58 protein-coding genes (2 of these 58 cut by a window edge) are annotated in these 55,568 nt (G+C 69.6%); 42 read left to right on the forward strand and 16 right to left on the reverse strand.

All coding sequences use genetic code 11. The features are described from left to right. The 7 genes from truB to KYX17_RS02785 form a co-directional block, all read left to right on the forward strand. A protein-coding gene (gene truB, locus KYX17_RS02755) for a tRNA pseudouridine(55) synthase TruB (RefSeq protein ID WP_243225009.1) crosses the window boundary here: on the forward strand, positions 1–607 show its 3' portion. 287 nt of this gene lie to the left of the window's left edge; the window shows 607 of its 894 coding nt (coding positions 288–894); the start codon falls outside the window, past its left edge; its stop codon occupies positions 605–607. Beyond that, positions 604–972, forward strand: coding sequence for a hypothetical protein (locus tag KYX17_RS02760; protein WP_243225010.1), 369 nt, complete (start codon positions 604–606; stop codon positions 970–972). Before truB ends, KYX17_RS02760 begins: the two co-directional genes overlap by 4 nt. 54 nt (positions 973–1,026) lie before the next feature. Then, positions 1,027–1,446: a hypothetical protein gene (locus KYX17_RS02765; RefSeq protein ID WP_374208917.1), complete on the forward strand. Its 420-nt coding sequence runs from the start codon at positions 1,027–1,029 to the stop codon at positions 1,444–1,446. Further along, a complete protein-coding gene (locus KYX17_RS02770) occupies positions 1,443–2,393 on the forward strand; it encodes a bifunctional riboflavin kinase/FAD synthetase (protein ID WP_243225011.1) in 951 nt (316 codons plus the stop codon). Before KYX17_RS02765 ends, KYX17_RS02770 begins: the two co-directional genes overlap by 4 nt. Before the next feature lie 45 nt (positions 2,394–2,438). Further along, positions 2,439–2,807, forward strand: a complete 369-nt coding sequence (locus tag KYX17_RS02775) for a hypothetical protein (RefSeq protein WP_243225012.1) — start codon at positions 2,439–2,441, stop codon at positions 2,805–2,807. A 154-nt stretch (positions 2,808–2,961) separates the two neighbouring features. Next, a complete protein-coding gene (locus KYX17_RS02780) occupies positions 2,962–5,118 on the forward strand; it encodes a DEAD/DEAH box helicase (protein ID WP_243225013.1) in 2,157 nt (718 codons plus the stop codon). A 196-nt stretch (positions 5,119–5,314) separates the two neighbouring features. Continuing rightward, positions 5,315–6,343: a 6-phosphofructokinase gene (locus tag KYX17_RS02785; RefSeq protein WP_243225014.1), complete on the forward strand. Its 1,029-nt coding sequence runs from the start codon at positions 5,315–5,317 to the stop codon at positions 6,341–6,343. Positions 6,344–6,460: 117 nt separating this feature from the next. Here the strand turns inward: KYX17_RS02785 and KYX17_RS02790 are convergent, their stop codons facing one another. Next, a complete protein-coding gene (locus KYX17_RS02790) occupies positions 6,461–7,183 on the reverse strand; it encodes an endonuclease domain-containing protein (protein WP_243225015.1) in 723 nt (240 codons plus the stop codon). A 304-nt stretch (positions 7,184–7,487) separates the two neighbouring features. Beyond that, positions 7,488–9,584, reverse strand: coding sequence for a S9 family peptidase (locus tag KYX17_RS02795; RefSeq protein ID WP_243225016.1), 2,097 nt, complete (start codon positions 9,582–9,584; stop codon positions 7,488–7,490). 153 nt (positions 9,585–9,737) lie between these two features. Between KYX17_RS02795 and KYX17_RS02800 the strand changes: the two genes are divergently transcribed. The 4 genes from KYX17_RS02800 to KYX17_RS02815 are packed head-to-tail and all read left to right on the forward strand — an operon-like array spanning position 9,738 to position 13,862. Next, a complete protein-coding gene (locus KYX17_RS02800; protein WP_243225017.1) occupies positions 9,738–11,090 on the forward strand; it encodes an inorganic phosphate transporter in 1,353 nt (450 codons plus the stop codon). Next, on the forward strand, positions 11,087–11,422 hold the full coding sequence (locus KYX17_RS02805) for a peptidase (RefSeq protein WP_243225018.1): 336 nt from the start codon (positions 11,087–11,089) through the stop codon (positions 11,420–11,422). The genes KYX17_RS02800 and KYX17_RS02805 overlap by 4 nt, the downstream gene beginning before the upstream one ends. Before the next feature lie 20 nt (positions 11,423–11,442). After that, complete coding sequence (locus KYX17_RS02810; protein WP_243225019.1) at positions 11,443–12,366, forward strand: metallophosphoesterase; 924 nt, start codon at positions 11,443–11,445, stop codon at positions 12,364–12,366. Between the two features lie 53 nt (positions 12,367–12,419). Continuing rightward, on the forward strand, positions 12,420–13,862 hold the full coding sequence (locus tag KYX17_RS02815) for an aspartate ammonia-lyase (protein WP_243225020.1): 1,443 nt from the start codon (positions 12,420–12,422) through the stop codon (positions 13,860–13,862). A 15-nt stretch (positions 13,863–13,877) separates the two neighbouring features. Here KYX17_RS02815 and KYX17_RS02820 read toward each other — a convergent pair whose 3' ends face one another. Then, positions 13,878–14,747, reverse strand: coding sequence for a fumarylacetoacetate hydrolase family protein (locus KYX17_RS02820; protein WP_243225021.1), 870 nt, complete (start codon positions 14,745–14,747; stop codon positions 13,878–13,880). A gap of 59 nt (positions 14,748–14,806) precedes the next feature. Between KYX17_RS02820 and KYX17_RS02825 the strand changes: the two genes are divergently transcribed. The 3 genes from KYX17_RS02825 (at position 14,807) to KYX17_RS02835 (ending at position 17,407) form a co-directional block, all read left to right on the forward strand. Then, entirely contained in the window at positions 14,807–16,156 is a 1,350-nt protein-coding gene (locus KYX17_RS02825) for a PrsW family intramembrane metalloprotease (RefSeq protein ID WP_243225022.1), read from the forward strand. 187 nt (positions 16,157–16,343) lie between these two features. Continuing rightward, complete coding sequence (locus KYX17_RS02830; protein ID WP_144795442.1) at positions 16,344–16,712, forward strand: FKBP-type peptidyl-prolyl cis-trans isomerase; 369 nt, start codon at positions 16,344–16,346, stop codon at positions 16,710–16,712. A 140-nt stretch (positions 16,713–16,852) separates the two neighbouring features. After that, on the forward strand, positions 16,853–17,407 hold the full coding sequence (locus KYX17_RS02835; protein ID WP_243225023.1) for a YceI family protein: 555 nt from the start codon (positions 16,853–16,855) through the stop codon (positions 17,405–17,407). Positions 17,408–17,437: 30 nt separating this feature from the next. Here KYX17_RS02835 and KYX17_RS02840 read toward each other — a convergent pair whose 3' ends face one another. Further along, positions 17,438–18,664 carry an MFS transporter gene (locus KYX17_RS02840; RefSeq protein WP_243226164.1) on the reverse strand — a complete coding sequence of 409 codons (1,227 nt, stop codon included), beginning with the start codon at positions 18,662–18,664 and terminating at the stop codon, positions 17,438–17,440. Positions 18,665–18,868: 204 nt separating this feature from the next. On the opposite strand from KYX17_RS02840, the gene rpsO reads away from it, so the two are divergent. After that, a complete protein-coding gene (rpsO, locus tag KYX17_RS02845; RefSeq protein ID WP_144795440.1) occupies positions 18,869–19,138 on the forward strand; it encodes a 30S ribosomal protein S15 in 270 nt (89 codons plus the stop codon). A gap of 89 nt (positions 19,139–19,227) precedes the next feature. Here rpsO and KYX17_RS02850 read toward each other — a convergent pair whose 3' ends face one another. Next, complete coding sequence (locus KYX17_RS02850) at positions 19,228–19,944, reverse strand: ankyrin repeat domain-containing protein (RefSeq protein WP_243225024.1); 717 nt, start codon at positions 19,942–19,944, stop codon at positions 19,228–19,230. Between the two features lie 183 nt (positions 19,945–20,127). On the opposite strand from KYX17_RS02850, the gene KYX17_RS02855 reads away from it, so the two are divergent. After that, a complete protein-coding gene (locus KYX17_RS02855) occupies positions 20,128–20,658 on the forward strand; it encodes a DUF4822 domain-containing protein (RefSeq protein ID WP_243225025.1) in 531 nt (176 codons plus the stop codon). A 58-nt stretch (positions 20,659–20,716) separates the two neighbouring features. On the opposite strand, the gene KYX17_RS02860 is transcribed toward KYX17_RS02855, so the two are convergent. Both KYX17_RS02860 and KYX17_RS02865 read right to left on the reverse strand, forming a co-directional pair. Next, positions 20,717–21,721, reverse strand: a complete 1,005-nt coding sequence (locus tag KYX17_RS02860) for an isopenicillin N synthase family oxygenase (protein WP_243225026.1) — start codon at positions 21,719–21,721, stop codon at positions 20,717–20,719. A 68-nt stretch (positions 21,722–21,789) separates the two neighbouring features. Then, a complete protein-coding gene (locus KYX17_RS02865) occupies positions 21,790–22,923 on the reverse strand; it encodes an acyltransferase family protein (RefSeq protein WP_243225027.1) in 1,134 nt (377 codons plus the stop codon). A gap of 146 nt (positions 22,924–23,069) precedes the next feature. Here KYX17_RS02865 and KYX17_RS02870 point away from each other — a divergent pair, with 146 nt between their 5' ends. Continuing rightward, entirely contained in the window at positions 23,070–24,269 is a 1,200-nt protein-coding gene (locus KYX17_RS02870) for an LLM class flavin-dependent oxidoreductase (protein WP_374208924.1), read from the forward strand. A gap of 1 nt (position 24,270) precedes the next feature. Further along, positions 24,271–24,915 (forward strand): FMN reductase, encoded by a 645-nt coding sequence (locus KYX17_RS02875; protein ID WP_243225029.1) that lies wholly within the window; start codon positions 24,271–24,273, stop codon positions 24,913–24,915. A 47-nt stretch (positions 24,916–24,962) separates the two neighbouring features. Here KYX17_RS02875 and KYX17_RS02880 read toward each other — a convergent pair whose 3' ends face one another. Continuing rightward, positions 24,963–25,142 carry a DUF5302 domain-containing protein gene (locus tag KYX17_RS02880; RefSeq protein WP_243225030.1) on the reverse strand — a complete coding sequence of 60 codons (180 nt, stop codon included), beginning with the start codon at positions 25,140–25,142 and terminating at the stop codon, positions 24,963–24,965. A 9-nt stretch (positions 25,143–25,151) separates the two neighbouring features. Continuing rightward, a complete protein-coding gene (locus KYX17_RS02885) occupies positions 25,152–25,769 on the reverse strand; it encodes a DedA family protein (RefSeq protein ID WP_243225031.1) in 618 nt (205 codons plus the stop codon). A 154-nt stretch (positions 25,770–25,923) separates the two neighbouring features. Between KYX17_RS02885 and KYX17_RS02890 the strand changes: the two genes are divergently transcribed. After that, positions 25,924–27,843, forward strand: a complete 1,920-nt coding sequence (locus KYX17_RS02890; protein ID WP_243225032.1) for a GDSL-type esterase/lipase family protein — start codon at positions 25,924–25,926, stop codon at positions 27,841–27,843. 26 nt (positions 27,844–27,869) lie between these two features. Here the strand turns inward: KYX17_RS02890 and KYX17_RS02895 are convergent, their stop codons facing one another. Beyond that, the gene (locus KYX17_RS02895; protein WP_243225033.1) at positions 27,870–29,180 is read right to left on the reverse strand and encodes a UDP-glucose/GDP-mannose dehydrogenase family protein; all 1,311 of its coding nucleotides are present in this window, start codon (positions 29,178–29,180) and stop codon (positions 27,870–27,872) included. A 318-nt stretch (positions 29,181–29,498) separates the two neighbouring features. On the opposite strand from KYX17_RS02895, the gene KYX17_RS02900 reads away from it, so the two are divergent. From KYX17_RS02900 to KYX17_RS02910, 3 genes are all read left to right on the forward strand, one after another. Next, entirely contained in the window at positions 29,499–31,781 is a 2,283-nt protein-coding gene (locus tag KYX17_RS02900; protein ID WP_243225034.1) for a polyribonucleotide nucleotidyltransferase, read from the forward strand. A 202-nt stretch (positions 31,782–31,983) separates the two neighbouring features. Continuing rightward, positions 31,984–33,012: an aldo/keto reductase gene (locus KYX17_RS02905; RefSeq protein ID WP_243225035.1), complete on the forward strand. Its 1,029-nt coding sequence runs from the start codon at positions 31,984–31,986 to the stop codon at positions 33,010–33,012. A gap of 67 nt (positions 33,013–33,079) precedes the next feature. Beyond that, a complete protein-coding gene (locus KYX17_RS02910; RefSeq protein ID WP_243225036.1) occupies positions 33,080–33,682 on the forward strand; it encodes a histidine phosphatase family protein in 603 nt (200 codons plus the stop codon). Position 33,683: 1 nt separating this feature from the next. Here KYX17_RS02910 and KYX17_RS02915 read toward each other — a convergent pair whose 3' ends face one another. Then, positions 33,684–34,151: a GNAT family N-acetyltransferase gene (locus KYX17_RS02915; protein WP_243225037.1), complete on the reverse strand. Its 468-nt coding sequence runs from the start codon at positions 34,149–34,151 to the stop codon at positions 33,684–33,686. A 132-nt stretch (positions 34,152–34,283) separates the two neighbouring features. Here KYX17_RS02915 and dapB point away from each other — a divergent pair, with 132 nt between their 5' ends. Then, on the forward strand, positions 34,284–35,030 hold the full coding sequence (gene dapB / locus KYX17_RS02920) for a 4-hydroxy-tetrahydrodipicolinate reductase (RefSeq protein ID WP_243225038.1): 747 nt from the start codon (positions 34,284–34,286) through the stop codon (positions 35,028–35,030). Beyond that, a complete protein-coding gene (locus KYX17_RS02925; RefSeq protein WP_243225039.1) occupies positions 35,027–35,470 on the forward strand; it encodes a tetratricopeptide repeat protein in 444 nt (147 codons plus the stop codon). The genes dapB and KYX17_RS02925 overlap by 4 nt, the downstream gene beginning before the upstream one ends. 27 nt (positions 35,471–35,497) lie before the next feature. Here KYX17_RS02925 and KYX17_RS02930 read toward each other — a convergent pair whose 3' ends face one another. The 3 genes from KYX17_RS02930 to KYX17_RS02940 form a co-directional block, all read right to left on the reverse strand. Further along, entirely contained in the window at positions 35,498–35,923 is a 426-nt protein-coding gene (locus KYX17_RS02930; protein ID WP_243225040.1) for an OsmC family peroxiredoxin, read from the reverse strand. Between the two features lie 73 nt (positions 35,924–35,996). Beyond that, complete coding sequence (locus KYX17_RS02935; RefSeq protein WP_243225041.1) at positions 35,997–36,587, reverse strand: DUF4395 domain-containing protein; 591 nt, start codon at positions 36,585–36,587, stop codon at positions 35,997–35,999. 13 nt (positions 36,588–36,600) lie between these two features. Beyond that, on the reverse strand, positions 36,601–37,011 hold the full coding sequence (locus KYX17_RS02940) for a thioredoxin family protein (RefSeq protein WP_243225042.1): 411 nt from the start codon (positions 37,009–37,011) through the stop codon (positions 36,601–36,603). A gap of 95 nt (positions 37,012–37,106) precedes the next feature. On the opposite strand from KYX17_RS02940, the gene KYX17_RS02945 reads away from it, so the two are divergent. Genes KYX17_RS02945 through KYX17_RS02955 form a run of 3 tightly spaced genes read left to right on the forward strand, consistent with a single transcriptional unit; the run spans position 37,107 to position 39,150 of the window. Continuing rightward, positions 37,107–37,916, forward strand: a complete 810-nt coding sequence (locus KYX17_RS02945) for a thymidylate synthase (protein ID WP_243225043.1) — start codon at positions 37,107–37,109, stop codon at positions 37,914–37,916. Further along, positions 37,913–38,389, forward strand: coding sequence for a dihydrofolate reductase (locus KYX17_RS02950; protein ID WP_243225044.1), 477 nt, complete (start codon positions 37,913–37,915; stop codon positions 38,387–38,389). The genes KYX17_RS02945 and KYX17_RS02950 overlap by 4 nt, the downstream gene beginning before the upstream one ends. After that, positions 38,389–39,150, forward strand: a complete 762-nt coding sequence (locus KYX17_RS02955; RefSeq protein WP_243225045.1) for an SDR family oxidoreductase — start codon at positions 38,389–38,391, stop codon at positions 39,148–39,150. Before KYX17_RS02950 ends, KYX17_RS02955 begins: the two co-directional genes overlap by 1 nt. A 12-nt stretch (positions 39,151–39,162) precedes the next feature. Here the strand turns inward: KYX17_RS02955 and KYX17_RS02960 are convergent, their stop codons facing one another. Further along, positions 39,163–39,699: an NUDIX hydrolase gene (locus KYX17_RS02960; protein WP_243225046.1), complete on the reverse strand. Its 537-nt coding sequence runs from the start codon at positions 39,697–39,699 to the stop codon at positions 39,163–39,165. 54 nt (positions 39,700–39,753) lie between these two features. On the opposite strand from KYX17_RS02960, the gene dapA reads away from it, so the two are divergent. The 14 genes from dapA to dapF all read left to right on the forward strand — a co-directional run bounded on the left by dapA (position 39,754) and on the right by dapF (position 53,906). Next, positions 39,754–40,731: a 4-hydroxy-tetrahydrodipicolinate synthase gene (gene dapA, locus KYX17_RS02965; RefSeq protein ID WP_243225047.1), complete on the forward strand. Its 978-nt coding sequence runs from the start codon at positions 39,754–39,756 to the stop codon at positions 40,729–40,731. A 69-nt stretch (positions 40,732–40,800) separates the two neighbouring features. Beyond that, positions 40,801–42,477 (forward strand): ribonuclease J, encoded by a 1,677-nt coding sequence (locus KYX17_RS02970; protein WP_243225048.1) that lies wholly within the window; start codon positions 40,801–40,803, stop codon positions 42,475–42,477. A gap of 71 nt (positions 42,478–42,548) precedes the next feature. After that, positions 42,549–45,263, forward strand: coding sequence for a DNA translocase FtsK (locus KYX17_RS02975; RefSeq protein WP_243225049.1), 2,715 nt, complete (start codon positions 42,549–42,551; stop codon positions 45,261–45,263). Further along, positions 45,263–45,844 (forward strand): CDP-diacylglycerol--glycerol-3-phosphate 3-phosphatidyltransferase, encoded by a 582-nt coding sequence (pgsA, locus tag KYX17_RS02980; protein WP_243225050.1) that lies wholly within the window; start codon positions 45,263–45,265, stop codon positions 45,842–45,844. Before KYX17_RS02975 ends, pgsA begins: the two co-directional genes overlap by 1 nt. Further along, positions 45,841–46,323: a CinA family protein gene (locus KYX17_RS02985; RefSeq protein WP_243225051.1), complete on the forward strand. Its 483-nt coding sequence runs from the start codon at positions 45,841–45,843 to the stop codon at positions 46,321–46,323. Before pgsA ends, KYX17_RS02985 begins: the two co-directional genes overlap by 4 nt. A 162-nt stretch (positions 46,324–46,485) precedes the next feature. Further along, the gene (locus KYX17_RS02990) at positions 46,486–46,794 is read left to right on the forward strand and encodes a helix-turn-helix domain-containing protein (protein WP_243225052.1); all 309 of its coding nucleotides are present in this window, start codon (positions 46,486–46,488) and stop codon (positions 46,792–46,794) included. A gap of 9 nt (positions 46,795–46,803) precedes the next feature. Then, positions 46,804–47,028 (forward strand): DUF3046 domain-containing protein, encoded by a 225-nt coding sequence (locus tag KYX17_RS02995; RefSeq protein WP_243225053.1) that lies wholly within the window; start codon positions 46,804–46,806, stop codon positions 47,026–47,028. 284 nt (positions 47,029–47,312) lie between these two features. Continuing rightward, on the forward strand, positions 47,313–48,362 hold the full coding sequence (gene recA, locus KYX17_RS03000) for a recombinase RecA (protein WP_243225054.1): 1,050 nt from the start codon (positions 47,313–47,315) through the stop codon (positions 48,360–48,362). Positions 48,363–48,763: 401 nt separating this feature from the next. Continuing rightward, on the forward strand, positions 48,764–49,303 hold the full coding sequence (locus KYX17_RS03005; RefSeq protein ID WP_243225055.1) for a regulatory protein RecX: 540 nt from the start codon (positions 48,764–48,766) through the stop codon (positions 49,301–49,303). Between the two features lie 83 nt (positions 49,304–49,386). After that, positions 49,387–50,937: a tRNA (N6-isopentenyl adenosine(37)-C2)-methylthiotransferase MiaB gene (gene miaB, locus KYX17_RS03010; protein ID WP_243225056.1), complete on the forward strand. Its 1,551-nt coding sequence runs from the start codon at positions 49,387–49,389 to the stop codon at positions 50,935–50,937. Between the two features lie 118 nt (positions 50,938–51,055). Beyond that, a complete protein-coding gene (gene miaA, locus KYX17_RS03015; RefSeq protein WP_243225057.1) occupies positions 51,056–51,964 on the forward strand; it encodes a tRNA (adenosine(37)-N6)-dimethylallyltransferase MiaA in 909 nt (302 codons plus the stop codon). Next, positions 51,961–52,491 (forward strand): dihydrofolate reductase family protein, encoded by a 531-nt coding sequence (locus KYX17_RS03020; protein ID WP_243225058.1) that lies wholly within the window; start codon positions 51,961–51,963, stop codon positions 52,489–52,491. The genes miaA and KYX17_RS03020 overlap by 4 nt, the downstream gene beginning before the upstream one ends. A gap of 9 nt (positions 52,492–52,500) precedes the next feature. After that, positions 52,501–52,962 (forward strand): NUDIX domain-containing protein, encoded by a 462-nt coding sequence (locus KYX17_RS03025; RefSeq protein ID WP_243225059.1) that lies wholly within the window; start codon positions 52,501–52,503, stop codon positions 52,960–52,962. Between the two features lie 71 nt (positions 52,963–53,033). Beyond that, positions 53,034–53,906: a diaminopimelate epimerase gene (gene dapF / locus KYX17_RS03030; RefSeq protein ID WP_243225060.1), complete on the forward strand. Its 873-nt coding sequence runs from the start codon at positions 53,034–53,036 to the stop codon at positions 53,904–53,906. 42 nt (positions 53,907–53,948) lie between these two features. Here dapF and KYX17_RS03035 read toward each other — a convergent pair whose 3' ends face one another. Further along, complete coding sequence (locus tag KYX17_RS03035) at positions 53,949–54,590, reverse strand: class I SAM-dependent methyltransferase (RefSeq protein WP_243225061.1); 642 nt, start codon at positions 54,588–54,590, stop codon at positions 53,949–53,951. A gap of 71 nt (positions 54,591–54,661) precedes the next feature. Between KYX17_RS03035 and hflX the strand changes: the two genes are divergently transcribed. Then, on the forward strand, positions 54,662–55,568 hold the 5' portion of the coding sequence (hflX, locus tag KYX17_RS03040; RefSeq protein ID WP_243225062.1) for a GTPase HflX. Its footprint extends 605 nt past the window's final position; only the first 907 of its 1,512 coding nucleotides appear in the window; it begins with the start codon at positions 54,662–54,664; its stop codon lies beyond the right edge, outside the window.

Raw genomic sequence — 55,568 nt, forward strand, 5'->3', positions numbered from 1 at the left:
CGCGGCCGTCTCCGACGAGCGGATCGCGGCCGGGGTCGCGGCGCTCACCGGCGCGATCTCGCAGATCCCCAGCGCCGTGTCGGCGATCAAGGTCGAGGGACGACGGGCCTACGACCGGGTCAGGGCGGGGGAGAGCGTCGAACTGGCCGCCCGGCAGGTGACCGTCTCGCGCTTCGCCGTGCTCCGACGGCGCGACGTCGACGGCGCGATCGACCTCGACGTCGTCGTGGACTGCTCTTCCGGCACATACATCCGGGCGCTGGCACGCGACCTGGGCGCCGACCTCGGCGTCGGCGGCCATCTGACCGCTCTGCGGCGCACGCGGGTCGGTCCGTTCGATGTCGCCGACGCCGTGCCGGTCGATGGACTCGCGGACGCCACCGCGCTGAGCCCGGCCGAGGCGGCCGCCCGCGTTCTCGCACGTCTCGACGTGACCGGCGACGAGGCCCGCGACCTCCGCCACGGCAAGCGGCTCGTGGGGCAGGCCGCGCGTGTCGCGGCCCTTCCCGCCGCGGCGATCGACCCTGACGGAGCACTCGTCGGCATCGTGGAGCGCCGTGGCGCCGACCTCAAGAGCGCGATGAACATGCCCGAGGAGGCCCGATGATCCTCTGGTTCACGATCCTGCAGATCGTGGTAGCGGTCGCGGTCGGCCTGTTCTGCGTGACGGCGGGACTGTCGGGCAGACGCCCGAGCGACTACACGGTGGGCAGCCTCGCGCTCGTCGAGCTGCTGCTGATCGTGCAGGTCGTCATCGCGATCATCGCCCCGTTCGCCGGCAACCCCCCGACCGGAGACCTGCTGGAGTACTGGGTGTACCTCGTGTCCGCCGTCCTGCTCCCGATCGGCGGGGTTCTGTGGGCCCTCATGGAGCGCAGCAGGTGGAGCACCGTGATCCTCGGCGTCGTCGCCCTGGCCGTCGCGGTCATGGCCTGGCGGATGCAGGTGATCTGGACCGTGCAGATCGCGTGACGACATCGGGCGCGCGCATACCCGGATCCGCACCCGCCTAAACTGGTAGGCGCTATGAGCACCACCGCCACCCGCACCAGGATGACCGGCATCGGCCGGGTCCTCGTCATCGTCTACGCCGTGATGGCGCTGGCGGCCACCGGCCGCAGCTTCGTCCAGATCGTGCAGCGCTTCGACGAGGCGCCGCTGAGCTACGCGCTGTCCGCCGCGGCCGCGGTGGTGTACATCCTGGCGACTCTGGCCCTCGTGCTCTCGAATCGCCGGGGGTGGTACACGATCGCGTGGATCGCGATCGTGTTCGAGCTCGCCGGCGTGCTCGTGGTGGGGACGCTGAGCCTGGTGCTGCCAGAGCTCTTCCAGCACGAGACGGTGTGGTCGCTGTACGGCCGCGGGTACGTGTTCATCCCCCTGGTCCTGCCGATCTTCGGTCTGTGGTGGCTGCGTTCGCACCGACCCACCGCGGTTCCGGCATGATCGTCTTCCGTGATCCGGCCGAGGTGCCGGACGACTTCGGCCGGTCGGCTGTCGCGATCGGAAAGTTCGACGGCGTGCACGCGGGGCATCGAGCGGTCATCGCCCGGCTCCGCGAGGACGCCGCGGCCACCGGAGCGCGCGCGGTCGCTGTGACGTTCGACCGCAATCCGCTCTCGGTGCTGCGGCCGGAACGCTGCCCCGAGAACGTCGTCAGCACCGAACGGAAGCTGGAGCTGCTGGGGGAGCTCGGACTGGACGCCACGCTCGTGCTCCGCTTCGACGCCGAGCTCGCGAACCGGGAGGCCGAGGACTTCGTCCGCACGATCCTGGTGGACGCCCTGCGCATCGAGACGATCCTGGTGGGCCGCGACTTCCGGTTCGGCCGCGGCGGTGCCGGCACTCCCGAGCTGCTGCGGCGGCTCGGGGCCGATCTCGGCTTCACCGTCGACCTGGTCGAAGACGTCCTCCCCACCGGGTCCGAGCGCCGGGTCTCGTCGAGCTGGATCCGCGAGCTGCTCGCGGAGGGCGACGTCGAGAAGGCGCAGGAGCTGCTCGGGCGGCCCGTGGACGTGCGCGGCGAAGTCGTGCACGGGCTCAAGCGCGGCCGGGAGCTCGGGTTCCCGACCGCCAATCTGTCGGATGCCGTGGACGCTCTGGTTCCGGCGGACGGCGTCTATGCGGGATGGCTCATGGACCACGACACGGGCATCCGGCATCCGGCGGCGGTGTCGGTCGGCACGAACCCCACCTTCGACGACGTGCCGCGCCGGCAGGTCGAGGCGCACGTGCTCGACGAGGCCGGACTCGACCTGTACGGGCACGATGTCACGGTGCAGTTCACGCACCGACTGCGCGGCATGGTGGCCTTCGAGGGCATCGAGAAGCTCAAGGACCAGATCGCGGCGGACGTCGACGCAGCGCGCGAACTGCTGAGCGCCGGCGACTGAGACGAGCTCTTCCGCCGGACGGCCCGCTGCCTCTACCATGGGCGCGTGGAGCTGTGGCAGATCGTCGTGGCGGAGGCGCCCAAGGCGCCGAACCTCTGGGGAGCGCTGGGGTGCGCGATGGCGTACGCCGCAGCGCTGCTCGCCGCGCTCGATGCCTTCGCCGATCTGCTGCTCGCCCGAGGTCAGAGCACCCCGGGCCGGCTCGGGCCTGCGCAGGGGCTCAAGTTCGGCGGGAAGCTGGCAGCGGCGGGCATCACCGTGAGCTCGGCGGGCATCGTGCTCGCGCTGGATGCGAACTGGTTCGCCCTGATCGCGCTGTCGACGACGTTCGTCGCGGTCATCGTGGTCGCGCTCGTCGCGCTGCGCCGCGCCGGTCGCTCGGCGACGGCACCCGCGGGCCCGGTGATGGCGTAAAATGGCGGCAGGCTCTACAGCGCGTTCGATGTGACGAACGCGGGGGAGTCGGGTTTGATCCCGTCCGCACGGTCCTGGCTGGCGCCACACGCGGACATCGAGAACGGCTCGGAGGCCGTCTGCGGCACTCCGGCGATTCACGCTCAGGAGGAGCATGCCGACTACGGCAACCGCCGCGACGCGGCGCAGGAAGACGTCCCGTCGAGACGACGAGGCACCGCTGATCCCGATCCTCGCGCGCAAGGTGCGCGAGGTGGAGGCGAAGGCGCAGCGGGGGAAGCTGGGACCGACCAACCGGGTCAAGTTCCAGGTCATCGCCTTCCTCGTTCGCGAGGAGCGCGCACGGGTCAAGGCGGATGGCGAGATCGCCGACGCGGCCAGGGCGGAGCTGCTCAAGCGGCTGGACGGCGTCGCGACGATCCTGGCCAAGACGGCGGCGCGCGACACATCGTTGATCCAGCTGCTGGAAGTCGACTCGGCCACGAGCCCGGTGGCCAAGCGCATGCGCAGGGACTGGCTCCTCGAATCCGGCGCGGAGCTGGCGCCGGAAGAGCTCATCATCACCGACATCGCGCCGGTGGTGCAGGCATCCGTGGTTCCGGCGGCCGCAGCCGAGCGGCAGGTGACCCCGCCTTCGGTCGAGGCCAGGCAGCTCGCGAACCCGTTCCTCGCCCCCGACCTGACCCCGCGCCCGGCATCGACGCCGCGGCGACGGCTGGACGGCTGGGAGCTGATGGGCCCGTTGTACAAGGCGTTCGAGACCGGCGCCGGTGGCGCCTCGGCGACGATGGATCTGCCGCCGACGCCCGAGTTCGACCACGTCTCGCCCAAGGGACTGGACGTGATGGCGCACCAGTCGCGCTTCCTCGAGTCGGTGAGGGCCGGCCACCGCAGCTTCCTGCTCGCGGATGAGCCGGGACTCGGCAAGACCGCGCAGTCGGTGCTGGCGGCGTCCGTCGCGGGAGCGTACCCGCTGCTGGCCGTCGTTCCGAACGTCGTGAAGATGAACTGGGCCCGCGAGGTCGAGCGGTGGACGCCGCAGCGCAGGGCGACGGTGATCCAGGGGGACGGCGACGACATCGACGCGTTCGCCGACGTGTTCATCGTCAACTACGAGATCCTCGACCGCCACCTTTCCTGGCTCGGGTCCATCGGGCTGCGCGGAATGGTCGTCGACGAGGCGCACTTCATCAAGAACCTCACCTCGCAGCGTTCGCAGAACGTGCTCGCGCTCGCCTCCCGCGTCCGGGAGCAGACGCCCGGCGGCAAGCCGCTCCTGATGGCGCTGACCGGAACGCCGCTGATCAACGACGTCGAGGACTTCGACGCGATCTGGCGATTCCTGGGATGGACCACGGGTGACAAGCCGGGACCCGAGCTCATGGACAAGCTCGATGCCACCGGGCTCACCCCGGCGGACAAGTCGTTCTACGCCGAGGCCCGCGACGCCGTCATCTCGATGGGCATCGTCCGCCGCAAGAAGAAGGACGTCGCGGCGGATCTGCCGGACAAGCTCATCGCCGACCTCCCTGTCCAACTGGACGACGAGTACGGGCGCAGCATCCGTCAGGCCGAGCGCGAACTCGGCGAGCGTCTCGCGGCGAAGTACCGCAGGATCATCGAGGCGCGCGGGGACCGCGGCCTCGCGCCCGGCGAGATCGACGACGACATCGTCCGACTGGTCGCGACGGGGGAGCTCGAGGAATCCAAGGCCGCGGGTACCGGGGGCGACAACGTCTTCACGATGGTGCGCAGGATCGGTCAGGCCAAGGCGCAGCTGGCCGCGGACTACGCCGCGCAGCTGCAGCGTTCGGTGGGCAAGGTGGTGTTCTTCGCCAAGCACATCGACGTGATGGACCAGGCCGAGGCGCACTTCGCGGCGTCGGGCATCCGCTACGTCTCGATCCGCGGCGACCAGACGACACCGGCGCGTCAGCAGGCGATCGACGACTTCAACGGCGACGAGGGCGTGGGTGTGGCGGTCTGCTCGCTCACGGCTGCCGGTGTCGGGCTCAACCTCCAGGCGGCGTCCAACGTCGTCCTGGCCGAGCTCAGCTGGACGGCGGCCGAGCAGACGCAGGCCATCGATCGCGTGCACCGCATCGGGCAGGACGAGCCCGTCACGGCGTGGCGGATCATCGCGGCGCACACGATCGACACCAAGATCGCCGAACTCATCGACCAGAAGCAGGGGCTCGCGGCCCGTGCCCTGGACGGCGAGGCCATGGCGGAGGCCGCGAGCGAGTCGGTGCAGCTGGCCGCGCTCATGCACCTGCTGCGGCAGGCGCTGGGCGGGGAGGACGGGCGTTAAGAACACGCCTTCTTGAGGCTCATTCGGACCCGTTGCGACGTCAGGGTGCGAAGATCGACGAGATTGTGCTCTGAGCCGCGCAAGAACCCTCGTTTTCGACGCCCGGAATGGCGTGACGGACGCGATCGGCACTAGTGTCGATCTCAGGCAGCGTCGCCTCGTCCCCCTCCCGAATCGAACGAGTGAAGGCAGCAGCATGAAGATCGGCATCCTCACCTCTGGCGGCGACTGCCCCGGCCTGAACGCGGTCATCCGCGGCATCGTGCTCAAGGGCACGACGGCGTACGACCTCGAGTTCGTCGGGATCCGCGACGGGTGGCGCGGGGTCGTCGAGGGCGACTTCATGCCGCTCACCCGGCACGAGGTCAAGGGGCTGTCGAAGGTCGGCGGGACCATCCTCGGCACCAGCCGCACCAACCCCTACGAGGGCGAGCGCGGCGGGGCCGACAACATCGCCAAGACGCTGTACGGCCACAAGATCGACGGCATCGTCGCGATCGGCGGCGAAGGCACCCTCGCCGCCGCGGACCGGCTGGCGAAGGACGGCATCAAGGTCCTCGGCGTCCCGAAGACGATCGACAACGACCTGCGCGCGACGGACTACTCGTTCGGCTTCGACACCGCGGTGAACATCGCCACCGACGCGATGGACCGCCTGCGGACCACCGGCGACTCGCACCAGCGCTGCATGGTCGCCGAGGTCATGGGGCGCCACGTCGGCTGGATCGCGCTGCACGCCGGCATGGCCGCCGGTGCGCACGTGATCTGCATCCCCGAGGTGCCGATGTCGATCGACGACATCGCCGAGCTCGTGACCAGTGCCCACGATCGCGGTCGGGCCCCGCTGGTCGTCGTCTCCGAGGGCTTCAAGCTCCTCGGCATGGACGAGGCGTACAGCGACAAGGGCCTGGATGCGTTCAACCGGCCTCGCCTCGGCGGGATCGGCGACCAGCTCGCCCCGGAGATCGAGCGGATCACCGGCATCGAGACCCGTGCGACGATCCTCGGACACATCCAGCGCGGCGGCTCCCCGTCCGCCTTCGACCGCGTGCTCGCAACGCGGCTCGGCCTTCACGCCGCGGATGCGATCGTCGACGGCGCGTGGGGTCAGATGGTCGCCATGCAGGGCACCGACATCGTCCGCGTGCCGTTCGCAGACGCGCTCGGCGAGCTCAACACCGTCCCGCGCTACCGCTACGACGAGGCCGCGGCGCTGTTCGGCTGATACCCGGGGCGGGCTGTCGGGGCGGTCGGTCCGGAGATCCGGAGGATCGCGCGAGATACGGACCGTTGCGGCGGATCTCTCCGGATCTCGCGCCGATCTCCGGATCTCGGCGAGCGGTCAGGCGGCGAGATGGATCCCTTGGGCCACCGCCGCGCGCACGATCTCGATGACGGTCTCCGGATGGAACAGCACCTGCACGTAGTCGAAACGCAGCACGGTGTAGCCGCGCAGCCGCAGCCGGGCATCCGCTTCGATGTCGCGACGACGGGAGATCGCGTCGCTGTGATGGGCGAAGCCGTCGAGCTGCACCACCAGGCGTTCGCCGATCAGAGCATCGACGCGGTGCCCGTCGATCCACGCCTGTTGCTGCACCTCGATGCCGATCCCGCGCATCAGCTCGACGAAGTGCGTCTCCAGACCGGAATCGGAAAGGGATCCGGCCAGTGCGGCGCTCCTTCGCGCACGCGGACTGCGCCATTGCACGCGCGACAGCACGACGGCATCGATCAGCCGGCTGTTCAGCGCGGATTCCCAGACCGCCAGCGCGCTGCTCGCGTCAAGGCACTCCGCGACATGGTGGAGCACGTTGATGAGCGGATCGACGGTCGCCCGCGCGGCGAACGGCGCAGGACCGTTCGACCGGTGAAGCCGCAGACCTGTCGCATCCAGCCGCGTCGCTCGCGGTGACACCGCCACGTGCACGTGCTCGTGGTCCGGCGTCCAGAGTCCGATGCGGCGTGCTTCGCTGACGCACGTGAGCCGGCCGCCGACGCGTACGGCCGAGATGATCGCGGGATCGCACTCGTCGAGCACGATCCAGGAACGGCGGATGCGCAGCATCCGGCCGCTGCGCACGGCAGCCGAGACCGCCGACGCGCTGAAGCCCGCCGCGTAGATGTCGGAGGTGTGCGCCGCACCGCCCTGGCGACGCAGCCATCATCGAGAAACATGCCGTCACTATGCCCGGCACGAGCGGATGCCGAGGGCGTTCCGGCGCTCCTGTGGATGGATTCGCTCGAACGCGCGGATGTGCAGGGCGAGTGGCGCGCTTCCGAGATCCGGAGGATCGCGCGAGATCCGGACGAATCGCGCCACCGCGTCCGGATCTCAGCACATGCTCCGGATCTCGCACGCCGGCGCGCGGCTACTCGGCGAGGCCCAGCACGTCGAGCATCCACGCCAGCTCGAACGCGCGCTCCCGCCACGAGTTGTACCGCCCGCTGACGCCGCCGTGACCGGCGACCATCTCGCACTTCATCAGCACGTCGCTCGCCCCGGCATCCCGCAGCCGCGCGACCCACTTCGCCGGCTCCACGTACGCCACACGCGTGTCGTTGAGCGAGGTCATGGCGAGGATGCGCGGGTGGCGCACGCCGTCCTGGACGTTCTCATAGGGGGAGTACGACTTCATGTACGCGTACACCTCCGGGTCGTGCAGCGGGTCTCCCCATTCGTCCCACTCGATCACGGTCAGAGGCAGCGACGGGTCGAGGATCGTCGTGAGCGCATCCACGAACGGCACGGATGCCAGGATGCCGCCGAACAGTTCGGGCGCGAGGTTCGCGACCGCGCCCATGAGCAGGCCGCCGGCACTGCCGCCCTCGGCCACGATCCGATCCGGAGTGGTCACGCCGGTCCTCACCAGATGCTCGGCGCACGCGACGAAGTCCGTGAACGTGTTGCGCTTGTGCAGCAGCTTCCCGTCCTCGTACCACTGCCGTCCCATCTCGCCGCCGCCGCGCACGTGCGCGACAGCGAAGACGACGCCGCGGTCCAGCTCCGAGAGCCGCGCGACGGAGAACCCGGGATCGATCGAGTGCTCGTAAGATCCGTAGCCGTACAGGTGCAGCGGCCTCGGCGCGTCGCCGGGTGCTCCGAACGAGCGCTTCCACACCAGGGAGATCGGCACCCTGGTGCCGTCGGGTGCCGCAGCCCACGACCGCTCCTGGCCGTACTCCGCCGGGTCGTAGCCTCCCAGCACCGGCTGCCGCTTGCGCAGGATCAGCTCTCGCGTGGCGAGGTCCAGGTCGTACACGGTGCCCGGCGTCACGAACGAGCCGTAGCCCAGCCGCAGGAACGGCGAATGCCACTCCGGGTTCCCGCTCACCCCCGCGGAGTACAGCGGCTCGTCGAAGGACAGCTCCTCGACCGCATCCGTCGCGTAATCGAGCAGGCCGACGCGCTCCAGACCCTCCCGGCGATACTCGACCGTCGCGAAGTCGCGGAAGGCGTCCATGCCCAGCAGTCGGCGGCCGGGCTCATGCGCGAGCACGACACGACGCTCGCCCTGCGGGTCGGACGCCGCCACCGACACGAGCTCGAAGTCCAGTGCCTCGTCGTTGTGCAGGACGTAGAGCCGGTCCTCTCCGTCGACCACGGCGTGCTCGATGGAGTACTCCACGCCCTCCCGACGCGGCCACACCAGGCGGGGCGTCGCGGTCACATCCCCGGACAGGTCGACGACGTACTCCTCGCTCGTGATGCTCGACCCCACGCCGATCACGAGGTACTTCCGGCTGCGCGTGATGCCCGCACCCAGCCAGAACTTCTCATCCGGCTCGTGGAAGAGCTTCACGTCGTCCTCGACGGGCGTTCCCAGGCGATGCAGCCACAGGGTGTCCGGACGCCACGCGTCGTCGCGCGTCGTGTAGAGGATCCCGGTCCCGTCGGGCGTGAAGAAGGCGCCGCCGGTGTCCGGGATCTCGTCGGCGAGCGTCTCCCCGGTAACGAGGTCGCGCACGTGCACGGTGTACAGCTCGTCGCCGGCGAAGTCCGTCGACCACAGCAGCCGCGTCGCATCGTCCGAGGTGTCGAACGCCCCCAGGGCGAAGAACTCGTGGCCCTCCGCCTCGGCGTTGCCGTCCAGCAGGATCTCCTCGCCCGGCACCGGAACACCGGGCTCGAGCACCGGGGGAGTCCAGTCGTCGGGGGCGGCCTTCGCTCGGCAGTGGATGCCGTACTGGGCGCCCTCCTCGGTGCGGCTGTAGTACCACCAGTCGCCGCGGCGCGTGGGCACCGAGAGGTCCGTCTCGAGGACGCGCCCCTTGATCTCCTCGAAGATCCGCTCCCGCAGACCGGCCAGGTGGGCGGTGGCGTCGTCGGCGTACGCGTTCTCGGCTTCGAGGTGCGCGATCACCTCGGGAGAGTCCTTGTCCCGCAGCCACTCGTAGGGGTCCTGGAACGTGTCCCCGTGGTGCGTGCGGACGTGCGGACGGCGGGCGGGGCGTGGGGCGTCGATCACCGTTCCACGTTAGCCGAGCCCGAGTTGACCGGCACCGGCGACGATGGGAGGATTTACCGGGGCCGGTAAACGGAAGTAAAACCCACGGTGAACTCTTCGTTCACCACGTCGATCACGTCGACACCTCCCTTCCCGAACGACCGAAAGCGAACGGTGGAAACCGCAGCCCTCATCGTCGTGCTGGTGATCCTGCTGGCACTCTTCTTCGACTTCACGAACGGCTTCCACGACACCGCGAACGCGATGGCGACGCCCATCGCGACCGGTGCCCTCAAGCCCAAGACCGCCGTGCTGCTGGCGGCCGTGCTGAACCTCGTCGGCGCCTTCCTGTCCACCGAGGTCTCCAAGACCATCTCCGGCGGCATCATCCAGGAGGACGCCATCCGGCAGTCCGGCGCCGAACTTTTCCTGGCGCTGATCTTCGCGGGCCTCATCGGCGCCATCACCTGGAACATGCTCACGTGGCTCCTGGGTCTTCCGTCCAGCTCCTCGCACGCCCTCTTCGGCGGACTGATCGGCGCGACGCTCGTCGGCGCGGGGCTGGGCGGCATCGACTTCGGCATGGTGCTGTCGAAGATCGTGCTCCCGGCCCTGATCGCCCCGCTCACCGCCGGGATCATCGCGTTCATCGCGACGAAGATCGCGTACGCGATCACACGCCGCTACGACAACAAGCCGGACGGCCGCGACGGCTTCCGCTGGGGACAGATCTTCACGTCCTCGCTCGTGGCGCTGGCGCACGGCACGAACGACGCGCAGAAGACGATGGGCGTGATCACGCTCGCGCTGATCACGATCGGATGGCAGTCCGCGGCGCACCACGAACCCGAGTTCTGGGTGATCGTCGCGTGCGCCTTCACGATCGCCCTCGGCACCTACCTCGGCGGCTGGCGGATCATCCGGACCCTCGGCAAGGGCCTCACCGAGGTCAAGCCCGCGCAGGGCTTCTCGGCCGAGAGCTCCACGGCCGCGACGATCCTCGCCTCGAGCGCTCTGGGCTTCGCGCTGTCGACGACGCAGGTGGCCTCCGGGTCGGTCATCGGCTCGGGTCTCGGCCGCCGCGGTTCCACCGTCCGCTGGCGCACCGCGGGGCGCATCGCGATCGGATGGCTGCTGACGCTTCCGGCCGCCGGGGCCGTGGGCGCATTCGCGGCGCTGCTCGTGCTGTGGATGGGCCTGTGGGGCGTGGCGATCGATGCCGTCCTGGCGGTCGTGATCATCCTCGGACTCTTCCTGCGCTCCAAGCGCAACGAGGTGACGCACGCCAACGCCATGAGCGATGTCGCCGAGTCGGGCCACGCGGTCGAGCTGCCCGACACTCCGCCACCGACGCGCCGCCAGCAGCGCATCGAGCAGGCCCGCGCCGAGGCGAAGGCGCGTCAGAAGGCCAAGGCGGACGCCAAGGCGAAGGCGAAGGCGGACTCGAAGACCAAGGCCGAGGCGAAGGCGAAGAAGAAGCAGCCCCTCGCCGCCGACGGCGACGCGAAGCAGGAGAAGGGCGAATGAGCATCTCCATCGACTGGCTGGCCTTCCTGCAGGTCTTCGCCGCGGCGCTCATCGGAGCAGCCTCCATCGTCACCTTCTACGCCCTGGGCCTGCGCCTGCTGGTCCGCAGCGGCCACGCCCCGGTCGTGAGCCCCGCCGAGTTCACCGACGCGATCACCGTGATCAGCGAGAAGGAGCTGAAGCGGGCCGAGAAGCAGGCCGCGAAGGCCGCGAAGAAGAGTCCACTCACGGACGGCCAGAAGCGGCTGGCGCTGATCGGCGCCTACGCCTGCTTCGTGATGTGCGCCGCGGCCGTCGTCGCCGGCATCCTCATCATCGTGATCGGGCACTGACCTCGCCGTAGGCTGGGGCCATGCCTGGCACTCACGTCCTCGGTCGCCACCAGCCGGCGTCGCACGCCCTCGTCCACGTCAGCGATCCGCACTTCCTCGCGGGCGGTGCGCAGCTCGCCGGCCGTTTCGACGTCGCGGAGACCTTCGACCGGACCCTCGAGGCGATCACGTCGGCGCACCCGTCGCCGGACGCGATCATCATCACGGGCGATCTCGCCGACCTCGGCGAACCGGACGCCTATCGTCGGCTCCGCGATGCCGTGGAGCCGGTGGCCGCCCGCCTCGGTGCCGAACTCGTGTGGGTGGCCGGCAACCACGACGAGCGTCCTGTCCTTCGCCGCGAGCTGCTGGACGCCGCGGCCACGGAGGAGCCGGTCACGGTCGTCCGCGATCTGCACGGTCTGCGTCTCATCGCGCTGGATACCAGCGTGCCCGGCTGGCACCACGGCGATCTGGACGACGCGCAGCTGTCCTGGCTGGCCGACCAGCTCGCGACCCCCGCACCGCACGGCACGGTCCTCGCGATGCATCATCCGCCGCTTCCGAGCCACGTCCCGCTGTTCGACATCCTCGAGCTGCGGCATCAGGACGAACTGGCGGACGTCATCCGCGGCACGGACGTCCGCGCCATCCTCGCCGGTCACCTGCACTACTCCTCGCAGGGCACGTTCGCGGGCGTTCCGGTCAGCGTCGCTTCGGCGACCTGCTACACCATGAACGTCGCGCGCCCGCCCGCCGAGGTCAACGGGATGGATGCGGCGCAGTCGTTCCAGCTGGTGCACGTCTACCCGGACACCATCACGCACACGGTGGTGCCGGTCACTGATGCCGCCACCGCCGACACGTTCTCGGAGGCGTGGCTGGAGCGCATGGCCGCTCTGACCCCGGCCGAGCGGCTCGAGGCGTTCTCGCGCAAGCCGGGGTGGCGCAGCGCCGCGGACTAGACTGGGAGCATCCCCCGCTTCCCACCCAGCCACGACCCACGAGGATGTGACACATGGCCGCTGATGCGCCTGCCCTGACCCGTACCGAGAGCGATTCGCTCGGCAGCATGGAGATCCCCGCGGATGCCTATTGGGGCATCCACACGGCGCGCGCCGGAGCGAACTTCCCGATCAGCAAGCGGCCGATCTCGGTGTATCCGGATCTCATCCGGGCCCTCGCGATGGTGAAGCAGGCGAGCGCGCGCGCCAACAAGGAGATCGGCGTGCTGGACGCCGAGCGCGCCGACCTCATCGACGCGGCCGCGCAGCGGGTGATCGACGGCGAGTTCCACGACCAGTTCACGGTCGGGGTGATCCAGGGCGGCGCGGGCACGTCCACGAACATGAACGCGAACGAGGTGATCACCAACATCGCGCTCGAGATGACCGGCCGTCCGAAGGGCGACTACGCGTTCCTCTCGCCGATCGATCACACCAACCGCAGCCAGTCCACGAACGACGTGTATCCGACCGCGATCAAGGTCGGGCTGTCGCTGAACCTGCGCTCCCTCCTGGAGGAGCTCGACCTGCTGCGCCGGTCTTTCCTGGCCAAGGCGGGCGAGTTCCACGACGTCCTGAAGGTGGGGCGCACGCAGCTCCAGGACGCCGTGCCCATGACGCTCGGCCAGGAGTTCCACGGCTTCGCCACGACTCTCGGCGAGGATCACAGCCGACTCACCGAGAACGCGTCGCTCATGTACGAGGTCAACATGGGGGCGACCGCCATCGGGACCGGCATCACGACGCACCCCGACTACGCGCGAGCCGTCATCGCGCATCTGCGCGACATCACGGGCCTCGACCTGGAGACCGCATCCGATCTCGTCGAGTCCACGAGCGACACGGGTGCGTTCATGTCGTTCTCGTCCTCCCTCAAGCGCAACGCGATCAAGCTGTCCAAGATCTGCAACGACCTGCGGCTGCTGTCGTCGGGTCCGCAGGCGGGTCTCGGCGAGATCAATCTGCCGGCGAAGCAGGCGGGCTCCAGCATCATGCCGGGGAAGGTCAACCCGGTGATCCCCGAGGTCGTCAACCAGGTCGCGTTCTCGGTGGTGGGTGCCGACGCCACGGTGACGATGGCGGTCGAGGGCGGGCAGCTGCAGCTGAACGCGTTCGAGCCGGTCATCGCGCACTCGATCTTCCAGTCGATCACCTGGATGCGCCAGGCGATGTGGACGCTGCGTGTGAACTGTGTCGACGGCATCACCGCGAACTCCGATCGCCTGGGCGCCATGGTGGGCGCGTCGGTCGGTGTCATCACGGCGCTCACGCCCTTCATCGGCTACGCGGCGGCGGCCGCGCTCGCCAAGACGGCCCTGCTGACGAACCGCAATGTGGCCGACCTCGTCGTCGAGGCCGAGCTCATGACGCGCGACGAGGTCACCAAGCAGCTCTCGCCGGCGCGGCTGTCTGGCCTGGAGGCCGTCACGCAGGCGATCCCGATCGTGAAGGAATGACCCCGGACCCGATGCTCAGCCGTGGATGCGGCAGTGCGTCGTCAGCTCGCCGATGCCGTCGATGCCGACCGTGACGGTCGAGCGGTCGCGGAGGAAGATCTGCGGGTCCCGCGAGTAGCCGGCGCCGCCGGGGCTGCCCGTGGAGATGAGCGTGCCGGGCAGCAGCGTGATCGACTGCGACAGGTGGGAGATGAGCTTCGCGACCGAGCGCACCATCTGTCCCGTCGACGCGTCCTGGACGGTGTGGCCGTCGACGACGGTCCAGATGTGCAGGTCCTGCGGATCGGCGACCTCGTCGGCGGTGACGACGACGGGGCCGGTGGGGGTGAACCCGTCGAAGGACTTGCAGCGTGACCACTGCGCCTCGGCGAACTGGATGTCCCTCGCCGTGATGTCGTTGACGACGGTGTAGCCCCAGACGTGGTCCAGGGCGTCCTCGACGGAGACGTCCTTCGCCGGCGTGCCGATGATCACGCCGAGCTCGGCCTCGTAGTCGACGGATTCGCTGAGAACGCGCGGCCAGGAGGTGGTCTGTTCGTGTCCGGTCAGGGAGTTCGGCCACAGCGTGAAAACGGTGGGGGCGGTGTCGGTCTTGAGGCCGAGCTCGCTGGAGTGGGCGGCGTAGTTGAGCCCGACGGCCAGGACGACGGGAGGTGCGAGGACGGCCGACGCCCAGACGGCCTCGGAGACCGGATGCCGCGGGGCGGTGCCCTGCGCGAGGGCGACGCGCACGGCATCCAGCGCCGCGTCGCCGGCATCGATCAGATGCTGCAGCGTCGCGGGGGCCTGATCGATCAGGTCGGAGACGAGGATCGCGTCCGCGCCGTCGATGACCGCGAGCACGGCATCGGGCGAGTCGGAACGCACCAGGTGGGCGAATCGCATGCTCCTACGCTACCCGGATGTCCGGGGGAGACGAGCGGCAGTGGCTCTAGGCTCGTCCTATGACCTCCGGAGGATCCGAGCACCCGCAGCAGCCGTACACGCCCCCGCCGCCGCAGCCGCAGTACACCCCGCCGGCGCCGCAGGTCCCGCCGCCGGCGCACCGGGTCCCTCAGCCGGCGCCGCCGCAGCCGCTGTACGCACCGCCGCAGCAGCCGCAGTACACGCCGGCGGCCTTCGCGCGACCCGTGTACGCGTCCGCGCTCGCGCAGCCTGCGGTGTACACGCCTCCCTCGGCGCCGGCCGCGCCGTCACCGGCCCCGGCCATCCCGGAACTGCCCATGCCCGTCAAGAAGGGGCGCACGGTCTCGATCTGGTTGTTCGCGGTGCTCGGCTTCCTGTTGATCGCGCTGGCCGGGTACTTCGTGTGGGCGCTCGGCTCAGCGGCCTCCGTCATCGGTCTCGTGCTGGCGCTGGTCCCGCTGTCGATCGTGTTCTTCGGCGTCCGGCTCATCGACCGCTGGGAGCCCGAGCCGAAGCGCATCGTGTTCTTCGCGATCGCCTGGGGTGCGATCGCTGCGGTCGGCCTCACGCTGCTCGTCGACGTGGGCCTGACCGTGCTGTTCGGCGCGCGGGACGTCGATGCGTCCGCCGTCCTGCAGGCGCCGATCGTGGAGGAGGTGTTCAAGGGGCTCGGCGTGTTCCTCATCTTCCTCATGGCCCGCCGCACGTTCGACGGCCCGGTCGACGGCATCGTCTACGGGGCGCTGGTCGGTGCCGGCTTCGCGTTCACGGAGAACATCCAGTACTTCGCGATCAGCCTGATCGAGGGCGGGGGAGAGCAGCTGACCGTGACCTTCGTGCTGCGAGGGCTCATGTCGCCGTTCGCCCACGCGATGTTCACCGCCCTGACCGGTTTCGCGATCGGACTCGCCGCGCGTCGTGGCGCGTCCGCGGGCGGCGCGCTGGGCGCGGGGGCCGTGGGGCTCGTCGGTGCGATCCTGCTGCACGGCTTCTGGAACGGCTCGGCCACGTTCGCCAACTTCTTCCTGCTGTACGTCACGCTGCAGATCCCGCTGTTCATCGGCTTCGTCCTCGGGATCGTCGCCCTCAAGCGGGAGGAGGCGCGGCTCACGCGCGAGAGGCTGTCCGAGTACGCTGCGGCGGGCTGGTTCACGCCGCAGGAGGTGGACATGCTGGCGACTCCGGCCGGACGAAAGGTCGGCCTGCGCTGGGCGGCGACTCTGCGGGGCGATCGGCGCCCGATCATGCGCGGGTTCATCAAGGATGCGACGGCGCTCGCCGCCGTGCGTCAGCGCGCCATCGCGGGACGCGACGTGCATGCCGCGGAGGACGAGCGGGCGTTGCTGATGCGCACGAGGGCGGCCCGCGCGGCACTGCTCGCGTACTGAGCCGGCCGTGACAAGACTCAGCGCCCGGTGCTGCGGCGATGCCTGCATGTCTCCCGGGCGCTGAGTTGATCTGAGACCAGGGTGCACCCGTCGCGCACGGCTGTCAAGACCCCGGGCCGCGACGTTGTTCGCTTTGGGCAGGTCCCGGCGCGTTGACCCTCGCGGGCGCCTCGGGTTGGATGGAGACATGACTGATCGTACGAAGCCTGAATTCGACGCCCCCACCGGTCCTGCTCCTGCGGAGCTCGTCATCCGCGACATCATCGAAGGCGACGGCGCCGAGGCGAAGCCCGGCGACACCGTGACCGTGCACTACGCCGGCGTGGAGTTCGACTCCGGCGAGGAGTTCGACTCGTCCTGGGGGCGAGGGGAGACCATCCAGTTCCCGCTGCGCGGCCTCATCCAGGGCTGGCAGGACGGCATTCCCGGCATGAAGGTCGGCGGACGCCGCGAGCTCGTGATCCCTCCGCACCTCGCCTATGGCCCGGCCGGAGCCGGGCACTTCCTCTCCGGGAAGACCCTGATCTTCATCATCGACCTCGTCGCCGTCGGCTGATCCGGTGATCCGCGAAGGCCTCCATCCCGATCGGGGTGGAGGCCTTCCTCGCGTCACGATCTGTTCGGAATACATTCACACGCATACGAGTTACGCTTTATCGACGCCGCGGCAGCGGCCCGATTCCTCGAGGAGAACACATGACCACCATCGACATCCCCGGCTACCGTGCAGGCACGTGGACCCTGGACCCCGCTCACAGCGAGGTGACCTTCAGCGTCCGCCACATGATGATCTCGAAGGTGCGAGGCACCTTCGGTGTGAAGAGCGCCACCCTCATCGCCCCGGAGAACCCGCTCGAGGCCACCGTGACGGCCAGCGTCGACGTGAACTCGGTCGACACCAAGGACGAGGGCCGCGACACCCACCTGCGCTCGGCCGACTTCTTCGATGTCGAGAACCACCCCACCATGGAATTCGTCTCCACCGGCGCGCGCGTCGAGGATGGCGACTTCTTCGTCGACGGCGATCTCACCATCCGCGGCATCACCAAGCCGGTCAGCTTCGCGTTCGACTTCGGGGGCTTCGGCCAGGACCCGTGGGGCAACTACAAGGCGGGCGCCTCGGCATCCACCACGATCAACCGCGAGGACTTCGGCCTGACGTGGAACGCCGCGCTCGAGACCGGCGGCGTCCTCGTCGGCAAGGACATCACGATCAACCTCGACCTGCAGGGCGCGCTCCAGCAGGACTGACCCGCCCTGTCGACGAGAACCTCGGGCCCATCAGGGTTCGGGGTTCTCGGCGTCGTAGGCGCGGAAGCGCGGGTGAGCACGGGCGAGGAGCGCGACGAGGACGATCACCAGGATGCCGCCGAGCAACGGCGGGAACCACAGTGCGGTCAGGGTCGCGAGGGTGCCGGCGTAGAGCGCCCCGATGCGGGGTCCGCCCGCGACCACGACGATGAAGATGCCCTGGAGACGTCCGCGGATCCCGTCGGGCACGGAGGCCTGCATCATGGTGTTGCGGTAGATCGAGCTGATGTTGTCGGACGCGCCAGACGCGGCCAGCGCCACGCAGGCCGCCGCGATGAGCACGAGGTGCGGGGTCGTCTCGGATGCCGGCGGCAGCGTCGTCCCGATCAGGAGCACGGCCCCGAAGGCGAGGATCGACGCGCCGTAGGCCTGGATCGCGCGCTCGATGCCGCGCCCGTGCCAGCGATAGCGCACGATGCGTCCGGAGAACAGGCTGGACAGGAAGGTCCCGGCCGCCACCGCGGCCGTCAGCGCTCCGGTGGTGACGGCGCCTCCGCCGAGCAGCACCGTCCCGAGAGCGGGGAACAGGGCGAGCGGCTGCCCGAACGTCATCGCGATGATGTCCAGCAGGTACTGCATCCGGATGTTGCCGGCGCGCTTGAGGAATCGCCAGCCGTCCACGAGCGACTCCAGGCCGGGGCGGACGACCGGCCCCTCCGGGCGCAGGGCGGGCAGGGTCCACAGACCCAGGAACATGGCCAGCATCAGGGCGACGTCGATCGTGTACGTCCAGCCGTAGCCCGTCGTCGCCACCAGGACCCCGGCCAGCGCCGGTCCGACCATCACCATGAGTCCGAGCGTGACCCCGTTGAGGGCGGATGCCGCGGCCAGCAGGTCGCGCGGGAGCAGTCTCGGCACGATCGCGGTGCGCGTGGCCATGCCGACCGAGCTGGCCGCGGAGTTGATGATGCTGAGCGCGTACAGCCACCAGATCGTCTCGAGGTGCGTCCAGGTGAGCAGGGCCAGCAGCGCCGTGGAGAGGAAGCCGATGACGGCGGCGACCAGAGCGACCAGCCGCCGGTCGAACGCGTCGGCGAGCATGCCGCCGTAGAGGCCGGCGAAAATCATCGGCAGCAGTCCCGCCACTGCGATCATGGAGACCGCGAACGTGCTGTGCGTCAGGTCGAACACGTGCAGCATCACCGTGACGATCGTGAGCTGGCCGCCGAGCCCGGCGAGCGTCGAGCCGATCCACATCCGCGTGAAGGCGCCGCTCGCGCGGAACGGACGGAGATCGATCAGCGCGGAGGACACTCCCCGAGGCTATCGGTCGGGAGACGTGCCGGAGCGCGGCCGCGGACTGGTAGACTCTTTCAGTTGCCGTTCGATCGGCCGCGGATAAAGAGAGCCCACGCATCAGGCGTCGGGCGCCGCGCAACAAGCAGAGAGGGGATCGAATCTATGGCACTGGAAGCAGACGTCAAGAAGGCGATCATCGAAGAGTACGCGACGCACCCCGGTGACACCGGATCCCCCGAGGTGCAGGCCGCGATGCTGACGCAGCGCATCAAGGACCTCACCGAGCACCTGAAGGAGCACAAGCACGACCACCACTCGCGTCGTGGCCTGTTCCTGCTCGTCGGTCAGCGCCGTCGTCTGCTCGGCTACCTCCAGAGCGTGGACATCGAGCGCTACCGCTCGCTGATCCAGCGCCTGGGACTCCGCCGATAACGCACCGCGTCCCAGCGTTCAATCGCGCAGAACATTCTTGAGAAGGCCTCCCCGCCGGTGCGGGGAGGCCTTCGTCGTACGCGGGGTCTTCAGGAGGCGGCGTCGAGGAACGCCACGATCTCGTCCTGACCCGCGGCGGCCGCGAGATCCCGAGGGAGCGAGCCGCCCCCGTCGGGGATCGTCGGATCGGCTCCCGCCTCGAGCAGCAGTCGGACGGTCTCGATGTGGTCCGCCGAGCCGGTGCCGAGCACGATCGCCTCGTGGAGGGCCGTCCAGCCCAGATCGTTGACGTGGTCGAGCGGGACCCCGGCCTCGATGAGGATCCGCACCGTCGAGACGTGGCCGTGCTCGCTCGCCGGGATGAGCGCGGTCCCTCCGAAGCGGTTCGTGCTCGTGACGTCCGCGCCGTGCCGCAGCGTCGCCGTCAGGATCTCGTCGAGGCCCTCGGCTCCCGCGTACAGGAACGCCGAGTCCTCGATCCCGTCCTTCGCATCCGGGTCGGCTCCGGCATCCAGCAGCATCAGCGCGATCTCGGTGCGACCCGCCTTCGTGGCCGCGACGAGCGGTGTCGCCTCTCCTTCGCCGCGCGACTCCAGGTCGGCGCCGGCCTCGAGCGCGTCGCGGACCGCCGCAGGGTCGCCGTTCTCGACGGCCTGCCACAGGGCGGCGGTGCCGGCATCCGTCGCCCCGGCACCGTCCGCAGAGCACGCGGTCGTGGACAGGGCGGTGAGGGCGAGGGCGGTTGCCGCGAGAGCGAGGCGCGCACGCAGCCGTCGGACTCGTGGTCGTGAGGGGAGGAGGGGCATGCAGAGCCTTTCGCCGGGGTGATGGACAGCCTCGCACCGACCGGCCATCGTGCGCGTTATCCGATCGGCTATCCGTTTCCGACCCGTCGGGCGATGACCGGCGCGCCCCGACCGCGAAGCATAGAGAAGACGGCGGATGCTCGACGCGCACGCCGGAACGCAATCACCAGAGAGGACACTCCCATGAAGCTCAAGACCTCCACGAAGACGGTCTCGATCGCCGCGTCCGCGCTCATCGCCCTCGGCGTGCTCGCCGGATGCAGCGCCGGAGCGACCGGCCAGACGGACGCCACGGCCGATTCCGCCGCGGCCTCGGAGGAGGCCTCGACGCCGACCTCGTCGGACGTGCTGGCCTCCACGCCGTGGGAGACGACCGGCGCGACCGACGCGTCGGGAGCGGATGTCCCACTGGACGACGAGAACGTCAGCATGTTCGTCGGCTGGGCGTACTTCGACGACGACGGCACCTTCGCGATGTACAACCTCGACGACACCCCGAAGATGCAGGGCGACTGGACCGTCACGCCCGACGGCGCGACGCGCCACATCGTGGCGAAGGACGATGCCGGGGAGGTGCTGTTCGAGCGCGACTCGGACATCGTCACCCTGACCGAGGACGAGTTCACCTACCGCGTGTTCCCCGACCCGGAGAACACCGAGGTCTACTTCGACATCATCCACACGCCGACCGAACACGAGGAGCCCGCGGCCTGACGCGGCGCGCGCACGAGGCGTCCGTCCCCGACCCGCGGGACGGACGCCTCGTCGTCGTTCAGGCGCTCGCGCCCACGAGATCCGCGTGATGCAGCGCCGCGACGTCGGGGTGGGCCCGCAGGCGGGACTTCAGGGCGTTCTCGCCGTACAGGCTGTGGATCGGGTTCTTCGGGTCCTGCGTCACTCCACGGGCCTGGGCGGCGAGATCGGCGGGGAGGTCGATCAGCGGCAGCTTCCGGTCGAGAGCCGGATTGAAGAAGAACGGCACGGAGATCCGCTCGTCAGGGGCCTTCGGCGAGATCACTCGGTGGTTCGTGGCCTTCAGGTATCCGTCCGTCGCGTACTCCAGCAGTTCGCCGATGTTGACGACGAAGGCGCCGTCCACCGGGGGAGCGGCGACCCAGGTCCCGTCGCGTTCGACCTGCAGGCCGCCCTTGCCCGGCTCGACCCAGAGCAGGGTCAGCACGCCCGAGTCCTTGTGCGCCCCGACGCCCTGCTGCGGCTCCGGTTCGGTCGTCCCGGGGTAGCGGACGATCTTGATGAGGGTCGAGGGCTCTCCGAAGTTGGATTCGAAGTAGTCCTCCTCCGCGCCGAGGGACAGCGCCCAGGCGCGCAGCAGGCGGCGGGCCACGTCGCTGAGACGGGCATGCCATTCCGTCACGACCTCGCGGAGCTCGGGCTGTGCGGCGGGCCAGAGGTTCGGGCCGATCAGGCGGTTGAACGCCGGCCCGCCGTCGACCGCTTCGCGCTCCGGGCCGATGTCGATCTGCTCGCGCCAGTCGACCTCTCCCTGCGTGCGCTCGCCGCCGATGCGGGTGTACCCGCGGAAGTGCGGGCTCTTGACGTTCTCGATCGCGAGCTTGTCCTCCTCCGGCAGCGCGAAGAAGTCCAGGGCCGCGCGGTGCAGGCGCGCTGTGAGGTCCGCGGAGACGCCGGTGCCGGTGAGGTAGAAGAAGCCGACGTCGTGCGTCGCCGCGCGCAGGTCCTCGAGGAACTGCGCTGCGGCCTCGGGCCCGGCATCCAGGCGGGACAGGTCGAGGATCGGAAGGTTCAGGTCTGCCATGACCCGAGGCTAGGACGAGTCCTCGTGCTCGGCGAGCCGTGTTGCGCCGCGTTACCGACCGCTGCGAATCACTCGCGCGGCCGCCTCGACCCGGTCGGGTCGTTGCGCCGTCCGGGCTTCGGGACCAGAGATCGGTCCGCGAACAGCCACGCGGGGCGCGGTTCGACCAGCGGGCGGAACAGCCAGCGGACGGGCTTGGTCGCCAGCACGACCGCGATCGCGACGGACAGCAGGATGACGCTGGGCAGCCACAGCCAGGTCGGCTCGGCGTTGCGCAGGATGCCGGACTCGCGGAACGGGTAGAGCACGAAGGAGTGGAGCAGGTAGACGTACATCGTGTACTGGCCGAACCGCGTCCACCAGGTCGTCCGCCGGGGGATGAGGACGAAGAACGCCGCGCTCAGCATCAGTCCGATCGCGATCAGCGCCAGTCGCACGGCGCCCGACCACCACTCATCGCTGCCGAGGTCCGAGTAGGAGTCGACGTAGAAGAACCACTTGTCCAGGTCGACGCTCGACCAGAGCTCGACCCAGTTCCAGGCCACGAAGCCGTCCACCGCGAAGACCACCACGGCGATCGCCCTGAGCCACCACGGGCGGAAGTCGATGAGCCGGAAGCGCGCGACGAGGTCGTGCTCGCGCAGCCACCACCCGAGAACGAAGAAGGGCAGGAACCCCAGCGTGCGCGACAGCGAGAAGGTGCTGTCGACGTTGGGCAGGTATCCGGCGCCGATCGAGATGAGCAGCGACCACAGCACGGGCCAGCGCAGCAGCGCGAGGTACGGCAGCACGAGGCGGAAGATCCCCAGTGCGAGCAGGAACCACAGCGTCCAGGACGGCTGCGTGAGGTTCGGGGTGGCCTGGCCCTCGACGAGCCACTTGGTCAGCGTCCAGAGCAGTTCGAAGACGACGTAGGGCACGAGGATGTCGGTGACGATCCGCGCCATCTGGCGCCTGGTGGGCGGAGCGGACTTCGAGAAGTACCCCGCGATGATCGCGAACGCCGGCATGTGGAAGGCGTAGAACGACAGGTACAGCGCCATCGCGATGTCGGAGTCGTAGGTTAGGCGCTGGATCGCGTGTCCCAGGACCACGAGCACGATGCAGGCGTAACGGGCGTTGTCCCAGAACGGGACCCGGCGCCGGGGCCGCGGGATCGATCCGGTCTCGGGGCCGGTCGGCGTCTGCGCGGCACTGCTCATCCTCCGAGGGTACGGGAACCGGCGGGGAATAAAGTTGTGCCCGGCGCGTTGTCACAGATACATTCAGATGAATAGAAGCGGATGCCACAGCATCCGTTCCGGAGAACACGGAGCATCACATGAGCGAGCAGACCGCCACAGCGGGGATGCAGTTCGGCATCTTCAGCGTCAGCGACATCACGCAGAACCCCGTCACGGGAGAGACCCCGAGCGAGGCGCAGAAGATCAAGGACGCCATCACGATCGCCAAGCACGTCGAAGAGGTGGGCCTCGACGTCTACGCGATCGGCGAGCACCACAATCCGCCGTTCTGGTCCTCGTCGCCGTCCACGACGCTCGCCGCGATCGCCGGCCAGACCGAGCGGATCATCCTCTCGACGTCGACCACGCTCATCACGACGAACGACCCGGTCAAGATCGCCGAGGACTTCGCGATGCTGCAGCACGTGTCCGACGGGCGCACCGACATCATGCTCGGGCGCGGAAACACCGGCCCGGTGTACCCCTGGTTCGGCAAGGACATCCGTCAGGGCCTCCCGCTCGCCATCGAGTCGTACAACCTGCTGCACCGGCTGTGGCGCGAGGACGTCGTCGACTGGGAGGGGAAGTTCCGCACGCCGCTGCAGGGCTTCACCTCGACTCCGCGTCCGCTCGACGGCGTGGCGCCCTTCGTGTGGCACGGGTCGATCCGCACGCCGGAGATCGCCGAGCAGGCGGCCTACTACGGGGACGGGTTCTTCGCGAACAACATCTTCTGGCCGAAGGAGCACTACCAGCGCCTCATCGAGCTGTACCGCCAGCGGTGGGAGCACTACGGACACGGCAGCCCCGAGACGGCGATCGTAGGCCTCGGCGGACAGGTCTTCATGCGCGCGAACTCGCAGGACGCCGTGAACGAGTTCCGGCCGTACTTCGACAACGCACCCGTGTACGGTCACGGCCCCAGCATGGAGGACTTCACCGAGATGACGCCGCTGACCGTCGGCTCGCCGCAGCAGGTCATCGACCGCTACGCCGGCATGCGCGAGACATTCGGCGACTACCAGCGGCAGCTGTTCCTCGTCGATCACGCCGGGCTGCCGCTGAAGACCGTCCTCGAGCAGCTCGACATCCTCGGAGGAGAAGTCGTCCCGGCACTGCGCCGGGAACTGGCGAAGGACCGTCCGGCGACCGTTCCGGATGCTCCGACGCACGCATCCCTCGTCAGGGCGGCCTTCGGCGACGGACCGGCGCGCGAGGCGCGTCCCGGAGCGAATCGGGGCGACAACCTCACCGCAGGATCCCCGTACCAGGACACCCCGGAGCCCGCCGGTGCGGCATTCGGGCTCGGCCGGAAGGAGGTCTGAGATGACCACGCGTCGCATCGCCGTCGTCTCTGCAGGACTCTCGAATCCGTCATCGACCCGCATGCTCGCGGATCGGCTCGCCGCCGAGACCGCGCGGCTGCTGACCGAGCAGGGCGTCGACGTCAGCATCGACGTCATCGAGCTGCGCGAGATCGCACACGACATCACGAACAACCTGCTCACGGGGTTCGCCCCTCCCGCGCTGGAGACGGCGATCAACACCGTGGTCTCCGCCGACGCTCTGATCGCCGTGACACCGATCTTCTCGACCAGCTACTCGGGCCTGTTCAAGTCGTTCATCGACGTGCTCGATCCGGATTCGCTCACCGGCAAGCCGGTCCTGATCGGGGCGAACGCCGGAACGGCTCGGCATTCGCTGGCGATCGACTACGCCATCCGGCCGCTGTTCGCCTATCTGCACGCCGAGCCGGTCTCGACGGGTGTGTTCGCGGCCTCCAGTGACTGGGGCGGCGCGGGCGACGACGTAGCACCGCTCGCCAAGCGGGTGGAGAAGGGGGCGAAGGAGCTGGCCGACGCGATCTCCCGGCGCGAAGCCGCCGACCCCGGGGATCCGTTCGACCCGGCCACGTATCTCGGCGAGGGCCGCTCGTTCGGCCATCTGCTGGGAGGCCTGGCCGGAGAGTGAAGCGGGCAGGATGAAGGCCGCCCCGCAGGGGGCGGCCTTCTGTGCGGTCAACCGCTCTTGCGTCGAAACTCGCGGTGCGTCTGGGCGGCGTGCGTCCCGTGGATGGCGGAATCGCCGTCCAGGTGAGCCTCGCCCTGGCGCTGCTGCGCGTTCTTCTTCTCGAGCGCTTCCTTGAACTTGCGCTTCATCTCGTCTGAGGACGAGACCGCGTCGTCTGCCGTGCTCATGCCGTCAGCCTAGTCGGATGCCGGCTTCGAAGGCGAGGGCGCCCTCCGCGCCTTCCGGCGCAGCAGCAGGTCGATCAGCGCGCCCAGCGCGACGGCCGTCGCCACAGAGACGGCGATCGCGACGAGGGGCCCGCCGGGAAGGATCGCCGCGATGACCGCGCCGATCGCGGCCTGATACGCCGCCCACCCGGTCGCGGCGAGCGCCACGAGTGCGCCGTAGCGCGGCAGCGGGATCCGCGTGGCCCCGGCCACGAGGTTGATCGCCAGTCGTGCGAATGGGATGAACCGCCCGGTGAACAGCACGACCGCGGTTCCGGACTCCAGCCGATTCCGCGCCCACCGCTGCGCCTGCTGGATGCGCCGCGCGCGCATCCAGCGCCAGCGGCCGGTGCCGGCCCACCGCCCGATCGCATAGCAGAGCAGATCACCGCACGCGGCCGCCACGGCAGCGCACGCGATGACGGCCCACAGCGACGGCGCCCCGGTCGAGATGGCGAGGGCTCCGAGGGCCATGACCGCGATCTCACCCGGCACCACGACGAAGAAGGCGTCTCCGAGGACCAGCAAGGCCATGATCGCGAGGGCCCAGGGCCCCGTGACGAGGGCTGCGACGTCTTCCGTGATCACCCGTCCACTCTCGCGATCGGAGGTGAACGGGAACCGAATCGGGGATAGCGGGTGAAGGGCAGTCGTGCAACGGGTGAACTCTGAGGGATGCCACGGGTCGGCGGCGGATCGGGTGTCGACGGGACGGCATCCTGGCACCGTGAGAGTCGCGATCGTGACCGAATCCTTCCTGCCGCACATGAACGGTGTGACGGGCTCTGTACTGCAGATCCTCCGTCACCTCGAGCGCTCGGGGCACGATGCCCACGTCATCGCTCCGGATGCCGTCGGCATCCCGTCCTCGGTCCATGCCGCCGCGATCGAACCCGTGCCGAGCCTCGCCCTGCCCGGATACCGGAACGTCCGCGTGGGTGCCGTCACGGCGCATCGGGTGGCCGAGTCGCTGCGCCGGTTCCGGCCGGACGTCGTCCATCTCGCCTCGCCGTTCGCGCTCGGCTGGCGCGGCGCGCTGGCGGCCGCGCGCCTCGACGTGCCCGCGGTCGCGGCCTACCAGACGGATGTCGCGGCCTACACCGAGCGCTACCGGCTCGCGGCGACGACGACGTTCGCGCAGAACCACATCGTCCGGCTGCATCGTCGTGCCACCTTGACGCTCGCACCGTCCTCGGAGTCCGAACGGCAGCTCGAGGCGCTGGGCATCGACAGGATCCGCCGCTGGGGCCGCGGAGTCGACGCCGAGCGGTTCACGCCGCAGCGGCGCGCACGACGCGGGGCGGGCGCGGGGGACGTGATCGTGGGATACGTCGGCCGGCTCGCCGCCGAGAAGCAGGTCGAGGACCTCCGCGTCCTGCAGGGGATCCCCGGCGTCCGTCTGGTGGTCGTCGGCGACGGTCCGGCCAGAGGCCGGCTCGAGACGGTCCTGCCGCAGGCCGAGTTCCTCGGGCACCTGGGCGGAGACGACCTCGCCGTGGCGATGGCGTCATTCGACGTGTTCGTGCACCCCGGTGAGAGCGAGACCTTCGGGCAGACCCTGCAGGAGGCGCACGCCAGCGGTGTGCCGATCGTGGCGACGGGCAGCGGAGGTCCTCTGGATCTCGTTCGCATGGGCGTCGACGGCTGGCTCTACCGTCCCGGAGATCTCGACGACCTGCGTATGCGGGTGACCGATCTCGTCGGCGACCCGCGCAAGCGCCGCGCGTTCGGGGCGGCCGGACGCGCCGCGGTCGAGGGGCGCAGCTGGGAGGCGGTGTGCGGGCAGCTGCTCGGCCATTTCGAGGAGGCGCGCACCCTGCACCGCGTGGATCGCTCGCTGCGCTCGCCGCGGATGATCCGCCCCGAACCGGTCCGCACGTACCCGGGCAGGCGGTGGAGCCGCTACGTCGCCCTCGGCGACTCCCTCACCGAGGGGTTGTGCGATCCCGCACCGGATGGCGCTCTGCGGGGATGGGCCGACCGGCTCGCGCTGCTGCTGGCCGCACGCGGGGGACTGCACTACGCCAACCTCGCCGTCCGTTCGCGCCGCGTCTCGGACGTCTGCGCGGAGCAGCTCCAGCGGGCTCGCGAGCTCCGCCCCGATCTCGTCTCGATCCTCATCGGCGCCAACGACCTGGTGCGCTCGCATGCGGATGCCGCGGCCCTGGCCGCGCAGCTCGAGGACGCCGTGCGCACGCTGCGGGAGGACGGTGCCGACGTCCTCCTGGTGACTCCGTTCCTGCCCGACCGGCGCGCGGCCGGGATGTTCGCGCGCCGCTTCGCAGCGTTCGCCACGCACCTAGCCGCGATCGCGGAGCGCACCGGCGCCATGCTCCTGGACACCGATCTGCACCCCTCGCTGGCGGATCGTTCGAACTGGGGCGAGGATCTCGTGCACCTCGGAAGCCGTGGGCACCGGTTCCTCGCCTATCGCGCCGGCGAGGTGCTGGACGTTCCGCACGCCGAGACGCTGGGCGCGCTGGACGCCGTGCTGCACGATGCGGATGCGGCGACCCGTGTCGCCTGGTGGCGCGAGCATGCGCTGCCGTGGGCATGGCGGCGCCTGCGCGGTCGGGTGGCGGGCGACGGTCGCGTCGCGAAGCACGACGACTACGTCTACATCGGCCGGTCCTCGAATCTGCGTGAGGCGCCGGTGCGCTGAGGCCGGGTCCGGGTCGCGCCGCCGGGTCAGCGGCGCCCCATGCCGTGGTAGCGCCAGCCGGCCGACCTCCAGGCGTCGGCGTCCAAGCAGTTGCGCCCGTCGACGATGATCCGCTGTGCGACGAGGGCTCCCGCGGACTGTGGGTCCATCTCGCGGCGGTACAGGTCCCACTCGGTCACGAGGACGACGGCGTCCGCACCGCGCAGCGCGTCATCCCGCCCGTGGACGTACTCGAGCTGCGGATGGACCGCGCGCGCGTTGTCCAGCGCCGCCGGATCCGTCACGACGACGTCCGCCCCGAGGCCGCGGAGGCGCACCGCGACCTCCAGGGCGGGGGAGTCGCGGATGTCGTCGCTGAACGGCTTGAACGCGGCGCCCAGCACGGCGATGCGCTTCCCGTGCGCGCGGCCGCCGAGCGCGTCGACGGTGAGCTGCACGGCGCGCTCGCGCCGACGCAGGTTGATCGCGTCGACCTCCCTCAGGAAGCCCACCGACTCGCCGCGGCCCAGCTCCTCCGCGCGCGCAGCGAAGGCCCGGATGTCCTTGGGCAGGCAGCCCCCGCCGAATCCGATCCCGCTGCCGAGGTAGCGTCGGCCGATGCGGGTGTCGTGCCCCAGCGCGTCGGCGAGCAGGGTGACGTCGGCGCCGGTAGCCTCCGCGATCTCGGCCATCGCATTGATGAACGACACCTTGGTCGCGAGGAAGGCGTTGGCCGCTCCCTTGACGAGCTCGGCGGTGGCCAGGTCGGTCACGAGGAACGGCGTGTCCGCCTCGATCGCCGGCGCGTACGCCGCCCTCAACAGGTCTGCGGCGCGCTCGCCGCGGGCGCCGTCGGGCACCCCCACCACGATCCGGTCGGGGGTGATCGTGTCGTGCACCGCCCAGCCCTCGCGGAGGAACTCCGGATTCCAGGCCAGGACGGCCCCGGTCGGGAAGAGTCGTTCTGCGATGCGATCGGCCGTCCCGACCGGAACGGTCGACTTGCCGGCGACGAGTCGACCGGGTCGCAGATGCGGGAGGAGAGCGTCGATCGCGGCATCCACGAAGCGCAGGTCCGCGGCGTGCCCGCCGGCGGCCTGAGGCGTGCCGACGGCGAGGAAGTGGATGTCCGCGTCGGCCGCTTCGGCCACGTCGGTCGTGAACCGCAGGCGTCCGGTGGCCAGGCCCGTGGCCAGCAGCTCGTCGAGTCCAGGCTCGAAGAAGGGGGCGCGTCCGGTGCCGAGCGCTGCGATCTTGCCGGCATCCACGTCGACGCCGACGACCTCGTGTCCGATCGAGGCCATCGCTGCGGCGTGGACGGCTCCGAGGTACCCGCATCCGATGACAGACAGGTGCATGGGGACATGTCAGCGCCACCGCGGCACGGGCGTGCGACGACCGCGTGAACGGGGAATGACCGGCCGGTGACGGCTTCGGATTCCGGCCGTCATCGCGGGATTCCGCGTCGCGCTGATAAGCTGACCTGGAGCGGATCGGCGAGAAGCTGGTCCCCTGTGGTGGGTTCCTCGGCCATTCGGGTCGGGTGGTCTTCTACTGGTGGCCAGCGCAGGTGAGATTCGCGGGAATGCCCGCGCGCCCGGACTCTCCGTCTCCGCTCCGATGCACGCTCGCGGATCACACGGACCCGCGAGAGGAAACAAAGAAGGAGAGACCTCTTGGAAGGTCCTGAAATCACCGCCACCGAGGCCGTTCTCGACAACGGCCGCTTCGGCACCCGCACCATCCGCTTCGAGACCGGCCGCCTCGCGCAGCAGGCTCAGGGCGCTGTCGCCGCGTACCTCGACGGCGAGACCATGCTCCTCTCGGCCACGAGCGCAGGCAAGCACCCGCGCGAGGGCTTCGACTTCTTCCCGCTGACGGTGGACGTCGAGGAGCGCTCCTACGCCGCGGGGAAGATCCCCGGCTCGTTCTTCCGTCGTGAGGGCCGCCCGTCCACCGAGGCGATCCTCGTCTGCCGTCTCATCGACCGTCCGCTGCGCCCGTCGTTCGTCGAGGGCCTGCGCAACGAGGTCCAGATCGTCATCACGGTGCTGTCGATCGCCCCTGGCGAGTTCTACGACGCGCTGGCGATCAACGCGGCATCCGCGTCCACGCAGATCTCGGGTCTGCCGTTCTCGGGCCCCGTGGCCGGTGTGCGCCTCGCGTTCATCCCCGGCCACGGCGAGCACGCCGACCAGTGGGTCGCGTTCCCTGACGCCTCGCAGGTCGAGCAGGCCGTCTTCGACCTCGTCGTCGCCGGTCGTGTCGTCACGAAGGCCGACGGCTCCGAGGATGTCGCGATCATGATGGTCGAGGCCGAGGCCACCGAGAACAGCTGGAACCTGATCAAGGCCGGCGCCACCAAGCCCAACGAGGAGATCGTCGCGCAGGGCCTGGAAGCCGCCAAGCCCTTCATCTCGCAGCTGGTCAAGGCCCAGGCCGAGCTCGCCGCCACGGCGTCGAAGGAGCCGGGCGTCTACCCGGTCTTCCTGCCGTACAGCGAAGAGGTCTACGACTTCGTCTCCTCGCGCGCCTTCGCCGAGCTCAGCGACGTGTACCAGATCGCCGACAAGACCGAGCGCCAGAACGCCGACGACGCCATCAAGGAGCGCGTCAAGGGCGAGCTGATCGCCGCCGTCGAGGCGGGCGAGCTGCAGGCCGTCGCGACCCTCGAGTTCGCCGCGGCGTACAAGTCGGTCACCAAGAAGATCGTCCGCGGACGCATCCTCACCGAGAACGTCCGCATCGACGGCCGCGGCCTGGCGGACATCCGTCCGCTGGACGCCGAGGTGCAGGTCATCCCGCGTGTTCACGGATCGGCGATCTTCCAGCGCGGCGAGACCCAGATCATGGGCGTCACCACGCTGAACATGCTCAAGATGGAGCAGCAGATCGACTCGCTGTCGCCCACCACGAGCAAGCGCTACATGCACCACTACAACTTCCCGCCCTACTCGACCGGTGAGACCGGTCGCGTCGGGTCGCCGAAGCGTCGCGAGATCGGGCACGGCTTCCTCGCCGAGCGCGCGCTCGTGCCGGTGCTTCCCAGCCGCGAGGAGTTCCCGTACGCGATCCGTCAGGTGTCCGAGGCGCTCGGCTCCAACGGCTCGACGTCGATGGGCTCCGTCTGCGCCTCGACGCTGTCGTTGCTGAACGCGGGTGTGCCGCTGCGCGCTCCCGTCGCCGGCATCGCGATGGGCCTGGTGTCCGACGAGGTCGACGGTCAGACCCGCTATGCGGCGCTGACGGACATCCTCGGCGCCGAGGATGCCCTGGGCGACATGGACTTCAAGGTCGCCGGTACCAGCGAGTTCGTCACGGCCATCCAGCTGGACACCAAGCTCGACGGCATCCCGTCGGAGGTCCTTGCCGGGGCGCTGACGCAGGCGAAGGACGCGCGTCTGACGATCCTGAACGTCCTGAACGCCGCCATCGACACGCCGGACGAGATGGCGCCGACCGCGCCGCGCGTGATCAGCGTCCAGATCCCGGTCGACAAGATCGGCGAGCTGATCGGCCCGAAGGGCAAGACGATCAACGCGATCCAGGACGAGACCGGCGCGCAGATCTCCATCGAGGAGGACGGCACCGTCTACATCGGCGCGACCGACGGCCCCTCGGCCGAGGCGGCCCGTGCTCAGGTCAACGCGATCGCCAACCCCACCAACCCGGAGGTCGGCGAGCAGTTCCTCGGCACCGTCGTGAAGATCGCCACCTTCGGCGCCTTCATCTCGCTGCTGCCCGGCAAGGACGGCCTGCTGCACGTCACCGAGGTGCGCAAGCTCGCCGGCGGGAAGCGCGTCGAGAACGTCGACGACGTCCTCTCGGTCGGTCAGAAGATCCTCGTCAAGATCACGAAGATCGACGACCGCGGCAAGCTGTCGCTGGAGCCGGTCCTGGACGACGCCCCCGCTGCGGACGCTGCGCCCGCCGAGTCCGCGGAGACCGCGGAGGCCTGATCCTCTCGAAGGCCCGGATCCGTCCCGTCGCGGACTGATCCGGGCCTTCGCCGTGCCCGGCGTGATGAAAACGTTATGCCGAATTCTCCCGCCGTTCGCCGGAACGGCCGGGCCGCGCGCGATCGTCCTCTACTCTCGAAGGAAAGCACCGGGGGGTGCACACAGCGCATGACAGTGCAGGTCGACTCGCGGGGGTGAGAGCATGCGGATATTCGGCGTCGGTACCGCCGGGACACCCGAGGCGGCCCAGAGTGCGCATCCGCAGCATCCGTCCGCCCCGATCCCTGTGGTCGGGCCCGGCGTCGGCGAGACACTGCGCGTGCCGCTCGGCGAGACGGGATTCGAGACCTTCCCCCTGATGCTCGGCGCGGCCGAGTTCGGCTGGAACGTCGACCTCGAGACCAGCCACGAGATCCTGGATCGGTACGTGGAGATCGGCGGCAACGCGATCCACACGGCCGACGGCTTCTCGGGCGGACGCAGCGAGCACATCATCGGACAGTGGCTGCGCTCGCGCGGCCGCCGCGACCGCATCGTCCTCAGCGCCCGGATCGGTTCGCACGCAGACAATCCCGGCCTGGGGTCGGTGAACCTGGTGCGCGCCGTCGAGGGGTCGCTCACGCGGCTCGGGGTCGAGCGGATCGATGTGCTGTACCTGGACGCCACGTTCGACGCGACGACGAACATCGAGGACACGCTGGCGACCGTGGAGTGGCTGCGCGAGGCCGGCAAGATCGGAGTCGTCGGAGCGTTCGGGTTCTCGCCGGAGCGCCTGGTCGAAGCGCGTATCCTCGCCTCGGCCGGCTACCCGCGCATCGAGGTGCTCGATGCTCCCTACAACCTCGTGCGCCGCCAGCCCTTCGAGGGCGACATGCGGCTCGTCGCCGGAGCGCAGACGCTCGCCGTGACGCCCTCGCACGCGCTCGAGCACGGGTTCCTGTCCGGACGCCACCGCAACAAGGCCCTCGCGTCGCAGGGCGTGCGGGGGCTGCAGCTGCGCGAGCACCTGAACCGGCGCGGGATCCGCATCCTGAAGGCGCTCGACCAGGTCGCGGAGGAGCTGCACGTGCCGGTCGCGGCGGTCTCCATCGCCTGGCTGCTCGCGCAGCGCACGGTCGTCGCTCCCATCGTCAACACGTTCGCGACGCAGCACGTCGACGAGCTCATGCAGGGAGCGGGGGTCGCGCTGTCGAGGACGCAGATCGCGGACCTCACCCGCGCGGGCGACTGAACACGCGCTCGTCTCGACTAGGCTGGAGAGGCCCGCCGAAGGGGGCGGGCTGCGAAGTGAGCGGGTTGTGACGCACTACATCTATCTGGTCAGACATGGTGAACATCAGGATGCCGAGCACGGTGTCGATGACGGACCGCTCTCTCCCCGGGGGCAACGACAGGCGGAACTGATCGCCGACCGGCTGTCCGGGCTCCCGCTCGACGCGGTCTGGCATTCGCCGCTGCTGCGCGCCACCGAGACGGCGCGCGCGATCGCCGCACGGTTGCCGGCGGTGGACCCCGAGCCGTCCGCTCTGCTGTTCGACTGCGTGCCCACTGGCCTCACGGAGGACACCCCCGCGGCGTTCGAGCCGTTCTTCGGCTCGGTCACCGATGCGGAGATCGAGGCGGGCGGCGCGCAGATGGCGGATGCCGTGAACGAGTTCCTGGTGCGCAAGCAGGGAGACGTCCATGAGGTGCTCATCACGCACAACTTCGTGATCTCGTGGTTCGTGCGGGAGGTCCTCGGCGCTCCGGAATGGCGCTGGATGACCCTGAACCAGGCGCACTGCGGTCTCACCGTCATCGCCCAGAAGCAGGGCCGACCGTGGACGCTTCTGACGCACAACGACCTGGGGCACCTCCCGGTCGAGCTGCGCACGGGACTCCCGGACGCCGTCCCGGTCTGACTCAGGCGAGCCGCTTGCGGTACCAGCGCGTGGCGTTCGGGTTGTCGTTGTACGGATCGACCTGCTCGAAGCCGCTGCGCGTGTAGAGCGCGCCCGCGGCCTCGAGCGTGTGGTGGGTGTCGAGCACGAGCTCGGCGGCGCTCCATTCGATGGCCCGGCGCTCGAGCTCTTCGAGGATCGCGCGACCCCAACCCTGCCCGCGCGTCTCCGGCCGGAGGAAGAGGTGCTTCACCTCGTAGCGGATGCCGGCATCCCCGTCTTCCAGCCGGCGGATGCCCCCGCAGCCGACCGCTTCATCGTCCGGCCCTGCGAGCAGGAACACTCCTGCGGGAGGTCGGAACGCGTCGGGCGTCGGGAACGTCGGGGTGTAGGTGCCGCCGGGGAACTCCGCGGCGCGCAGCGCGAAATAGTCGACCAGCATGTCGTGCGCTTCGGGATCGGCGGGGGAGACGGCGCGGAACACGAGCATGAGATCAACGCTACCTCCGCTGCGCGGTCCCCGATCCCGGGTCCATCGGCCGTCCGCTCGGCGCGACGTGCCGACGGCGCCGCGCCGAGCGGCCGGGAGCCGGCGGACGACGCGGCGAAATAGACTGGAGACATGACCACGCAGGTAGCACTCGTCGGAGGAACCGGGAAGCTGGGTTCCATCATCCGGGAGGTGATCGGCGGCCTCGACGGTTTCGAGGTCACCCGTGTGCTGACCTCGCGCAGCGACTGGTCGGAGCTCGACGGTGCTGACCTCGTCGTGGACGCCTCGACTCCTCAGGTGAGCGTCGAGGTCGTCCGTGCCGCCGTCGAGCGCGGCATCAACGTGCTCGTGGGCACATCCGGCTGGTCGAACGAGCGCATCGCCCTGGTGCGCCCGCTCGTCGATGCCGCGGAGACCGGCGCGGTGTTCATCCCGAACTTCTCGCTCGGGTCCGTCCTGGGTTCCGCCCTGGCTGCGGCCGCGGCTCCCTACTTCGACTCCGCCGAGATCGTCGAGGCGCACCGGGACACGAAGATCGATTCGCCCAGCGGCACGGCCGTGCGGACGGCGGAACTCCTCGCCGCCGCGCGTGCCGATCAGGGACCGGTCAGCGCCCCGCATGTCGACCAGCGCGCACGCGGCCAGCAGGTCGCCGGGGTGCCGATCCACTCCCTGCGCCGTCCCGGGGTCATCGCCCGCCAGGACGTCATCCTGTCGGGTCCCGGCGAGTCGCTCACCGTCACGCACGACACCGTGGAGCCCGCACTCGCCTACGCGCCGGGCATCCGCCTCGCCGTGCCCTATGCGCTGAGCGCACGCGGCGTGGTCGTCGGGCTGGAGAACATCATCGACATCGGCATCCGAGCCCGCTCGTGACGACTCGCATCGGCGTCGCCCTGATGGGCGTGTGCCTGATCCTCTACTTCGTCGTCGCCGGGCAGCAGGCTTTCCTGTACATCAGCACGGGCGATCCGATCGCCGTCGCGATGGGCATCGCCCTGATCGTCCTGCCCTTGATCGGCGTCTGGGCGCTGGTGCGCGAGATCCAGTTCGGTGTCGCGGCGGACCGGCTGGGCCGGAGGCTGGATGCCGAGGGCGGCATGCCCGAGGCCGAGACCGAGCTGACACCGAGCGGGAGGATCGCGCCCGAGGACGCCGAGGGCATCGTCTCCCGCTATCGGTCCGCGGCGCAGGAGGCGCCCGAGGACTGGCGTGCGCAGTACCGGCTGGGCGTTGTTCAGGACGCGGCGGGACGCCGCAAGGACGCCCGCGCCAGCATCCGCGAGGCGATCAGAGTCGAGAAGCAGACCCGCTGACGCGGGCCCGCTCGTCGTCGATCCCGCTCAGGCGAGCGTCGCCTCGAGGGTGATGTCGATGCCGGACAGCGCCTGGGAGACCGGGCAACCGGTCTTGGCGCCTTCGGCGATCTCCTGGAACGCCTCGGCGGACAGACCGGGCACGGACGCGTTCACGTTCAGGTGGCTGCCCGTGATGCCGGTTCCGGGCTTGAACGTGACCGAGGCCGTCGTGTTGACGCGCTCGGGCGGGGTGCCGTTCTCGGACAGGGCGTGCGAGAGCGCCATGCTGAAGCACGACGCGTGCGCCGCCGCGATCAGTTCCTCCGGCGTCGTGGTCGTGTCGGATCCCTCGCTGCGGGCCTTCCAGTCGATCGGGAAGGTGCCGAGGTGCGAGGACGCGAACGACACGGTGCCCGAACCCTCGCTGAGGGAACCGGTCCAGGTGGTGGTGGCTTCGCTGGTGACGGGCATGGTGTTCCTCCGGGGTAGCGGGCGGGGTGTGGGGCCAGCCTAGCGATCGGACGATGCCGGGGGAACCGCCCCGTCAGGCCGCGCGCGTCGTGCGTCCGACGATGCCCGCCCGCTGCAGGAGCAGATAGATCTGACAGCCCAGGCAGAAGCCGAAGGCCGCGTTCAGGAAGGCGGCGAGGAACGCGGCGGCCGCGGCGACGGGGAGCGCCCAGGGCACGCCGATCAGGTGCAGCACGAGGCCGACGCCGAGCACGAACAGGCCGACGCCCTGCGCGAAACGCGGCGGCCGCGGGTCCTCGAGCTCGGCCGGAGGAGCCAGCCGGGGGCGCACGAGACGGCGGAAGACGACACCCCATGGCGCTGTGCGGGGCCAGGCGGCGCCCCACAGGAAGAGCAGCGCGATCAGGGTGAGAAGCAGGAAACCCGGGTCGAGAGCGCGCTGCGCGAGCGTCGCCGTCGGCAGCACCCAGGGCGCGCCGGCGACGAACGCGAAGCTCGCCCCTTCGAGCGGCTGGAAGGCGAACCAGCCGAAGGTCGCCGCGTGCTGTGCGGTCGAGATGCCCACCAGCGACAGCACCAGACCGACCAGCAGCAGCACGGCAGTGATGCCGGCCGCGAATCGCGGTCCGCGCGGATCGATGCCGGCGGGAATCGGTTCGGACATGTCGGCTCCTTCGTCAGAGGGCGGCGAGCGCCTCGGCCAGGGCGTGCTGATGGGGGACGCCGTTGAAACGGGCGCGGACGGCGCCCTCGCGGTCGACGACGAACGTCGTCGGCGTCTGGAGGACGTGGTAGCGGCGAGAAAGGTCCGGGCGGTGCGTCAGGTCGACCTCGAGATGACGGAGGCCGTCTTCACGACCCGCCAGAGCACTCAGCATCCGGCGCACCTGCGGGCAGCGTGTGCAGAGCTCCGTGCTGAACTGCACGAGCGTGGCTCGTGACCCGAGCTCGTCCTCCGTGTCGGACGGATCGAATCTCAGGTGCCCTCCTCCGCGACGCCGGCCGTCGAGCCGTCGCAGCAGCGCCCCGATCACCACGGCGAGCACGATCAGCGCTCCCGCGATGCCCAGGGCGAGTGCAGGCGACATGGATCGAGGGTACGGCGGTCCCGTCGCGTCCTGGGCCGTTGTTGCGAACCATGACGAACGCGCCGGTGTCGCCGAGGGCGGGTATCGTGTGGAGCATGAGCGAAGCCGTCCCGACGCCCTACGAAGACCTCCTGCGCGACGTGCTCGAAATCGGCACGCACAAGGACGATCGCACCGGGACGGGCACGACCAGCGTGTTCGGCCGTCAACTGCGTTTCGACCTGTCGCAGGGGTTCCCGCTCATCACGACCAAGCGCGTGCACTTCAAGTCCATCGCCTACGAGCTGCTGTGGTTCCTGCGCGGCGACTCCAACGTGCGGTGGCTGCAGGACAACGGCGTGACCATCTGGGACGAATGGGCCGATGCAGACGGAGATCTCGGCCCGGTCTACGGCGTGCAGTGGCGTTCCTGGCCGACTCCGGACGGCGGTCACATCGACCAGCTCTCCGACGTGATCGAGCAGATCAGGCAGTCGCCCGACTCGCGCCGGCTGATCGTGTCCGCGTGGAACCCGGCCGACATCCCCGACATGGCACTCGCCCCGTGCCACGCCCTGTTCCAGTTCTACGTGGCCGACGGCAGGCTGTCCTGCCAGCTTTACCAGCGCAGCGCCGATCTGTTCCTCGGCGTCCCGTTCAACATCGCCTCCTACGCGCTGCTCACGCAGATGATCGCCCATCAGGTCGGTCTCGAACCCGGCGACTTCGTCTGGACCGGCGGCGACTGCCACATCTACGACAACCACGTCGATCAGGTCCGAGAGCAGCTCACCCGCGAGCCGTACCCGTATCCGACCCTGCGCTTCGCGCGGACGCCGGAATCGATCTTCGACTACGTCTACGACGACTTCGTCATCGAGGACTATCAGCACCACCCTCCGATCCGAGCGGCGGTGGCGGTATGACCTGGGTGGGGCTCATCTGGGCAGAGGCGCACGGGGGCGTGATCGGCGCCGAGGGCGGCATGCCCTGGCACGTCCCCGAGGACCTCGCGCACTTCAAGGACGTCACCCTCGGCGCCCCGGTCATCATGGGACGCAAGACCTGGGACTCCCTGCCGGACCGGTTCCGCCCCCTGGCCGGGCGCGAGAACATCGTCATCACCCGGCAGCAGGACTGGGCGGCGGAGGGCGCGCGGCGCGCGGCCACCGTGTCCGAGGCGGTCCGCGGGCGCGATGAGGTCTGGGTGATCGGCGGGGCCGAGATCTTCAGCCAGGTCATCGGCGACGCGGATCGGCTCGAGGTCACCGAGATCGATCTTGCGGTGACGGGAGACGCCTACGCGCCCGACAAGGCCGGCTGGCGTCTCGTCCGCGAGGGGGAGTGGCAGACATCCCGCACGGGCACCCGCTACCGCTTCCTGCGATACGAGCGCTGATGCCGACCGCCCTCATCACCGGCGCGAGCGCGGGTCTCGGAGCCGAGTTCGCCCGGCAGCTGGCCGGACGCGGTGCCGACCTCGTCCTCGTCGCGCGCTCCGGAGAAGCACTGGAGGAGCTCGCCGGCGAACTGCGCGTGCGCGATGGCGTCTCCGTCGAGGTGATCGTGGCGGACCTGCTGGACGACGCCGACCTGGAGCGGGTCACGGCCCGTGTCATGGATGCGTCCGCGCCGATCGACCTGCTCGTGAACAACGCTGGTTTCGGGCTGCCCCTGGGCTTCGCCGACAATGACATCGACGACGAGGTGCGGCACCTGCGTCTGCACGTCGAGGTGGCGATGCGGCTCATGCACGCGGCGCTCGGCGTGATGCGCGGCCGTGGCGGGCGCATCATCAACGTCGCGTCGGTCGCGGGCTTCATCTCGCGGTCGACGTACTCGGCGTGCAAGTCCTGGCTGATCGGCTTCAGCCGCTGGGCGAACGCCGAGTACGCCGCGGACGGCGTCTCCGTCACCGCGCTCTGCCCGGGTTTCACGCACACGACCTTCCACCAGCGCATGGGGCTTCCGCCCGGGCAGGAGGGCATCCCGTCCCTGATGTGGCTCGACGCCGACGTCGTCGTGCGGGAGGGACTGCGGGATGCCGCGCGCGGACGAGCCGTGTCGATCCCGTCCCTGCGCTACAAGGCGATCGTCGCGCTGACGAAGCTGCTGCCGGCTTCGCTCACCTCCCGCGTCGCGCGCCGAGGGCGGGTCTGAGAGCGCGCGGACTCACTGGAAGCGACCGAGACGGATGGCGGCATAGGCGATGGCCGCAACCGTCTCGCCGTCCGTGATCCGGCCGTCGGCGATCATGCGCAGGACCTCGTCGAACCGGACCCATGACACGTCGTCGATGCCCTCCTCGGCGCGGGCGTCCGCTGCGTCGGCGACGCTGAGCCCGCGCGCGAGGAACACGTGCTCCGGAGCGACCGTGACGCCGTTGAGCGCGTTCATGGTGCCGAGGGGCGTCCACTCCTCTGCCTGCAGGCCCGTCTCCTCGCGCAATTCGCGTCGCGCCGCCGTGAGCGGGTCCTCGCCGTCGGTGCCTCCCGCAGGGACCTCGACCGAGCGTCCGGTGGTGTACCGTTCGAGCGTCACCAGGCACACCCGCTCCTCGTCGTCGACGGCGACGACGAACACGGCGGGATGGCGCATGGTGACGACGCCGTAGATGCCAGGGCCACCCGGCCCGACGACGGCGTCCTCGCGGACGGAGATCCACGGATTCTCGTACACGATGCGGGAATCCGCGGTCTGCCAGGCCATGCGGGCGAGTGTAGCCCCGCACGGGCGCGGGCGCCGAACCGATACGCTGGGACCATGACGCACTCGGGCAACCCCTTCGGACAGGTTCTCGTCGCGCTCGTCACTCCGATGACGGCCGACGGCGAAGTCGACTGGCCCGCCGTCGAGAAGCACATCGACGACGTCATCACCGCGGGTGCGGACGGTGTCGTCGTGACGGGCACGACGGGCGAGACCTCGACCCTGACGGATGCCGAGAAGCTCAAGCTCGTCGAGGTCGGCAAGTCCGTCTCCGGCGGACGCGCCAAGATCATCACCGGCGGCGGCTCCAACGAGACCGCCCACGCGATCGAGCTCTACAAGGCCAGCGAGAAGGCCGGCGCCGACGGCATCATGATCGTCACGCCGTACTACAACAAGCCGACGCAGGCCGGTATCCTGACGCATTTCCGCCTCGTGGCGGACGCGACCGACCTCCCCGTGATCCTGTACGACATCCCGGGGCGGACCGGCGTGCCGATCCGGTACGAGACGATCCTGCGGCTGGCGAAGCATCCGAACATCCTCGCGGTGAAGGACGCCAAGGGCGACTTCAGCGAGGTGAGCCGCGTGCTGAACCAGACCGACCTGATGTACTTCTCCGGCGACGACGCGAACGTGCTGCCGCACCTCGCCATCGGCGCCGCCGGCCTCATCGGCGTCACCGCGAACATCACGGCGACGCCGTACCGCACCATCGTGGACGCCGTGAACCGCGGCGACCTCGCCACCGCCACGGCCGAGCACAAGCGTCTGGAACCGCTCGTGCGCGCCGTCATGACGCATGTGCCGGGCACGGTGTCGGCCAAGTACATCCTGCACGGCCTGGGGCGGATCTCGAGCCCCCGCGTCCGGCTGCCCCTGGTGGGACCGGAGGAGTGGGAGGCCGCCCTCATCGAGGACGAGCTCGCCCTCGTGAGGGATGTCCCCGGTGCCGATTTCTCGAACTTCCGCCCCGACCGCAACGCGGCCGCCGGCGGTGCGCTGCCGAAGGTGCACGGCACGACGCGCTGAGACGACACGGGCGCGGAGCGCGCCTGACGCACGACCCGGGCGCGCGACGCGCCCGACTGAGGAGACAGCATGTCCATCCCGATCGCTGAAGCGGCACCTCTCGAGGAAGGGACCCTGCGCGTCACACCGCTCGGCGGTCTCGGCGAGGTCGGCCGCAACATGACCATCTTCGAGTACGAGGGCAAGATCCTCATCGTGGACTGCGGCGTGCTCTTCCCTGAGGAGCACCAGCCGGGCGTCGACCTGATCCTGCCGGACTTCGAGCCCATCCGCGACCGGCTCGACGACATCGTGGGCGTCGTGCTCACACACGGTCACGAGGACCACATCGGCGCGGTGCCGTATCTGCTGCGCCTGAAGAACGACATCCCGCTGATCGGTTCCGGTCTCACGCTCGCGCTCGTCGAGGCGAAGCTCAAGGAGCACCGGATCAAGGCCTTCACGCTCACCGTGCAGGAGGGTCAGCAGGAGAAGGTGGGACCGTTCGATCTCGAGTTCGTCGCCGTCAACCACTCGATCCCGGACGCCCTGGCCGTCGCGATCCGCACGCCCGCCGGTCTCGTCCTGGCCACGGGCGACTTCAAGATGGACCAGCTGCCCCTGGACGGTCGCATCACCGACCTCCGCGCCTTCTCCCGGCTGGGGGAGGAGGGGGTCGATCTGTTCCTCGTCGACTCGACCAACGCGGACGTCCCCGGGTTCACCCCGACCGAGCGCTCGATCGGGCCCGTCCTCGATCAGGTCATCGGCAAGGCGCCGCGGCGTGTCATCGTCGCGAGCTTCTCCAGTCACGTGCACCGCGTCCAGCAGGTCATCGACGCGGCCTCCGCGCATGGCCGTCGGGTGGCGTTCCTCGGCCGCAGCATGGTGCGCAACATGACGATCGCCGAGCAGCTCGGGTACCTGCAGGTCCCGGAGAACGTGCTCATCGACTACAAGAAGGCCCGTGATCTGCCCGACGACCAGATCGTCTACATGTCGACCGGATCCCAGGGCGAGCCCATGGCCGTGCTCAGCCGCATGGCGAACCTCGACCACGCCATCGAGCCGGGCGACGGCGACACGGTCATCCTGGCGTCCAGCCTCATCCCCGGGAACGAGAACGCGGTCTACCGCGTGATCGACGGTTTGACCAAGCTCGGTGCCAACGTCGTGCACAAGGCGAACGCGCGCGTGCACGTGTCCGGTCATGCCGCAGCCGGCGAGCTGCTGTACTGCTACAACATCCTCAAGCCGAAGAACGTCCTGCCGGTGCACGGCGAGTACCGCCACCTCATCGCGAACGCGAAGCTGGCGCAGGACACCGGGATTCCCGAGGACAACACGATCATCGCCTCGAACGGCACGATCATCGATCTGAAGGACGGCGCGGCCCGCGTCGCCGGTCAGCTCGATCTCGGCTTCGTCTACGTGGACGGATCGACGGTCGGCGAGATCACCGATGCCGATCTGAAGGATCGCCGCATCCTCGGCGAGGAGGGCTTCGTGTCCGTGATCGTCGTCGTGGATGCCGCGACCGGCCGGATCATCACCGGACCCGAGATCCACGCCCGGGGCATCGCCGAGGACGACGCCGTGTTCGAGGACGTCGTCCCGAAGATCGTGGCCGCGCTGAAGGAGGCCTCCGGCAACGGGGTGCGCGACACCCACGCGCTGTCGCAGGTCGTGCGCCGCACGATCGGCCGCTGGGTCAACCAGAAGCTGCGCCGCCGCCCGATGATCGTGCCGCTCGTGATCGAGGCGTGACACGCCCGCGATCGGCCTGAAAGCCGCGTCACTGCGGGCGGATGTCGGCCACCGGCCGTACCGTTGAGGACATGGCCAGGAGCACCACGAAGTCCGAACGCGCGTCCGAGAGCGCTTCGGCGCGCTCGAAGCGGCAGTCGGCGTCGCGGTCGTCCGCGAAGGCCGCGCCCGCACCGAAGAAGTACATCGACGACGCCGACCGGCCGCCGCTGATCGCACGTGCGTGGATCGGGCTGGCGCACGGCGTCGGCGGTCTGTTCCGCGCCTTCGGCCCGGAGACACTCGAGAAGGACGACCGACGGGACGGGTTCCCGCTGTTCCTGCTGCTGCTGGCGTGCCTGGGTGCGGTGAACGAATGGTTCTTCATCGGCAACGAGGTCGCTCAGACCATCAGCGCGTACAGCGTGGGGTTCGCCGTCGGCCGCGAGGCGTTCCTCATGCCCGTGCTGCTCCTGCTGCTGGCCGGGTGGTTGTTCCGGCATCCGTCGTCCGTGCATGACAACGGGCGCATCGGCATCGGCTTCGCCCTGATGGTGCTGTCCATCGCGGGCATCTGCCACGTCGCGGGAGGGCGACCGCACCCCAGCGACGGACCGGCGGCGCTGAGCGCCGCGGGCGGTCTGTTCGGTTGGATGCTGGGCGAGCCGCTGGCCTTCCTGTCGCCGATCGCCGCGTACGTCGTCCTCAGCCTGCTCATCGCCCTGAGCATCCTGATCCTCACCAAGACCCCGCCGAACCGCATCGGACAGCGCCTGGGCGACCTGTACGCCTGGATGTTCGATGCCGAGAGGCCCGAGAAGCCGACCAAGGAGCTTCCGGTCGTGGATGAGGCCGACAAGTCCGACGACCCGGACGTGCTTCCCTGGTGGCGTCGCAACAAGACCGGGCGCGAGGAGGATCCGGACTCCGGCGTCGGCTCGCAGGATCTCACCGAGCTCCTGCCGGCTCAGAGCACGCCCGCCTACGATCAGGCCGTCGTCGTGGCCGACCCGCAGGATGCCGCGACCGAGGTCCTCACGGACGTCGAGGCGCTGACGGCCATGCTGTCCGAGCAGCAGACCACGGCGCTCAAGGATGACACCGGGGACACCGGAGAGCAGCCCGAGCTGCCCGGCCTGGACGGCTTCGGGACCGAGGGTTCGGGGGAGCGCGGCCCGCAGGCACCCGTGGCCCCGTACCATCTGCCGCCGCAGTCCGTCCTGGCCGAGGGGCCGCCCCCCGTCGTGCGCTCCGAGGCCACCGATCGCGTGATCGAGCAGATCACGAGCGTGCTGACCCAGTTCAAGGTCGACGCCAAGGTCACCGGGTTCTCGCGCGGACCGACGGTGACGCAGTACGAGGTCGAGGTCGGTCACGGCGTCAAGGTCGAGAAGATCACCCAGCTCGCGAACAACATCGCCTACGCGGTCGCCTCCAACGATGTCCGCATCCTCTCGCCGATCCCGGGCAAGAGCGCGATCGGCATCGAGATCCCCAACGCCGACAAGGAGATGGTCGCCCTCGGCGACGTGCTCCGGTCGCCGGCAGCGCAGAAGAGCACCCACCCGATGACGATCGGCGTGGGCAAGGATGTCGGCGGCAACATCGTCGTCGCGAACCTCGCGAAGATGCCGCACCTGCTCGTGGCCGGCTCCACCGGCTCCGGAAAGTCGAGCTTCGTGAACTCGATGATCACGAGCCTGCTCATGCGCGCCAAGCCGGCCGATGTGCGGATGGTCCTCATCGACCCGAAGCGCGTGGAGCTCACCAGCTACGCCGGGGTCCCTCACCTGATCACCCCCATCATCACGAACCCGAAGAAGGCGGCCGAGGCGCTGCAATGGGTCGTGAAGGAGATGGACATGCGGTACGACGACCTCGCGTCGTTCGGGTTTCGTCATATCGACGACTTCAACCGCGCGGTGCGCGCGGGCGAGGTGGAGGTCCCGGTCGGCAGCGAGCGCGTGCTCAAGCCCTACCCCTACCTGCTGGTCGTCGTCGACGAGCTCGCGGATCTGATGATGGTCGCCCCGCGTGACGTGGAGGATTCGATCGTCCGCATCACCCAGCTGGCGCGCGCGTCCGGCATCCACCTCGTGCTGGCCACGCAGCGTCCGAGCGTCGACGTGGTCACGGGTCTCATCAAGGCGAACGTGCCCTCGCGCCTCGCGTTCGCCGTGACGAGCGTCACCGACAGCCGCGTCATCCTGGACGCGCCCGGTGCCGACAAGCTCATCGGTCAGGGCGACGCCCTGTTCTCCCCGATGGGCTCCTCCAAGCCGTTCCGTCTGCAGGGCGCCTGGGTCAACGAGAGCGAGATCGACGCCGTCGTGAAGCACGTCACGGCGCAGGCCAGGCCCGAGTACCGCCCGGATGTCGCGGAGGCCGTGGAGGGCAAGAAGAAGGAGATCGACGAGGACATCGGCGACGACCTCGAGCTGCTGCTCGCGGCGGCCGAGCTCGTGGTGTCCTCCCAGTTCGGATCGACGTCGATGCTGCAGCGCAAGCTGCGGGTCGGCTTCGCCAAGGCCGGGCGGCTCATGGACCTGCTGGAGTCCCGAGAGATCGTGGGCCCCTCCGAGGGCTCGAAGGCGCGCGACGTGCTCGTCACGGCCGAGCAGCTGCCCGCCGTGCTCGCGCGGCTGCGCGGCGATGACCCGCCCACCCCGGCCACGGCGCCGGCGGCGGCAGCGGCCCCGGCGGACGAGGCGTTCGACCCGGTCGAGGAGCAGTTCCGCGGTCTTCCGGTCGTCGAGGCCGAGGGTGACGGCGATGAGGACGCCTGGGGCCTCACGGGGCGCGACTGATGGCCATCCCCCGGCAGCTTCCCAACGCGATCACCGTCGCCCGCATCCCACTGGCGGTCGTGTTCTTCGTCCTCCTGCTGGGCGGGGGGACGTACGGCGCGAGCGATCTCGTCCTGCGCTGGATCGCGGGCGTCCTGTTCGTGCTGGCGATCTCGACGGACTGGGTCGACGGCTACCTGGCACGGCGCTACGACATCGTGAGCGACTTCGGCAAGCTCTGGGACCCGATCGCGGACAAGCTGCTGACCGGAGCCGGGTTCGTGGGTCTCGCCGTTCTCGGGGAATGGCCGTGGTGGATCGTGGTCCTGATCCTGATCCGCGAGTGGGGCATCACCGTGCACCGCTTCATGGTCGCCAGGCAGCACATCGTCGCGGCGGCGTGGCTCGGGAAGGTCAAGACGGCCTTCCAGGGCGTCGCCCTCGGCTGGTGGCTGCTGCCGCTTCACGAGCTCATCGGCATGGACTGGTGGACCGGCATCGGTGTCGTCCTGATGTACGCGACGCTCGTCCTCACGATCGTCAGCGGTGTCGACTACGTCGTGGCGCAGGTGCGCGGCGCTCGGTCGGAGGGCGGCGCGTGACGGTCGCGGCGGAACTCGTGGCGGCGCTGCGCGAGCGCGGGTGGACGCTGGGCGTCGCCGAATCGCTCACGGGGGGAGCGGTCAGCTCGGCGATCGTGGCGGTTCCCGGGGCGTCGTCGGTGCTCAACGGCGCCGTCGTCGCGTACGCCACTCCCGTGAAGCACTCGGTGCTCGGCGTGGACGCCGATCTGCTGGTCGAGCACGGTCCGGTGCATCCGCAGGTCGCTGAGCAGTTGGCGGACGGCGTGCGGGTGGCCGTCGCGGTCGAGGGGCGTCCGGCCGATGTCGGCATCTCGACCACCGGTATCGCGGGCCCTGCTTCGCCCGACGGCCAGCCCGTGGGGACCGTGCATGTCGGCGTGGCGACTCCGGACGGCGTCCAGTCGTTCTCGTTCCGCTTCGGCGGGGATCGCGAGGAGATCCGCCGGCAGTCCGTGGATGCCGTCATCTCCGCGGCGTTGCGGGCGGTGCAGGAATAGCGCGGGCCGCGTCGCGGTTGTCATCCATGTGTTCAACGCTCAGGATGCTGCGCTCACAACCAAACCACAGAGTGAAACGGTAGTTTTTTCCCCAGCCGGTCGGGTTAGACTGGCGATCCGCTCGACGCCGGACTCGGCGACGGGGAACGAGAGGAGGTTCCGATGATTCTTGTACGCCAGGAGATCGGCGATGTGCTGAGGGACTTCCGCCTTCAGAAGGGGCGCACGCTCCGTCAGGTGGCCAGCAAGGCCTCCGTCGCGCTCGGCTACCTCAGCGAGGTGGAGCGCGGTCAGAAGGAGGCCTCGAGCGAGATCCTCGCTTCCGTGGCCGAAGCTCTCGATGTCCCCATCTCGACCATCATGCGCGAGGTCGGCGACCGCATCTCGGTGCTCGAGGGGCTGCAGGTCTTCCCGGACGTCGTGCCGGACGATCTCGTCGCCTCGATCGAGCCCGAGCTCTCGCTGCACTGACGAGCGGCGATGCGACGAAGCGAGTTCCTCCGCGCCGTGGAGGTCGAGTTCGGCGCACGCGCGGCGACGCTGGTGAACGATCTGGTGCTCGGCGCGGTGGGGTCGAGGACGGCAGCCGAGGCGCTCGAGGCCGGTGTCCCTCCGCGGGACATCTGGCTCGCGCTGTGCGCGGAGACGGATGTGCCCGTCGAGCGCCGGCACGGCGTCGGACGCCTGGAGCCGCGCCGGCGCTGACGGCGCGGCTGGTGGTCGGGCGCTCGATCTGACGTGCGCCTTCAACGGCAAGCCGATCGGCGTGTCGTCGAAGATCCGTTCGAGGTGCGGCGTATCGTTCTGCACAAGTGGTCTTCGGCCCCGTCTTGTCCACGGTTTCCGGGTACCTGCGACGCGATGTCGGAGGTCCCGCCTACCGTGGGGGACATGGCCGAGAGCCATACGCCTTGTCGGAGAGTCAGCCCCAGCCGGGGACGGCCGCGACAGCCTACAGGCGGCAGCAGCGCGAGCAGAAGGAGCATGTCATGCCATCACCCGCAGACCGCGAGAAGGCCCTGGAATCGGCCCTCGCCCAGATCGACCGCCAGTTCGGGAAGGGCTCGGTCATGCGACTGGGCAGCGACGAGCGTGCTCCGGTCGAGATCATCCCCACCGGCTCCATCGCCCTCGACGTCGCCCTCGGCGTCGGCGGACTGCCGCGCGGCCGCATCATCGAGATCTACGGACCGGAATCCTCCGGTAAGACCACGCTGACGCTGCATGCGATCGCGAACGTCCAGCGCGCGGGCGGCATCGCCGCATTCGTCGATGCCGAGCACGCCCTCGACCCCGACTACGCCAAGAAGCTCGGCGTCGACATCGACCAGCTCCTCGTCTCCCAGCCGGACACGGGTGAGCAGGCGCTGGAGATCGCCGACATGCTGATCCGCTCCGGCGCGATCGACCTCGTCGTCATCGACTCCGTCGCGGCCCTCGTGCCCCGTGCCGAGATCGAGGGTGAGATGGGTGATTCGCACGTCGGCCTGCAGGCGCGCCTGATGTCCCAGGCGCTGCGGAAGCTCACCGGTGGCCTGAACCAGACCAAGACGACGGCGATCTTCATCAACCAGCTGCGCGAGAAGATCGGTGTGTTCTTCGGTTCTCCCGAGACGACCGCCGGTGGTAAGGCGCTGAAGTTCTACGCGTCGGTCCGTCTGGACATCCGTCGTATCGAGACCCTCAAGGACGGCGCCGAGGCGGTCGGAAACCGCACGCGCGTCAAGGTCGTCAAGAACAAGATGGCTCCGCCGTTCAAGCAGGCCGAGTTCGACATCCTGTACGGCATCGGGATCTCGCGCGAGGGGAGCCTGATCGACTTCGGCGTCGAGCATGGCATCGTGAAGAAGTCCGGCTCCTGGTACACCTACGACGGGGACCAGCTCGGTCAGGGCAAGGAGAACGCGCGCACGTTCCTCATCAACAACCCCGACATCGCGCTCGCGATCGAGACGCAGATCAAGCAGAAGCTCGGCATCGGCGGTGCCGCGGCTGCGCCTGAGGCCGCGGACGAACTCGCGCAGCGCCGTCCGGCGTGATGAACGGTGAGAACGGGGGCGAGGAGCACCTCGCCCCCGTGATCCCGCTCTTCGGAGGGTCCCGCGGGACCGCGGATACCGAGAGCGCATCCGGAGAGAACGGGCCTGGGGCACCTCGGGCGGAGGCTGAGGCGTCTGCGTCCGGCGATGCGGCGTTCCGCGCCGTGTCGCCACGGAACGAATCGTCCGGGACCTGGCGATCCACCTGGGATGACGAGGACGCGGGCCGCGACCCGAGCGATCGCCATCCGGCGCGGGGCCGACGCTCCGCCGCTCATCCGAGCGCCGGTTCCCGCGCCGGCGCTCGTCCGGATCCCTCGGGGAACGGTGCGGGGGAGCGCGCACCCGCGTCGATGACGCGCCTACGCGCCCTGCGACCGCATGAGGAGTCGGGCCGCGGCGTGCCGCCGTCGGAAGGGACCGACGAGGGCGTCCCCGATCCGGCCGAGCTCGCCGCCCAGGCATCCGAGGCGCTGGTGCGCAAGCTGCGTGCGCGATCGATGTCGGTCGCGGAGGCGAGCACCTTCCTGCGGGGACTGCACATCACGCAGGCCCAGGTCGACGAGATCATCGACGAGTTCTGTTCGTTGCGCTACCTCGACGACGCCCTGCTCGCCGGACACCTCGTCACCGCCGGTCACGAACGGAAGGGGCAGGGGCGCGTGGCGCTGGCGCGAGTGCTGGCTCAGCGCGGCATTCCGAGAGACATCGCCGATGCCGCTCTCGAAGAGCTTCCGGACGACGATTTCGAGCGTGCTCTCGAGTTCGCGCGCACGAAACTGCGCGGGATGACCCGCCTGGATGCGGAGACGGCGAAGCGTCGACTGTCCGGTCAGCTCGCCCGGCGCGGCTATTCCGGTTCGGTGGTGTCCGCGGTGGTGCGGACGGCGATGGCGGAGCAGTCGTTCGGCCGGCCGTCCTCGGGCGTCCGATTCGACTGATCCGCCCGTGTACGGTGCGGATCTGCGTCTGCATCGCGGAGCGCACGTCCGCTCTGATCCGTCGAACGTAGAATGTGTTCATCATGACTACTCCGCGCAGCGAGCCGACGATCATCGCGCCCTCCTCCGCCGCCGTCGACGCCGACGGCCGGCAGCGCTCCTACGAAGTGCGCACCTTCGGCTGTCAGATGAACGTGCACGATTCCGAGCGGCTGTCGGGGTCTCTGGAGAGCGCCGGCTACGTGAAGGCGGCTGCCGGCGAAGAAGCCGACGTCGTCATCATCAACACGTGCGCTGTGCGCGACAATGCGGCGGGCAAGCTCTACGGAACCCTCGGGCACCTGAAGAGTCGCAAGGACAAGCACGAGGGCATGCAGATCGCCGTCGGCGGCTGCCTCGCGCAGATGGACAAGGACGCCGTGCTCGACAAGGCGCCCTGGGTCGACGTCGTCTTCGGCACGCACAACATGGGTTCGCTTCCTGGTCTGCTGGAGCGCGCCCGTCACAACGGCGATGCCGAACTGGAGATCCTGGAGTCGCTGGAGGTCTTCCCCTCGACACTGCCCACCAAGCGCGACTCCGCGCACAGCGGCTGGGTCTCGATCTCGGTGGGCTGCAACAACACCTGCACGTTCTGCATCGTGCCGAGCCTGCGCGGCAAAGAGAAGGACCGACGCCCCGGCGACATCCTGAACGAGATCCGCCTGCTCGTGGAGGACGGCGCGATCGAGGTCACCCTGCTCGGGCAGAACGTCAACTCCTACGGCGTCGAGTTCGGCGACCGTCAGGCGTTCGGCAAGCTGCTGCGCGCCGCGGGCGAGATCGAGGGACTCGAGCGCATCCGCTTCACGAGCCCGCACCCGGCGGCGTTCACCGACGATGTGATCGCGGCAATGGCCGAGACACCGTCCGTGATGCCGCAACTGCACATGCCTCTGCAGTCGGGCAGCGACCGCATCCTCAAGGCGATGCGCCGGTCGTACCGGAGCGAGCGCTTCCTCGGCATCCTGGACCGGGTCCGCGAGCGGATCCCGAACGCGGCGATCTCGACCGACATCATCGTCGGATTCCCCGGGGAGACGGACGAGGACTTCGAGGACACGATGCGGGTCGTCGAGCAGGCGCGCTTCGCGAACGCGTTCACGTTCCAGTACTCGATCCGCGAGGGGACGCCGGCCGCGACGATGGAGGACCAGGTCCCCAAGGAGGTCGTGCAGGCCCGCTACGACCGACTGATCGCCCTGCAGGAGCGCATCTCCCTGGAGGAGAACCAGAAGCAGGTCGGCCGCGAGGTCGAGGTGTTGGTGTCGGTCGGAGAAGGCAAGAAGGATGCCGAGACGCATCGTCTCACCGGTCGCGCCGAGGACAACCGGCTCGTGCACTTCGAGGTGACCGAGGGTTCTGAGATCCCGCGTCCGGGCGACGTCGTGACCGTGACCATCACACACGGAGCACCGTTCCATCTGCTCGCGGACGATCCGACCGGGGCGCCGCTGAGGATCCGCCGTACGCGCGGCGGCGACGCGTGGGACCGCGCGCAGGCGGAGTCCTGCGCCGTGCCCGCTCCCGGCGGCTCGACGGGCTCCTCCGGTGCCGTGTCGCTCGGCCTGCCGACGCTGCGCGTCGGGGTGTGAGCACGCTGATCCTCCACCGAGACCCCGTCTTGTTCACGAGACCCCGTCCTGTTCACGCGGATACGACGGGGTTTCGTGAACACGGAGAGGTCTCGCCGCGTGAGGGAAGGATGCTCGCGTGACCGCGCGTCTCTGGGCGATCGTCGGAGCGACCGGCACGGGCAAGAGCGATCTCGCGCTCCGACTGGCGGGCGCACTGCGGGAACGCGGCAACCCCGCCGAGATCGTCAACGCGGACGCCATGCAGCTGTACCGCGGCATGGACATCGGCACGGCCAAGCTGCCGGTCGACGAGCGCCGCGGCATCCCGCACCACCTGTTCGACGTGCGCGAGGTAACGCAGGAGGCGGCCGTGGCGTGGTACCAGCCGCTGGCGCGCAGCATGATCGAGGAGATCTTCGCCCGCGGTGGGGACGCGATCCTCGTCGGGGGCTCGGGTCTGTACGTCTCGAGTGCGATCTTCGACTTCCGTTTCCCACCCCGGGATGCAGCGGTGCGCGAACGCCTGGAACGGGAGCTGGAAGAGCACGGCGCCGGCGCGCTCTTCGCCCGGCTCACGGCTCTTGATGCCGCGACCGCCGCCCGAGTGGATCCGAAGAACGGCCGCCGGATCGTGCGGGCGCTCGAAGTGCTGGAGCAGGGGGCGGCGACGCACGGGGCCGCCCTGCCCGCATCGCCGCTGCTGTGGATGCCGGACACGCGCATCCTCGGCGTGCACGTCGAGCGCTCTGAACTCGTGCAACGTTTGGACCGCCGTGTCGAGCGGATGTGGGAGCAGGGGATGCTCGACGAGGTCGTCGCGCTTCGGGAGCAGGGACTCGAGGACGGCGTGACGGCACGCAGGGCGATCGGATACGCCCAGGCGCTCGCGCAGCTCGCGGGGGACATGTCGCAGGGCGAGGCGATCGCCGAGACGCAGGCGCTCACGCGACGATACGCGCGGCGCCAGGTGTCGTGGTTCAAGAGGTACCCCGGCATCGACTGGGTCTCGCCGGTGTCGGACGTCGATGCCATCCTGGGGTCATGACCACCCATTACTACACGGCCACGAGCCTGGACGGCTTCATCGCGACACCGGATCACTCCCTCGACTGGCTTCTCAAACAGGACATCGACGAGAACGGGCCCATGTCGTACGGCGGGTTCATCTCCGGCATCGGGGCGCTGGCGATGGGCGCGTCGACGTTCGAGTGGGTCATGCGTCATGAGAACGGCGCGTGGGGGTACGAACAGCCCACCTGGGTGTTCACGCATCGCGATCTGCCGGTTCCGGATGCCGGCGACGTGCGCCTCACCCACGCGGACGTCCGCGACGTGCACGTGCAGATGACGGAGGCCGCGGCCGGCAAGGACCTCTGGATCGTCGGCGGCGGAGACCTCGCGGGGCAGTTCGCGGACGCAGGCCTGCTCGACGAGGTCTGGGTGCAGTACGCACCCGTGACCCTCGGTGCCGGTGCACCGGTGCTGCCCCGTGCGCTTGATCTGGAGCTCCTCGACGTGGCGCGCAATCGGAACTTCCTGTGCGGGCGCTATCGGGTCGTTCGGCCCCAATAGGCTGGCGGGATGGCACACGCATTCGCGCTCATCCCCGCGTCATACGTGTTCCTCCGCCGTGGCGACGAGGTTCTGCTCCAGCTTCGCCGGAACACCGGCTACATGGACGGACACTGGGTGGCGGGAGCCGCGGGCCACGTCGAGCCCGGGGAGACGGCGAGGCAGGCGGCGGTGCGTGAAGCAGCCGAGGAGCTCGGCGTGGTCCTGCGGCCGCAGGATCTCGAGCTCGCGACGGTCATGCACCGCACGGACGGCACCGATCATCCGCGTGAGCAGCGCGTCGAGTGGTTCTGGACGGCGATCGCCTGGGACCGCGAGCCGGTGGTCCAGGAGCCGCACAAGGCCGTCGAGGTGCGCTGGTGGTCGCTGGACGCTCTTCCCGATCCCGTTCCCGACTACGAGCTGTCGGTGCTGCACGGGTTGCGAGACGGAGGGCTGCCGGTGGAGTCGACGTTCGGTTTCGTGTCGTGACGGAGGTGTGTCGTCGCCGATGGGGTAGCGGCAGATCGCCGGTTCGCGAGCACCATCAATAGACTTGCTGCATGGTCGCATTCACCAAGGGGCACGGCACGGGCAACGACTTCGTCATCATCGCCGATCCCGACGGCGAGCTCGAGCTGAGCCCCGATCAGGTCGCCGCGATCTGCGATCGCCATTTCGGCATCGGCGCCGACGGGGTGCTGCGGGTGGTCCGCTCGAACGCCATCGCAGACGGCGTCGCGTCGCTGGCGGAGGAGCCCGCGGCCGAGTGGTTCATGGACTATCGCAACGCGGACGGGTCGATCGCCGAGATGTGCGGCAACGGCATCCGCGTCTTCGCCCACTTCCTCGTACGCGCGGGGCTGGCGACGATCGAGGCGGGATCGACGCTGCCGATCGGGACACGGGCCGGCGTGCGCGACGTGACACGGAGCGAGACCGGCTACCAGGTCGATCTCGGACGCTGGAAGCTCTCCGGCAGCGATCCGCTCGCCCGCGTGCGCGGACTCGACGTCGCTCGTCCGGGGCTCGGCATCGACGTCGGCAACCCGCATGTGGTGGTCGCGCTCGCCTCGGAGCAGGAGCTGTCGTCCCTCGAGCTCGAGTACGCGCCGATTCTCGACCCGCACCCGCCCACAGGCGCGAACATCGAGTTCGTCGTCCCGGGGGAGCCGCTGGTGCGCGACGGCATAGGGCACGTGTCGATGCGCGTCTTCGAGCGCGGTGTCGGAGAGACGCTGAGCTGCGGCACCGGTGTCGCAGCTACCGCCCTCGCGGTGCGCTACTGGGCCGGCGACCGTGCTCCGGACAACTGGCGCGTCGAGGTGCCGGGCGGCACGCTCGGCGTCCGGATGTTCCCGGCCGAGGACGGCGAGCATGTCGCCCTCTCCGGTCCGGCGCAGCTCGTGTTCCGCGGTGAGATCGACCTGGCCTGAACGGCGATCCGCGTCAGGGGCGTCTGCGCAGTCGAGAGCGACTCAGCCGAGCGCGATCGGCTCCGTCGGGGGAGTACCGTGCCGACGCACCTTGAGCACTCGGTATCCCTTGCCCGTCGCGGCGCGGAAGACGCTGTAGCCGGGCTGGAAGGTCGCCGCGATCCAACGCTGCAGCGAGTCCGCCCCGAGATTGCGCTGCACGACCAGCCAGGCGTCGCTGCGCTCATCGAGACGGGGGATCCAGTGCTCGAGCATGTCGTGCAGGATGTCCTTGCCGACCCGGATCGGCGGATTGGACCGGATGGTGCGGAAGCTCACCTCAGCGGGAACATCCTCCGGGCGCACGGCGTTGATGTTGTCGAGACCCAGGGACTCGGCATTGCGCCGGACGAGATCCAGCGCCCGCTCATTCACATCGACGGCCCAGATCGTCGCATGCGGAGCGAGCATCGCCATGGTCAGGCTGATCGGCCCCCATCCGGCTCCGAGATCGAGATGGTTGCCGCCGGGCGGCACGGGAGGCATGTTGGCGAAGAGGACTGCAGTGCCGGCATCCAGCCGATCGGGGCTGAAGACACCCCCAGCGGTCGTCACCGTGACCGGCCGACCGGCCAGCGTCACATCGATCGTGCGCAGGTTCTCGGGGCTTGCCGGGGCCGCAGTGAAGTAGTGGTCGGACCCCATAGAGGCGAGCGTACCGGACAGCGGGGGTTAAGGTTAAGGCGCTCCACGTGAGAGACAGAGAACAGGGACGGATGACGGAAACCACGAACGACAAGCGCACCGACGAGACGCTGGACCGCGTCCTGGCGAACGCCGAGCAGCGCACGGAAGCGCATGTCTTCGGTGCCGCGCAGGCGATCCAGGATGCCGCGACGGCGACGCACACCGACGCCGACGGCGCCCAATGGGACCTCGAGGACCGGCATGCCCTGCGACGGGTCGTCGGCCTGTCGACGGAGCTCGAGGACGTCACCGAGGTCGAGTACCGCCAACTGCGTCTGGAGAACGTGGTGCTCGTCGGCGTCTACCCGCAGGGGGCGCAGGACGACGCGGAGAACTCGCTGCGCGAGCTCGCTGCGCTCGCGGAGACCGCCGGCGCCGTCGTGCTCGACGGCCTGCTCCAGCGCCGTCCGCATCCGGATCCCGCCACGTATCTCGGACGCGGCAAGGCGCAGGAGCTGAAGGACATCGTCGCCGCTGTCGGCGCCGACACGGTGATCGCCGACACCGAGCTCGCGCCCAGCCAACGCCGTGCGCTGGAGGACGTCGTCAAGGTCAAGGTGATCGATCGCACCACGGTGATCCTCGACATCTTCAGCCAGCACGCCAAGAGTCGCGAGGGCAAGGCGCAGGTCGAGCTCGCCCAGCTGGAGTACCTGCTTCCCCGCCTGCGCGGTTGGGGTGACTCCATGAGCCGCCAAGCCGGTGGACAGGTCGGCGCGGGTGGCGCGGGCATGGGCTCGCGCGGACCCGGTGAGACGAAGATCGAGCTCGATCGTCGCCGCATCCGTACGAAGATGGCGCAACTGCGACGGCAGATCCGCGACTTCGCGCCCGCACGCGAGGCCAAGCGCGCCGAGCGCAAGCGCAACACGATCCCCTCGGTGGCGATCGCCGGGTACACGAATGCCGGCAAGTCCAGCCTGCTCAACGCCCTGA

This window comes from Microbacterium sp. CIAB417 (genome assembly GCF_022788845.1).

Coding starts and splice junctions, on each gene's coding strand:
- KYX17_RS02780 (WP_243225013.1), top strand. CDS start 2,962: ATGCCGACTACGGCAACCGCCGCGACGCGGCGCAGGAAGACGTCCCGT.
- KYX17_RS02970 (WP_243225048.1), top strand. CDS start 40,801: ATGTCCATCCCGATCGCTGAAGCGGCACCTCTCGAGGAAGGGACCCTG.
- KYX17_RS02825 (WP_243225022.1), top strand. CDS start 14,807: ATGACCTCCGGAGGATCCGAGCACCCGCAGCAGCCGTACACGCCCCCG.
- dapA (WP_243225047.1), top strand. CDS start 39,754: ATGACGCACTCGGGCAACCCCTTCGGACAGGTTCTCGTCGCGCTCGTC.
- KYX17_RS02935 (WP_243225041.1), bottom strand. CDS start 36,587: ATGTCCGAACCGATTCCCGCCGGCATCGATCCGCGCGGACCGCGATTC.
- KYX17_RS02805 (WP_243225018.1), top strand. CDS start 11,087: ATGAGCATCTCCATCGACTGGCTGGCCTTCCTGCAGGTCTTCGCCGCG.
- KYX17_RS02880 (WP_243225030.1), bottom strand. CDS start 25,142: ATGAGCACGGCAGACGACGCGGTCTCGTCCTCAGACGAGATGAAGCGC.
- miaB (WP_243225056.1), top strand. CDS start 49,387: ATGACTACTCCGCGCAGCGAGCCGACGATCATCGCGCCCTCCTCCGCC.
- KYX17_RS02930 (WP_243225040.1), bottom strand. CDS start 35,923: ATGCCCGTCACCAGCGAAGCCACCACCACCTGGACCGGTTCCCTCAGC.
- KYX17_RS02875 (WP_243225029.1), top strand. CDS start 24,271: ATGACCACGCGTCGCATCGCCGTCGTCTCTGCAGGACTCTCGAATCCG.
- KYX17_RS02760 (WP_243225010.1), top strand. CDS start 604: ATGATCCTCTGGTTCACGATCCTGCAGATCGTGGTAGCGGTCGCGGTC.
- KYX17_RS03035 (WP_243225061.1), bottom strand. CDS start 54,590: ATGGGGTCCGACCACTACTTCACTGCGGCCCCGGCAAGCCCCGAGAAC.
- KYX17_RS02995 (WP_243225053.1), top strand. CDS start 46,804: ATGCGACGAAGCGAGTTCCTCCGCGCCGTGGAGGTCGAGTTCGGCGCA.
- KYX17_RS02975 (WP_243225049.1), top strand. CDS start 42,549: ATGGCCAGGAGCACCACGAAGTCCGAACGCGCGTCCGAGAGCGCTTCG.
- KYX17_RS02855 (WP_243225025.1), top strand. CDS start 20,128: ATGAAGCTCAAGACCTCCACGAAGACGGTCTCGATCGCCGCGTCCGCG.
- KYX17_RS02955 (WP_243225045.1), top strand. CDS start 38,389: ATGCCGACCGCCCTCATCACCGGCGCGAGCGCGGGTCTCGGAGCCGAG.
- KYX17_RS02785 (WP_243225014.1), top strand. CDS start 5,315: ATGAAGATCGGCATCCTCACCTCTGGCGGCGACTGCCCCGGCCTGAAC.
- KYX17_RS02820 (WP_243225021.1), bottom strand. CDS start 14,747: ATGCGATTCGCCCACCTGGTGCGTTCCGACTCGCCCGATGCCGTGCTC.
- KYX17_RS02765 (WP_374208917.1), top strand. CDS start 1,027: ATGAGCACCACCGCCACCCGCACCAGGATGACCGGCATCGGCCGGGTC.
- KYX17_RS02915 (WP_243225037.1), bottom strand. CDS start 34,151: ATGCTCGTGTTCCGCGCCGTCTCCCCCGCCGATCCCGAAGCGCACGAC.
- KYX17_RS02950 (WP_243225044.1), top strand. CDS start 37,913: ATGACCTGGGTGGGGCTCATCTGGGCAGAGGCGCACGGGGGCGTGATC.
- KYX17_RS02790 (WP_243225015.1), bottom strand. CDS start 7,183: ATGCTGCGCATCCGCCGTTCCTGGATCGTGCTCGACGAGTGCGATCCC.
- KYX17_RS02810 (WP_243225019.1), top strand. CDS start 11,443: ATGCCTGGCACTCACGTCCTCGGTCGCCACCAGCCGGCGTCGCACGCC.
- KYX17_RS03025 (WP_243225059.1), top strand. CDS start 52,501: ATGGCACACGCATTCGCGCTCATCCCCGCGTCATACGTGTTCCTCCGC.
- KYX17_RS02860 (WP_243225026.1), bottom strand. CDS start 21,721: ATGGCAGACCTGAACCTTCCGATCCTCGACCTGTCCCGCCTGGATGCC.
- recA (WP_243225054.1), top strand. CDS start 47,313: ATGCCATCACCCGCAGACCGCGAGAAGGCCCTGGAATCGGCCCTCGCC.
- KYX17_RS02960 (WP_243225046.1), bottom strand. CDS start 39,699: ATGGCCTGGCAGACCGCGGATTCCCGCATCGTGTACGAGAATCCGTGG.
- rpsO (WP_144795440.1), top strand. CDS start 18,869: ATGGCACTGGAAGCAGACGTCAAGAAGGCGATCATCGAAGAGTACGCG.
- KYX17_RS02850 (WP_243225024.1), bottom strand. CDS start 19,944: ATGCCCCTCCTCCCCTCACGACCACGAGTCCGACGGCTGCGTGCGCGC.
- KYX17_RS02770 (WP_243225011.1), top strand. CDS start 1,443: ATGATCGTCTTCCGTGATCCGGCCGAGGTGCCGGACGACTTCGGCCGG.
- KYX17_RS02895 (WP_243225033.1), bottom strand. CDS start 29,180: ATGCACCTGTCTGTCATCGGATGCGGGTACCTCGGAGCCGTCCACGCC.
- KYX17_RS02945 (WP_243225043.1), top strand. CDS start 37,107: ATGAGCGAAGCCGTCCCGACGCCCTACGAAGACCTCCTGCGCGACGTG.
- pgsA (WP_243225050.1), top strand. CDS start 45,263: ATGGCCATCCCCCGGCAGCTTCCCAACGCGATCACCGTCGCCCGCATC.
- KYX17_RS03020 (WP_243225058.1), top strand. CDS start 51,961: ATGACCACCCATTACTACACGGCCACGAGCCTGGACGGCTTCATCGCG.
- KYX17_RS02815 (WP_243225020.1), top strand. CDS start 12,420: ATGGCCGCTGATGCGCCTGCCCTGACCCGTACCGAGAGCGATTCGCTC.
- KYX17_RS02865 (WP_243225027.1), bottom strand. CDS start 22,923: ATGAGCAGTGCCGCGCAGACGCCGACCGGCCCCGAGACCGGATCGATC.
- KYX17_RS02835 (WP_243225023.1), top strand. CDS start 16,853: ATGACCACCATCGACATCCCCGGCTACCGTGCAGGCACGTGGACCCTG.
- dapB (WP_243225038.1), top strand. CDS start 34,284: ATGACCACGCAGGTAGCACTCGTCGGAGGAACCGGGAAGCTGGGTTCC.
- KYX17_RS02905 (WP_243225035.1), top strand. CDS start 31,984: ATGCGGATATTCGGCGTCGGTACCGCCGGGACACCCGAGGCGGCCCAG.
- KYX17_RS02870 (WP_374208924.1), top strand. CDS start 23,070: ATGCAGTTCGGCATCTTCAGCGTCAGCGACATCACGCAGAACCCCGTC.
- KYX17_RS02840 (WP_243226164.1), bottom strand. CDS start 18,664: ATGTGGATCGGCTCGACGCTCGCCGGGCTCGGCGGCCAGCTCACGATC.
- KYX17_RS02830 (WP_144795442.1), top strand. CDS start 16,344: ATGACTGATCGTACGAAGCCTGAATTCGACGCCCCCACCGGTCCTGCT.
- KYX17_RS02940 (WP_243225042.1), bottom strand. CDS start 37,011: ATGTCGCCTGCACTCGCCCTGGGCATCGCGGGAGCGCTGATCGTGCTC.
- dapF (WP_243225060.1), top strand. CDS start 53,034: ATGGTCGCATTCACCAAGGGGCACGGCACGGGCAACGACTTCGTCATC.
- KYX17_RS02990 (WP_243225052.1), top strand. CDS start 46,486: ATGATTCTTGTACGCCAGGAGATCGGCGATGTGCTGAGGGACTTCCGC.